41 protein-coding genes (1 of these 41 running past the window's edge) are annotated in these 57,671 nt (G+C 69.6%); 26 read left to right on the top strand and 15 right to left on the bottom strand.

Translation table 11 applies throughout. The annotated features are described in order from the left end of the window. The 3 genes from ACLQ27_RS06300 to ACLQ27_RS06290 form a co-directional block, all read left to right on the top strand. On the top strand, nucleotides 1-798 hold the 3' portion of the coding sequence (locus ACLQ27_RS06300; RefSeq protein ID WP_425865887.1) for an NAD(P)H-binding protein. The gene continues 87 nt to the left of window position 1, outside the view; the window shows 798 of its 885 coding nt (coding positions 88-885); its start codon lies beyond the left edge, outside the window; it ends in the stop codon at nucleotides 796-798. A 319-nt stretch (nucleotides 799-1,117) separates the two neighbouring features. After that, on the top strand, nucleotides 1,118-4,303 hold the full coding sequence (locus ACLQ27_RS06295; protein WP_425865886.1) for a penicillin acylase family protein: 3,186 nt from the start codon (nucleotides 1,118-1,120) through the stop codon (nucleotides 4,301-4,303). 175 nt (nucleotides 4,304-4,478) lie between these two features. Further along, nucleotides 4,479-5,672 (top strand): FUSC family protein, encoded by a 1,194-nt coding sequence (locus tag ACLQ27_RS06290; RefSeq protein ID WP_425865885.1) that lies wholly within the window; start codon nucleotides 4,479-4,481, stop codon nucleotides 5,670-5,672. Here the strand turns inward: ACLQ27_RS06290 and ACLQ27_RS06285 are convergent. Both ACLQ27_RS06285 and msrA read right to left on the bottom strand, forming a co-directional pair. Next, entirely contained in the window at nucleotides 5,648-6,355 is a 708-nt protein-coding gene (locus tag ACLQ27_RS06285) for a TetR/AcrR family transcriptional regulator (RefSeq protein ID WP_425865884.1), read from the bottom strand. The two genes, ACLQ27_RS06290 and ACLQ27_RS06285, sit on opposite strands and share 25 nt — an antisense overlap. Nucleotides 6,356-6,512: 157 nt before the next feature. After that, nucleotides 6,513-7,019 carry a peptide-methionine (S)-S-oxide reductase MsrA gene (gene msrA, locus ACLQ27_RS06280; protein ID WP_357492940.1) on the bottom strand — a complete coding sequence of 169 codons (507 nt, stop codon included), beginning with the start codon at nucleotides 7,017-7,019 and terminating at the stop codon, nucleotides 6,513-6,515. Between the two features lie 428 nt (nucleotides 7,020-7,447). Here msrA and ACLQ27_RS06275 point away from each other — a divergent pair, with 428 nt between their 5' ends. Then, on the top strand, nucleotides 7,448-8,365 hold the full coding sequence (locus ACLQ27_RS06275; RefSeq protein WP_425865945.1) for an NADP-dependent oxidoreductase: 918 nt from the start codon (nucleotides 7,448-7,450) through the stop codon (nucleotides 8,363-8,365). 155 nt (nucleotides 8,366-8,520) lie between these two features. On the opposite strand, the gene ACLQ27_RS06270 is transcribed toward ACLQ27_RS06275, so the two are convergent. From ACLQ27_RS06270 to ACLQ27_RS06245, 6 genes are all read right to left on the bottom strand, one after another. Continuing rightward, complete coding sequence (locus ACLQ27_RS06270; RefSeq protein ID WP_425865883.1) at nucleotides 8,521-14,703, bottom strand: S8 family serine peptidase; 6,183 nt, start codon at nucleotides 14,701-14,703, stop codon at nucleotides 8,521-8,523. Between the two features lie 15 nt (nucleotides 14,704-14,718). Then, nucleotides 14,719-14,883 (bottom strand): hypothetical protein, encoded by a 165-nt coding sequence (locus ACLQ27_RS06265; protein WP_425865882.1) that lies wholly within the window; start codon nucleotides 14,881-14,883, stop codon nucleotides 14,719-14,721. Nucleotides 14,884-14,963: 80 nt separating this feature from the next. Next, nucleotides 14,964-17,915 carry an ATP-binding protein gene (locus tag ACLQ27_RS06260; protein ID WP_357492934.1) on the bottom strand — a complete coding sequence of 984 codons (2,952 nt, stop codon included), beginning with the start codon at nucleotides 17,913-17,915 and terminating at the stop codon, nucleotides 14,964-14,966. 87 nt (nucleotides 17,916-18,002) lie between these two features. Next, a complete protein-coding gene (locus tag ACLQ27_RS06255) occupies nucleotides 18,003-18,794 on the bottom strand; it encodes a maleylpyruvate isomerase family mycothiol-dependent enzyme (protein ID WP_357574232.1) in 792 nt (263 codons plus the stop codon). Nucleotides 18,795-18,889: 95 nt separating this feature from the next. Then, nucleotides 18,890-19,195 (bottom strand): hypothetical protein, encoded by a 306-nt coding sequence (locus ACLQ27_RS06250; RefSeq protein WP_357492930.1) that lies wholly within the window; start codon nucleotides 19,193-19,195, stop codon nucleotides 18,890-18,892. 57 nt (nucleotides 19,196-19,252) lie between these two features. Beyond that, on the bottom strand, nucleotides 19,253-20,128 hold the full coding sequence (locus tag ACLQ27_RS06245) for an IclR family transcriptional regulator (protein ID WP_357574231.1): 876 nt from the start codon (nucleotides 20,126-20,128) through the stop codon (nucleotides 19,253-19,255). 76 nt (nucleotides 20,129-20,204) lie between these two features. On the opposite strand from ACLQ27_RS06245, the gene ACLQ27_RS06240 reads away from it, so the two are divergent. From ACLQ27_RS06240 to ACLQ27_RS06215, 6 genes are all read left to right on the top strand, one after another. Then, nucleotides 20,205-21,452 (top strand): ABC transporter substrate-binding protein, encoded by a 1,248-nt coding sequence (locus ACLQ27_RS06240; RefSeq protein WP_357492926.1) that lies wholly within the window; start codon nucleotides 20,205-20,207, stop codon nucleotides 21,450-21,452. A gap of 75 nt (nucleotides 21,453-21,527) precedes the next feature. Beyond that, nucleotides 21,528-22,481 carry a carbohydrate ABC transporter permease gene (locus tag ACLQ27_RS06235; RefSeq protein ID WP_357492924.1) on the top strand — a complete coding sequence of 318 codons (954 nt, stop codon included), beginning with the start codon at nucleotides 21,528-21,530 and terminating at the stop codon, nucleotides 22,479-22,481. After that, a complete protein-coding gene (locus tag ACLQ27_RS06230) occupies nucleotides 22,478-23,308 on the top strand; it encodes a carbohydrate ABC transporter permease (protein ID WP_357492922.1) in 831 nt (276 codons plus the stop codon). Before ACLQ27_RS06235 ends, ACLQ27_RS06230 begins: the two co-directional genes overlap by 4 nt. Before the next feature lie 8 nt (nucleotides 23,309-23,316). Next, nucleotides 23,317-24,498: a mandelate racemase/muconate lactonizing enzyme family protein gene (locus ACLQ27_RS06225; protein ID WP_357492920.1), complete on the top strand. Its 1,182-nt coding sequence runs from the start codon at nucleotides 23,317-23,319 to the stop codon at nucleotides 24,496-24,498. Further along, nucleotides 24,495-25,703 (top strand): fumarylacetoacetate hydrolase family protein, encoded by a 1,209-nt coding sequence (locus ACLQ27_RS06220; RefSeq protein WP_425865881.1) that lies wholly within the window; start codon nucleotides 24,495-24,497, stop codon nucleotides 25,701-25,703. The genes ACLQ27_RS06225 and ACLQ27_RS06220 overlap by 4 nt, the downstream gene beginning before the upstream one ends. Then, entirely contained in the window at nucleotides 25,700-27,217 is a 1,518-nt protein-coding gene (locus tag ACLQ27_RS06215; protein ID WP_357492916.1) for an aldehyde dehydrogenase family protein, read from the top strand. The genes ACLQ27_RS06220 and ACLQ27_RS06215 overlap by 4 nt, the downstream gene beginning before the upstream one ends. A gap of 255 nt (nucleotides 27,218-27,472) precedes the next feature. On the opposite strand, the gene ACLQ27_RS06210 is transcribed toward ACLQ27_RS06215, so the two are convergent. After that, nucleotides 27,473-28,996 carry an alpha-N-arabinofuranosidase gene (locus tag ACLQ27_RS06210; protein WP_425865880.1) on the bottom strand — a complete coding sequence of 508 codons (1,524 nt, stop codon included), beginning with the start codon at nucleotides 28,994-28,996 and terminating at the stop codon, nucleotides 27,473-27,475. A gap of 685 nt (nucleotides 28,997-29,681) precedes the next feature. Between ACLQ27_RS06210 and ACLQ27_RS06205 the strand changes: the two genes are divergently transcribed. The 7 genes from ACLQ27_RS06205 (at nucleotide 29,682) to ACLQ27_RS06175 (ending at nucleotide 39,262) form a co-directional block, all read left to right on the top strand. Beyond that, entirely contained in the window at nucleotides 29,682-30,704 is a 1,023-nt protein-coding gene (locus tag ACLQ27_RS06205; protein WP_357492912.1) for a LacI family DNA-binding transcriptional regulator, read from the top strand. A gap of 172 nt (nucleotides 30,705-30,876) precedes the next feature. Next, complete coding sequence (locus ACLQ27_RS06200; RefSeq protein ID WP_425865879.1) at nucleotides 30,877-33,054, top strand: alpha/beta hydrolase; 2,178 nt, start codon at nucleotides 30,877-30,879, stop codon at nucleotides 33,052-33,054. Nucleotides 33,055-33,158: 104 nt separating this feature from the next. Continuing rightward, the gene (locus ACLQ27_RS06195; RefSeq protein ID WP_357492908.1) at nucleotides 33,159-34,499 is read left to right on the top strand and encodes an ABC transporter substrate-binding protein; all 1,341 of its coding nucleotides are present in this window, start codon (nucleotides 33,159-33,161) and stop codon (nucleotides 34,497-34,499) included. A 69-nt stretch (nucleotides 34,500-34,568) separates the two neighbouring features. Continuing rightward, entirely contained in the window at nucleotides 34,569-35,510 is a 942-nt protein-coding gene (locus tag ACLQ27_RS06190; protein WP_357492906.1) for a carbohydrate ABC transporter permease, read from the top strand. Continuing rightward, nucleotides 35,511-36,395: a carbohydrate ABC transporter permease gene (locus ACLQ27_RS06185; protein WP_234581062.1), complete on the top strand. Its 885-nt coding sequence runs from the start codon at nucleotides 35,511-35,513 to the stop codon at nucleotides 36,393-36,395. 49 nt (nucleotides 36,396-36,444) lie between these two features. Further along, nucleotides 36,445-38,172, top strand: coding sequence for an IlvD/Edd family dehydratase (locus tag ACLQ27_RS06180; RefSeq protein ID WP_357492904.1), 1,728 nt, complete (start codon nucleotides 36,445-36,447; stop codon nucleotides 38,170-38,172). Nucleotides 38,173-38,248: 76 nt separating this feature from the next. After that, a complete protein-coding gene (locus ACLQ27_RS06175) occupies nucleotides 38,249-39,262 on the top strand; it encodes a LacI family DNA-binding transcriptional regulator (protein ID WP_357492902.1) in 1,014 nt (337 codons plus the stop codon). A 76-nt stretch (nucleotides 39,263-39,338) separates the two neighbouring features. On the opposite strand, the gene ACLQ27_RS06170 is transcribed toward ACLQ27_RS06175, so the two are convergent. Continuing rightward, nucleotides 39,339-40,748, bottom strand: coding sequence for a ricin-type beta-trefoil lectin domain protein (locus ACLQ27_RS06170; protein WP_425865878.1), 1,410 nt, complete (start codon nucleotides 40,746-40,748; stop codon nucleotides 39,339-39,341). 480 nt (nucleotides 40,749-41,228) lie between these two features. Further along, nucleotides 41,229-42,368, bottom strand: a complete 1,140-nt coding sequence (locus tag ACLQ27_RS06165) for a substrate-binding domain-containing protein (RefSeq protein ID WP_357492898.1) — start codon at nucleotides 42,366-42,368, stop codon at nucleotides 41,229-41,231. 392 nt (nucleotides 42,369-42,760) lie between these two features. On the opposite strand from ACLQ27_RS06165, the gene ACLQ27_RS06160 reads away from it, so the two are divergent. The 7 genes from ACLQ27_RS06160 to iolB all read left to right on the top strand — a co-directional run bounded on the left by ACLQ27_RS06160 (nucleotide 42,761) and on the right by iolB (nucleotide 50,802). Continuing rightward, the gene (locus tag ACLQ27_RS06160) at nucleotides 42,761-44,800 is read left to right on the top strand and encodes a DUF2264 domain-containing protein (protein WP_357492896.1); all 2,040 of its coding nucleotides are present in this window, start codon (nucleotides 42,761-42,763) and stop codon (nucleotides 44,798-44,800) included. Next, nucleotides 44,797-46,101, top strand: a complete 1,305-nt coding sequence (locus tag ACLQ27_RS06155) for an ABC transporter substrate-binding protein (RefSeq protein ID WP_357492894.1) — start codon at nucleotides 44,797-44,799, stop codon at nucleotides 46,099-46,101. Before ACLQ27_RS06160 ends, ACLQ27_RS06155 begins: the two co-directional genes overlap by 4 nt. Before the next feature lie 76 nt (nucleotides 46,102-46,177). Beyond that, the gene (locus ACLQ27_RS06150; protein ID WP_357492892.1) at nucleotides 46,178-47,083 is read left to right on the top strand and encodes a carbohydrate ABC transporter permease; all 906 of its coding nucleotides are present in this window, start codon (nucleotides 46,178-46,180) and stop codon (nucleotides 47,081-47,083) included. Next, nucleotides 47,083-47,979 (top strand): carbohydrate ABC transporter permease, encoded by an 897-nt coding sequence (locus tag ACLQ27_RS06145; RefSeq protein ID WP_357574223.1) that lies wholly within the window; start codon nucleotides 47,083-47,085, stop codon nucleotides 47,977-47,979. The genes ACLQ27_RS06150 and ACLQ27_RS06145 overlap by 1 nt, the downstream gene beginning before the upstream one ends. Nucleotides 47,980-47,984: 5 nt before the next feature. Then, the gene (locus ACLQ27_RS06140) at nucleotides 47,985-48,662 is read left to right on the top strand and encodes a hypothetical protein (RefSeq protein ID WP_357574222.1); all 678 of its coding nucleotides are present in this window, start codon (nucleotides 47,985-47,987) and stop codon (nucleotides 48,660-48,662) included. Nucleotides 48,663-48,746: 84 nt separating this feature from the next. Then, complete coding sequence (locus tag ACLQ27_RS06135; protein WP_357574221.1) at nucleotides 48,747-49,931, top strand: glycoside hydrolase family 88 protein; 1,185 nt, start codon at nucleotides 48,747-48,749, stop codon at nucleotides 49,929-49,931. A gap of 46 nt (nucleotides 49,932-49,977) precedes the next feature. Next, on the top strand, nucleotides 49,978-50,802 hold the full coding sequence (iolB, locus tag ACLQ27_RS06130; protein ID WP_425865944.1) for a 5-deoxy-glucuronate isomerase: 825 nt from the start codon (nucleotides 49,978-49,980) through the stop codon (nucleotides 50,800-50,802). 95 nt (nucleotides 50,803-50,897) lie between these two features. Here the strand turns inward: iolB and ACLQ27_RS06125 are convergent, their stop codons facing one another. Continuing rightward, entirely contained in the window at nucleotides 50,898-52,211 is a 1,314-nt protein-coding gene (locus ACLQ27_RS06125; RefSeq protein WP_425865877.1) for a ricin-type beta-trefoil lectin domain protein, read from the bottom strand. Nucleotides 52,212-52,746: 535 nt separating this feature from the next. On the opposite strand from ACLQ27_RS06125, the gene ACLQ27_RS06120 reads away from it, so the two are divergent. After that, nucleotides 52,747-54,186 carry a glycoside hydrolase family 43 protein gene (locus ACLQ27_RS06120; RefSeq protein WP_357492882.1) on the top strand — a complete coding sequence of 480 codons (1,440 nt, stop codon included), beginning with the start codon at nucleotides 52,747-52,749 and terminating at the stop codon, nucleotides 54,184-54,186. 113 nt (nucleotides 54,187-54,299) lie between these two features. Beyond that, on the top strand, nucleotides 54,300-55,736 hold the full coding sequence (locus ACLQ27_RS06115; protein WP_357492880.1) for an RICIN domain-containing protein: 1,437 nt from the start codon (nucleotides 54,300-54,302) through the stop codon (nucleotides 55,734-55,736). A 124-nt stretch (nucleotides 55,737-55,860) separates the two neighbouring features. On the opposite strand, the gene ACLQ27_RS06110 is transcribed toward ACLQ27_RS06115, so the two are convergent. From ACLQ27_RS06110 to ACLQ27_RS06100, 3 genes are all read right to left on the bottom strand, one after another. Next, the gene (locus ACLQ27_RS06110; RefSeq protein WP_425865876.1) at nucleotides 55,861-56,430 is read right to left on the bottom strand and encodes a DM13 domain-containing protein; all 570 of its coding nucleotides are present in this window, start codon (nucleotides 56,428-56,430) and stop codon (nucleotides 55,861-55,863) included. Between the two features lie 139 nt (nucleotides 56,431-56,569). Beyond that, nucleotides 56,570-57,175, bottom strand: a complete 606-nt coding sequence (locus tag ACLQ27_RS06105) for an STAS domain-containing protein (RefSeq protein ID WP_357492878.1) — start codon at nucleotides 57,173-57,175, stop codon at nucleotides 56,570-56,572. 56 nt (nucleotides 57,176-57,231) lie between these two features. Next, nucleotides 57,232-57,660, bottom strand: coding sequence for an STAS domain-containing protein (locus tag ACLQ27_RS06100; RefSeq protein ID WP_357492876.1), 429 nt, complete (start codon nucleotides 57,658-57,660; stop codon nucleotides 57,232-57,234). Between the last annotated feature and the right edge of the window lie 11 nt (nucleotides 57,661-57,671).

Here is a 57,671-nt window from a genome sequence, read left to right as displayed (position 1 = left end):
GCCCGCGACGTCACGCGCCTGGACCGCGCCCTCCGCGAGCAGGTCGAGGCCGTCGAGGGCTCCCACGACGACCCCGTCGTGCTCGACCGGGCGCTGCCGGGCGCCGATGCGTTGTTCTGGCTGGTCCCACCGAATCCGCACGCCCCGAGTGCCGAGGAGCACTACCTGCGCTTCGCCCGGGCCGGCACCGCCGCCATTGCCCGCCACCGGGTGGGCCACGTGGTCGGCGTGTCCAGTGCCGGGCACGGCTGGCCCAAGCCGGCGGGTCTTCTCTCCGCGGCCTTCGCCATGGATGCTGAGCTTGCGAAGTCGGGTGCGGCCTACCGGGCCCTGTCCATGCCCTTCTACCTGGAGAACCTGCTTGGACAACTCGATGCGATCCGCGGGCAGGGCGCCTTCTATCTGACCTGCGCCGGTCACCTTCCGCTTGCCACGGTCGCGACGCGCGACATCGCCGGCGCGGCTGCCGAACTCCTCACGGACCTGTCCTGGACCGGGCAGGAGGACGTCCCGGTGTTCGGGCCGGACCGCCTCACCCCGGACGGCATGGCCGAGGTGATCAGTCAGGAGCTCGGCCGGCCGGTCGCCTACCGCCGGACGACAGTGGAGGACTTCGCGGCGATGCTGCGGTCCCGGGGCGCGACCGATCAGGCGATCACGGACCTGACCGAGATGTTCGCCGCCCAGGACGAGGGCATCTACGACGCCGACTGGGCGCGCGCGAAACCCGTGGCGACCGACTTCCGGACCTGGTGCCGGCAGGTGCTCGTACCTGCCGCCAACACCCGCGAATCCTGATCAGGCCGGCTCGCTCGATCGCGACAGGCGGACGGGAGGGACCACGCGCCCGTCTGTCGCGATTCGCGCCGACAGATCGTGCCGGCCACTGACGAGGTGCCGCCGTGCCTGCCTCCGGAGTGGAAGGTGGCGAAACGTCGGCATTGGCGCGTGGTGAACGACGGGTATCCCGAACAGGGCTCCTGCGTCGATCATTGCCCGGAGATAGACATGAGTCACTCTCACCTCCTGGTGTAACGCCCGGGCGCGGAGGGCGAGACGTCGGCACCGGAAGCCGGGCGTACCGAACGGCCCGACTCCGCGTCCCCGGAGGATCGCCATGCCTCGTCCCGCTCTCCGAAACCGGCTCGCGGCGTTCACCGCCGCCGCCCTGACCGCGAGCGTGCTGACGGTGACACCGCCAGCACCGGCGCTCGCCGCCAGCACGTTCGCCGCCAACGACTACTGCCTCGGCCAGTGCGCCGACATCCTGCCCCCCGGGCAGAACGGCAACGCCACGCTTGTCGCCATCCTGGCGCACCAGGCGCTCGGCACCCGCCCGGCGCACTCCAGCGACCAGCTCGACGAGTACGCGAACCTGGTCTACAACTACGCCGGGCTGACCGACGAGCAGATCGCCCACTTCTACAACGACGCCTCGTTCGGCGTCCCGGCCGCGCAGGTGGAGAGCACCGTCTCGCCGCGCGCGGACGTCACCATCGTGCGGGACAAGGCCACCGGCGTCCCGCACGTCACCGGCACCACCCGCGGCGGCACGATGTTCGGCGCCGGCTACGCAGGTGCCCAGGACCGACTCTGGGTGATGGACCTGCTGCGGCACGTCGGTCGCGGCAACGTCACATCGTTCGCCGGCGGCGCCCCCGGCAACCGGGAACTGGAGCAGAGCGTCTGGGCCAACTCGCCCTACACCGAGGCGGACCTCCAGGCTCAGGTGAACGCGCTGCGCACCAAGGGCGCCCGGGGTCAGCAGCTCTACACCGACGTGGCCGACTACATCGCCGGCATCAACGCGTACATCGACAAGTCGATCGCCGACGACAACTACCCGGGCGAGTACGTGCTCGCTGGCGCCGGTAAGCCGACGCACTTCACCATGACCGATCTCATCGCCACCGCAGGGGTGATCGGCGGGCTCTTCGGCGGGGGAGGCGGCAGCGAGATCCAGTCCGCGCTGGTCCGAGTGGCTGCGCGGGCCAAGTACGGCGCCACCGAAGGTGACCGGGTCTGGCAGGCGTTCCGGTCGCAGAACGACCCGGAGACAGTGCTCACCCTGCACGACGGGCAGAGCTTCCCGTACGGGGCGACACCGCCGGGCGCGACCAGCGCCGTACTGCCCGACGCCGGGTCGGTGGTCGCCGAGCCGCTCGCCTACGACGCCAGCGGCGGGGCCGCCGCCCGAACCGGCACCAGCACCGCCACCCAGGAGCTGATCGGCGGCCTGTCCAACCTGCGCGCGCACGGGATGTCCAACGCGGTGGTGGTGTCCGGGCGGCACACCACCACCGGCAATCCGGTCGCTGTGTTCGGGCCGCAGACCGGCTACTTCGCGCCGCAACTGCTGATGCTCCAGGAGCTGCAGGGGCCGGGGATCAGCGCGCGCGGCGCCGCGTTCGCCGGGCTGAACCTCTACGTGCTGCTCGGTCGGGGCCAGGACTACGCGTGGAGCGCCACCTCCGCCTCCCAGGACCTCACCGACACGTACGCGCTGACGCTGTGCACCACCGACGGCAGCGCCCCGACGCTGCGTACCAACCGCTACCTCTACCACGGGCAGTGTCTCGCCATGGAGGCGCTGGAGCAGCGCAACTCGTGGTCGCCGACGCTTGCCGACTCCACCCCGGCCGGGTCGTACACGCTGCGGGCGCTGCGCACGAAGTACGGGCTGGTGTCCTACCGGGGTCTGGTGAACGGGCAGCCGACCGCGTTCACCAAGCTGCGCTCCACCTACCGGCACGAGGCCGACTCGGCGATCGGCTTCCAGGCCTTCAACGACCCGTCGGCGATGGGCAGCGCGGCGGCGTTCCAGGCGTCCGCGGCCAGCGTCGGGTACGCGTTCAACTGGTTCTACGTCAACTCGACCGAGGCGGCGTACTTCAACTCCGGCTCGAACCCGGTCCGGTCGTCCGTCACCGACCCGAACCTGCCGGCCAGGGCCGAAGCGGCGTACGAGTGGGCCGGCTGGAACCCGGACACCAACGACGCCACCTACGCTCCGGCGTCGGCCCACCCGCAGTCGGTCAACCAGGACTACTACGTCAGCTGGAACAACAAGCAGGCGCGGGACTTCGGGGCGGCCGACGGCAACTTCAGCTTCGGCTCCGTACACCGGGCTCAGCTGCTCGACGGCCCGGTGCGTGCCGCGATCGCCCAGCGCAAGCTCGGCCGCGCCGACGTCGTCAAGATCATGGCGGATGCGGCGGTGACCGACCTGCGCGGCCAGCAGGTTCTCGGCGACCTGCTGCGGGTGCTGGACAGCACACCGGTCACGGATCCGGCGCTGGCCGACGCGGTGGGCAAGCTGCGCGCCTGGCAGCAGGCCGGGACCCGCCGGGTGGAGACGTCGCCCGGCTCCAAGGTCTACCAGCACGCCGACGCCATCCGGATCTTCGACGCCTGGTGGCCGCTGCTGGCCTCGGCGGAGTTCCGCCCCGGCCTCGGGCCGGACCTCTACGCCGCGCTTGTCGACGCCATCGAGGTGAACGAGGCGCCGTCGGGCGGCCAGAACGGCTCGCGCGACGGCACCGCGAGCTGGGCGTTGCAGGGTCAGGCGCACAAGGGCTCGTCGTTCCAGTACGGCTGGTGGGGCTACGTCGACAAGGACCTGCGTACCGTCCTCGGCGAGCCGGTGGCCGGTGGGCTGGGCCGCGCGTACTGCGGCAACGGCAACCTCGGCACGTGCCGGCAGGCCCTGCTCGGCGCGCTCGGCCAGGCCGCCGCGGTGCCGGCCACCACTGTCTACCCCGGAGACAAGTCCTGTGGGGCCGGCGACCAGTGGTGCGCCGACTCGATCGCCCAGTCCGGGCTCGGCGGCATCACCCACCCCCTGATCGCCTGGCAGAACCGCCCCACCTACCAGCAGGTCGTCTCGTTCCCCGCACGTCGGGGCGACGACGTCGCGAACCTGGCGCAGGGTCGTCCGGCCACCGCGTCGAGCACCCAGTTCCTGACCAGCTTCACCCCCGACAAGGCGGTCGACGGCAACCTCGGCAGCCGATGGGCCAGCAGTTACAACGACAACCAGTGGCTGCGGGTCGACCTCGGCGCGGCCCGCACGGTCAGCCGGGCCGTGCTGCGGTGGGAGGCCGGGTATGCCACCTCGTACCGGATCGAGGTCTCCGGCGACGGCAGTTCCTGGACGCCGGTGTTCGCCACCACCACCGGCAACGGCGGCGTCGACAACGCCACCTTCGCGCCGGTCACCGCCCGCTACGTGCGGGTGTACGGGGTCAAGCGGGCCACCTCGTACGGCTTCTCGCTCTACGAATTAGAGCTGTACGGACGGTGATCTCACCCGGGAGGGGTCGGCGGGGTGTCACTCGCCGGCCCCTCCCGGGCGTGTTCAGCGCCTCGGCTGGCCGGCGCCCCATCCGGAAGTCCCGTGAACTGGACAACTGTCGCAGTGGTGACGAAGATGGCGATCCCGTCGAGGTTCGCGAGGAACAACCGGGGTAACCACGGCGATGTCCTCCGACCGAAAGGGCCGGCCGGCCTACGACGCTCTCGGTGCGCAGGCCCAGGAGATCGCGGAACGAGCCCGTCGCCAGGGCGGTGCGGTTGGCAGGTCCCGGGTACGCCAACTCGAAATCATGCTCCTTCTCGCCGTCCAGTCCGGACTCGCCGCCGCGCTGTCCTGGGTGATCGCACACGAGTTGCTGCACAGGTCGGCACCGGTCTTCGCGCCCAGCGCGGCGGTCGGAACGATCGTCGCCGCCCTCGGGCAACGCGCCAGGCGAACGGCCGAACTCATGGTCGGCGTCGCGCTGGGCCTGCTGACCAGTGATGTCCTGATCCTCGCCATCGGGTTCGGGCCCTGGCAGATCGGTCTGGTGGTCACACTGGCCATCACCGTGGCGCTGCTGCTGACCGGACGCAGTGGCGCGCTCGTCGCACATGCCGGCGGTACCGCGGTACTGATCGCCACCCTGTCGCCGACCACGCGGGACCTTGAGATGCCCCGGATCCTCGACGCTGTCGTGGGCGGCGGCGTGGGACTGGCGGTGGTCGGGTTGTTGCTGCCGATCAACCCGATGCGCGTTCTCGACCACACCGCCGCGCCGGTGACGGAGAGGCTCTGCGCACACCTGCGGCAGGTCGCACAGGCACTGCGACAACGCGACCCGAACCTTGCGAGACACGCACTCGACCGGCTCCGGGGCGTGGGACCCGACCTTGATCGGCTGCACGAAGCGCTGTCCGGCGCCGACGAGGTGGTGATCCTCGCGCCGGCACGGTGGCGGCGCCGGCGCGATGTGGAGCGCTACAAGCGCGGTATGCAGCACTTCGAGCGGGTGGCGATCGAGTCCCAGGAACTGGCCCGTTGGGCCACGACGAGCCTGGAATACGACGAACCGGTGCCCAAACAGCTCGCGATTGCCGTGGAGCGACTCGCCGACGGGCTCCGGTTGCTTCGGCAGGACGTCCGCAAGGGTAAGGCCCCGGAGCAGACCCAGCAGGCGGCCCTGGACGTCGGGCGCTTGGCCGGACAAGCCGACGCAACGGGCCTGCGGCCGTACGGTGCCGCCATGGTGACCCAGCTGCGTACGGCGGCGAGCGACCTGCTCCGGGCGAGCGGGTACGAGCCGGAGAAGGCAAACAGGCTGGTACGCGGGGCGGCCCAGGAGGGCTTCGGTCAGGCCGGCGCGAACCCGGCCTGACCCGCCTCCGGTGACGGCGCAGACGTCACCGGAGGCGGCTCACCGGCCGGCTGCGCGAGGAACGACCTGATGTGTTCCAGCGCCATGTCCAGGGCGACTTCCATCGGTGCGACGTCGTGCGCGGCGTTCGCCAGCAGGTAGCCGCCCTGCAGAGCGGCCATCAACCCCGTGGCCAACTTCTCCGGGTCGGCGTCCCGGCGGAGTAGACCGCTGTCCCGCATCCGGTGCAGACCATCACTGATCAGCTTTTCCCATGCCGCGAACGTCTCCGACAGCGACGATCGAGCCTGCTCATCCTGATCGGACAGCTCGAGGGCCATCGACCCGAGGCCGCACCCGTATCTGCCGTTGTTCAGCGAGTTGGCCTGGACCAGCGCGTTGCGCCAACGGACCAGCCCGGAGAACGATCTCAGTCGTTCGAGCCCCGCACGTTCACGCTGGAGCACGAGCGCGCCTCGATAGGTGACCAGGGCGCGCACGAGTTCCTGCTTGTCGGCGAAGTGGTGGTAGAGCTGGGACTTGCTCGTCTGGCTCGCCTCGCGGATGTCGTCAAGGGTCGTCGCGTTCACGCCGCGTACGAGCATCAGCCGGTTCGCCGCATCGAGGATCCGCTCGCGGGTCGCGATGCCCCGCTGACTGATCCTCCGCCCGTTTCTCGGCGCGGCAACCTGCTCCTCGCTCATCTGTCAAGTGTATCCAGCGCACCGGATGATCCAGCAAGAATGGGACCTCGCAGTCCATCCGGTGCCCTGTCCTATGTGCGAATGCCGAAGAGCCGACGGACTTGTTGCTGGACCATGTGGTCCTGTTCCTCAGACGCCGCTGCCGGCGCCGGAGGGGTCAGGCCGTCGCCCGCTTGGGAAGCTTCCACCCGGGGCGGGGGAAGTGGCAGGTGTACCCGTCGGGGTAGGTCTGCAGGTAGTTCTGGTGCTCGGGCTCGGCCTCCCAGAAGTCTCCTGCCGCGGTGACCTCGGTGACGACCTTGCCGGGCCACAGGCCCGAGGCGTCGACGTCGGCGATCGTGTCCTCGGCGACCCGCTTCTGCTCGTCGCTGGTGTAGAAGATCGCCGAGCGGTAGCTGAGGCCGATGTCGTTGCCCTGGCGGTTCTTCGTCGAAGGGTCGTGGATCTGGAAGAAGAACTCGAGCAGCGCGCGGAAGTCGGTCTTGTCGGTGTCGTAGACGACCTCGATGGACTCCGCGTGGGTGCCGTGGTTGCGGTAGGTGGCGTTCGGGACGTCGCCGCCGCTGTAGCCGACGCGCGTGGACACGACGCCGGGCTGGCGGCGGAACAACTCCTCCATGCCCCAGAAGCAGCCGCCGGCGAGGATCGCCTTTTCGGTGTTCATGTCATCTCCCTGCCTGTCGTCGTGCCGGTGTCTCTTGTGCAAAGCGCAGTGCGAGCCAGGTGGAGCGCACCTCGACCCGCACGTACAGACGCTCTGCGGGGCGGTGGTATTCCCGCGGCCTTCACCTTTCTTGGACTGTATAGTCCGGAAGCTGCATTGACAAAGCGCCCGGAGATTGCCTCAAACAAGCTGTTGAACTGGTAACTCTTGCAGAAGCGCGAGCGGTCGTTGCAGCCCCAGACTGGACTTGACGGACCATTTTGAGGCGGCTAGGTTCGGGTCCCGCCGCTCCCGGCGCCATCCCCGCGCCCAACCGCTACCGATCAGCCGTGGGTGTACGGCGCCGGGGCTTGACGCCGCCAACGCTGGGAAACGGACATGCGCTCCTCGTGCGGCGCAGACGAGGGCTGGATACAGGGAGGTATCTGATGAAGGCGATTGTGGTGACGGACGAGGCTGCGGGAACAGCCGGAATGACGCTGGTGGACCGGCCTGAACCGGAACCGGCCCTCAACGACGTCGTCGTCCGGGTCCACGCGTCGGGGTTCGTCCCGACCGAGATGGCGTGGCCCTCGACCTGGACCGATCGCCTCGGACGTGACCGGACGCCGTCGATTCCCGGGCACGAGCTGGCCGGAGTGGTCACCGCTCTCGGGTACGGCACGACGGGCCTGTCGGTGGGACAGCGGGTGTTCGGCCTCACGGACTGGACCCGGGACGGCACCCTGGCGGAGTACGTGGCCGTCGAGGCGCGCAACCTCGCGCCGCTGCCCGGCGACGTCGACTTCACGGTGGGCGCGAGCCTGCCGATCTCCGGCCTGACCGCCTGGCAGGGACTGTTCGAGCACGGCCGCCTTCAGACGGGGCAGAGCGTCCTCGTGCACGGCGCGGCCGGCGCGGTCGGTTCGATGGTGACGCAGCTCGCACGTGAGTTCGGCGCCTACGTCATCGGCACGGGGCGCGCTGCCGACCGGCAAAAGGCGCTCGACTTCGGCGCGCAGGAGTTCGTCGACCTCGAGAACGACGTCCTCGAAGCCGTCGGTGGACTCGATCTGGTCATCGACGTCATCGGCGGCGACATCGGGAAGCGGTCGGCGGGCCTGGTTCGGGCCGGGGGAGTCCTGGTCTCCGTCGTCGGGCCGCCCGAGGTGCGGCCCGCGGACGGCCTGGCGATCGACTTCGTCGTGACGCCTGACCGCGCCCAACTGGGGGAGATCGTCCGGCGGGTACGGGACGGGCGGCTGCGGACGAACATCGGCACCGTCGCGGACCTCGACGACGCCGTCGCCGCTCTCAATCCGACCGAGCGGATCACCGGCAAGACGATCATCCGCGTTCGCTCGTAACGGGTTCGGAGGACAGCGGGCGACGGCACCGCAGGTCCGCGGTGCCGTCGACGCGCTCCACCACGTCCGGCAACCGTGGGTGGTCATGGTCAGAGCCTCCCCGGCGATCGTTCTCCGAGGAGGCCCTGACCACTTAGCCGACCTGGTCGGTCAGCTCAGAGGCGCGGGTCCTCCTGCACCTTCAGCGCATTGAGGATCGGATCGCTCTCACCCTTCTCGCGGGTGAGCTGGATCCTCAGATCGCCACCGGCGTGCTCGACGGTGACCGTGTTGACGTCGGCCTTCAGCGCACCCACCTTCGCCTGCACGTCGTGGTCGTAGAGCACGACCTTGCCGTCGATGAGGACATCGAAGGCACGCTTGCCGGCCTTGACCTTCTCGATCTCCGCGAAGTCGAGAGCGATCCGGTACGTGCCGGCGGGAGCGTTCTTGAAGACGTAGCTGAACGTCTCGCCGGTCCGCTGGGTGCGGAACAGCGCGTCGTCCTCGGTGCCGGCGATGTCGGCCTTGGTGGCCCGCGTCCTGCCGCCGACGTAGCCCCACTGTCGCGAGCCGAGCTCCTGGTCGGGGGACCAGACGAAGCCGTCGGTGCCGACGAACCCGGTTCCGCCGACGTCGACGCCCCTGTCGTAGGCGGAGGTCGCCAGGCGTACCGGCGTGAGCTGGGCCTCGCCCTTGCCGGCGTTGGACGCCACGAGCACGTCCCCGACGAGCACGCCCGGCTGGACGCCTGCGTTGTCGGCCGTCGCGGTGACCGTGGTGGACTCGCCGACCGCGAGCGTGACCGTGCCGGTCGCGGCCGCGCCCGTGAGGGTCAGCCACGGAAGGTCGGCCGCCTCGTGGTCGCCGTCGCCGGTGCGCTTCTGCTCGCTGATCCGCACCTCGAGCGGGGCGGAGCCGGTGTTGGTCACGGCCACGTCGGCCGTCGCCTTCTGGTTCCGGTCGAGGAGCCAGTCGAGCTTGCCCGTGGTGACGGTGGCGATGCCCGTGGTCAACGCCGTGTCGACCACCTCGGCCTGATCCTTTTTGGCGATGGTCACCCGGTGGCTGGCGGTGACGTAGTTCGGGGCCGACACCTCCACGGTGTTCTCGCCGACCAGCGCCTGGGCCTTCCACCGACCCTTGGCGTCGGCGGTGATGACCCGCTCACCGTTCGGCCCCTTGAGCGTGACGATGGCGCCCTCGATCGGCTTGCCGTCGTTCCGGTCGGTGACCGTGCCCTCGATCGTGCCCGCCGCCGGGAGCGTGTACTCCAGCCCCAGGCCGGCCTTCAGGATGGGCTGGTTGAAGGAGTACTGACCCGCGGGGTTGCGCGTCAGGCTCTCCACGCCGACGGTCGCCGACGACCCCCGGGTGAGGGGGTTGTCGCCGCCGACGCCGTCGCCGTACCCGATCTGGATGCGGCCGTCCGCGATCAGGGTGACCGAGAAGCTCACGCGTGCCGTCTGGTCGTCGTAGAAGGCGACGTTGCGCCATTCGATGACCTCCGCCGCCAGACCGTCCACCTCGGTCCGGCCGAAGTAGATGCCTGCCTCGTCGTCGACGACGAGGTCGTCCCAGAGCGGATGGATCGCGTCGATCGGACCGGACGACGGCAGCGCCGTGTTGTTCCCCAGCGTGCTGGCGCGGTCGAAGGCCAGCGTGCCGTTCGTCGTCACGCACACGCCGTCCCAGGCCGTGTCGTAGAACGGGAACAGGAAGCTGGAGTCGAACCACAGCACGCCGCACACGTCGTCGCCGTGCCACCCGGACTCCTGGGTGCCCTGGCGGTAGAGCCCGTCGGTCACCTTCATTGCGTACGAGCGACCGGCGGGTGCCACCGGCACCGGGCCCGGCTCCGGCTGCTCGGGCTGGGGATCCGGCTCCACCGCGTCGGCGCGCGGATCGAGCGTCACCCGCAGCGCGGCGATGGTCGGGGCCTTCAGGCCCTTCGAGCCGCGCAGCTCCACGGTCAGCGGACCGCCCTCGTGCTGCACGACTGCCGAGCGCCAGTCGGCGGCGTTCGACCCCACGGCCGCCGCCGGGTCGTACGCGTACTCCGTGAGCGCTCCGTCCACGACGACGTCGAACACCCGCTTGCCCTTGGCTGCCTTGTCGATCTCGGCGAAGCCGAAGTCGATCGCGTAGGTGCCCTTGGGCGCGTCCGGGAAGCGGTAGAACAGCTGCTTGTCCGCGGTGGTGCGCTGCGACTGGAACAGGGCGTCGTCAGTCGTACCGGAGATCGGGGCCTTCGTGGAGGCGGCCTTCGTCTTCCCCTCGTAGCCCCACGACGTCCTGCCGGCGGCCTGGTCGGCGGACCAGGTGTAGCCGGAGCCGTCGGTGAGCTTGGAGCCGCCGGCGTTGACGCCGACCTGGTACTTCGTGGTCGTGAGCGTCACCGGAACATACGTCTTGGACTGGCGTCCGGAGTCGGAACGCACCACGATGTTCGCGCCGAGCACGCCGGGCTTCGCGCCCTTCGACGAGATCGAGACCTTGACGGTCGTCGACTGGCCGGGGGCGAGGGTGCCGCCGGTCGAGGAGAGCGACAGCCACGGCAGGTCGGTGATCAGGTCATCCTCGACGTCGACAAGCACCACGTCGTCGGCGACCTGGTCCGCCGCCCACAGCGCACCTGTCGAGTCGGTCTCCAGGCCGCCGCCCTGGCCCGCCTTCTGGCCCGGGAACCACCACGCGTTGACCAGCGAGCAGTCGTCGGGGTCGACCTGGAGCAGGCGGGTGGGCCGGTTCGAGGTGAGGTCGGTGTACCAGATGGTGTCGGACGCCTGGTTGTACGCCAGGCCCATCACCTCGGGCAGCGGCGGGGCGCAGAAGGACAGCAGCGCGCCCGGGTTGTCGTGTGACGTGCCGGCGACGGTGCCGATCATGCCGTTCGCTCGGCCGCCGACGTAGAACACGTCCCGGGTCGGGTTGTACGCGAGGCCGGTCAGCTGCAGCGTCGACCAGTCACCCTTGATCTGGCGCGTCTCCTTTCCGGTCCCGGTGTTGAAGCAGTGGATGTAGCTGGCCGGGCTGTCCTCCATCTGGCACATGTCCCCGGTCTTGGAGTCGAGCGCCATGTCGAACGCCCGGTACGCGGGGTTCCACGACGCGTCGAAGACCTTGCCGGTCCGCTTGCCCGTCACCGTGTAGGCGGTGTTGGTCCGCGCGTTGTAGTCGTGGACCCAGACGTCGCCGTCGTACCCGATCCCCGAGGGCTCCTTCTCCGCGATGGTGCCCGGGATGGCGATCCGGGTGATGACGTCTCCGCCGGAGGTCGCGCCGACCTTGGCAGCGGCCTGTGCCTCCGCGGCGCTCGCCGTCGCGGCCTTGCCGTCGACGTTCGACGGCTTCATGCCGCTCGCGCCGGCCTTCCAGGCGGCGAGGTCGATCGTGCTGGCCGCGCCCTTTCCGGTGCGCGCGGTGGCGCCGACGGCGTCGAGGTCGGGGTGGCGTGCTGCCTCGCCCAGGTCGTACGTGAGTGGGGCCGAGCCGTTGTTGGTAAGCGTCAGCGAGCCGACGCCGTTCTGGTCGGTACCCAGCAGCGCCTCGAGGCCGTCGGCCTTGAGGCCGGCGACACCAGTGGTCAGACGTGCGTCGATCGTCGCCTTCGCGTAGAGCTTGTCCAGCGAGAAGGGGTACGTCCCGGTCGTGTAGTTCGGCGCCTCGACAGTCATGGTGTAGTCGTCGACCGGGAGCTGGCGGTGCACGATGCCCGTCCCGTTGGTCGTGACGGCCTCGACGAGCCCCTTCTTGTTGCTGAAGGAGACCTTGGCTCCGGCCACCGGGAGCCCGTCGTTCTTGTCCACGACTGTCGCGTCGAGGTACCCGAAGTCAGGCAGGTCGTAGGTGACGATCATCCCGTCGCGCAGCACGGGGGAGCTGTCGGAGAACCGGATGCCGTCGACGCCGGCCCAGCCCTGGATGCCCGTGGTGGCGTGGGCGCCGGCGGTCACCGGGTCGTCGGTCCCGATGCCGTCGCCGTACCCGAAGATCACGGTGCCGGAGCGGGTGAGCGTGGCCGAGTAGCTGACCGGCTCCGTGTACTCCGACCGGTCCGGATAGGCCCAGAGCCTGGCCTTGCGGAATTCGACGACGAACGCGTCCTCGCCGTTGACCTTGGTGGCCGCCGTGAAGACTCCTCCGCCGGGGGCGAACTCGACGGGAGTCTGGCCGTACAGCGGGAAGACGCCAGCACCGCCACTGCCGGGTCCGGTGCTGGTGTCCGGGGAGATCACGCCGCGCAGGCTGATCCCGAGGCTGTCGTGGCTGCCGTTGTAGAGCGCGATCGGGAACGGCAGCTGCACCGTCGCCCACACGCCGCTGGTGAACGAGACCGGGTCGGTGCCGCGCAGGTATTCGCCGTCGGAGACGGCGCAGCTGTAACCGCCCTTGTCCACGACCAGCCCCACGGGGATCTCCCGCGACTCGTTCTGCGCCCCGACGGCCAGCGGGACTGTCGTGGGCGAGAAACAGGCGTTGGGCTTGACGTTCAGCGAGTACGTGCCCTCGGGCACGGCGCTGATCGTGAACGCGCCGTTGGCGTCGGTGCGTACCGGCTTCAGCGGCGTGTCCGTGACCGAGACGTCCGCGTTGGGGACGGGTCGCTTCTTGTCGTCGACGACCTTCCCGCTGATGTCGTGCCTCGCGGCGGCCGTGAGCGGCAGCGTGACCGACGTGTCCTGGCCGAGGGAGATCGTGACCTGGGCGGTCGCCGTCAGGTAGCCGAAGACCTTAGTGCTGAGCTGATAGTCGCCGACCGGGAGGTTCGTTGTGAACCGGCCGTCCTTGTCGGTTCCGATCGACCGGCTGAACGGCCCGCTGATCGTCACGTCGGCAGCGGGGACCGGGGCGCCGTTGGCGGTGACCACACCGGTGAGGGTGCCGCCCTTGCGGGGCGCGAGTTCGAGCAGGCGGACGAGGTCGAGGCGGCCTTCGCCGTACTTGTTGTTGATCTCGGCGGTGCCGCCGCACTCGGTGTCGTCGACGTCGACAGCCGACTCGCCGAGCAGGCGGCGGGTCTCCTCGACCTGCCCGATGAGGGTCGGGTCGTAGCTCCACAGCGCCGCGACCGCGCCGGCGACGTGGGGGGCCGCCATCGAGGTGCCGGACATCTCGACGTAGCTGTTGTTCGGGTAGGACGAACGGACCGCGTCGCCCGGAGCGGAGATCTCCGGCTTGATCCGCCCACCTTCACCCTCGCCCTTGCGGGAAAACAGCGCGAGCGTCCCGTCCTGGGCGTACGCGCCGACCGAGTAGGCACTCTCGGCGGAGCCGGGCGAGGAGACGGTGTCGCAGGCCGCGTACGGCGTGGTGTTGCCCGACGACCAGACGCTGAACATGCCCGCGGCGCTCCACGCCTCGTCGATGGCCCGGAAGAAGTCGTCGAAGCTGTGCTCGACCGTCTGACCCCACGAGTTGTTGACGACGTGGGGGCGCTTGGACGGGTCGGGGTTGTTCCCCTGGACGTCGGTCGGGGCGAGCAGCCACCAGCCGGACCGCAGCAGCGACTCGACGCCACTGTTGTCGCAGCAGCCGTTCGTCGCGATCCACTGCGCGTCCGGAGCGACACCGACGTGGTTGGTGCCGTCGTCGCCGACCATGGTGCCCATGGTGTGCGTGCCGTGTCCGTTGTCGTCACACGGCGCTGCAGTGCACGAGCCCCGGGTGGCCATCCAGTTGTAGTTGTGGTCGACGGTGCCGTCGGGCTTCGCGCCGCGGTACTGGTGCGCCAGGGCGGGGTGGTCGAACTGGACGCCCGAGTCGAGGTTCGACACGGTGATGCCCGCACCGGTGGCGCCCATGGCCCACGCCTCGGGTGCGTGGATGGCGTCCAGCCCCCACGACACGGTGCCGTCCTTGCCCGCCTTCGCGGCGGGGCGGGCAGCCTGGTCAGTGGGGACCTTCTCGTCCACCGGCTTGACCAGCGCGACCTGCGGCGTCGCGTGGATCTCGGCGACCTGCACCCGCGCGGCCACGTCGAGGGCGAGCTTCTCGGTGCCCCCCTTGACGAGCACGGCGTTGGCGATCGGGTAGGAGGTGTACTTGACGCCCGCCCGGTCGAGTTCGGTGGAGACCGAGGCCAGGGAATCCTTCGCCGCCGTGGTCAGCGCGTCGTAGACGAACTGACCACGAGCGGCCCAGTCGGCGATCTTCTTCGCCGGCCCAAGGTCGGCCCTGGTCTCGAACGTGATCCAGAAGTCGGACGCCGGAGACGTACGGAAGCGGTCCTTCAGGTCCGGGGCGATCTTGTTGGCGGCGGCGCCCGGGTCGGGCTCCGCGGCGGACGCCGGTGGTGCCTGGATCAGGCTCAGGCCGACCACCGCGGCAAGCGTTGCCGCGAGGGCTTTCAATCTCATGGGGGGTCCTTCCGCCTACAGGGGTTGGTAGGGGTCGTGGCTCTCGTGGTCGCCGGCGTCGTCGTGGGCGTCGTGGGCGTCGTGGGCGTCGTGGGCGCCGTCGTGCGGCTCGCGCGACAGATCGAGAGGTGAGGGCTGCTCGGTGGCGGCGTCGCCGCGCGCGACAGGTCGCTCAGGCACGCATTGCCCAAGGGCTATGAATCATGGAGTCATGCTCGGTGGGCCGAGAGGCCGTCGCTATCCAGCGGATACGTCAATTTTCACGACGCGTCGTCGAGGGAGTCCTCTTCCGCGAACACGCCGGCCTCCACCGCCTTGACCGCGAGGGCGGTCCGCGAGCTCACCTTCAACTTGCGCATCGCCGCCCGCAGTTGCTGATCCACTGTGGCTGGTGACTTGGCCAGGATCCGGCTGATCTCCCGGTTCGTCTTGCCGGCGACAACCAGTTGGACCACGTCGAGCTCGCGAGGTGAGAGCTGGTCGCCGTACCCGCGTCGGCCGCCGCGCCACAGTCGCGGGACCTCGGCGCCGTGTTCGCGGAGCCGCTGCGCGACACGGTCCGCGTCGCCACGGGCGCCGAGCCTGAACAACTGCTCGTACTGTGCCGCCAGCAGCTCCCGGCCCCGCTCGATCTGGCCCTGCGCGATGAGCGCCTCGGCCTGCCGCTCGCGGGCGAGCATGGCGTCGTAGGGGCGCGGCAACGCACTCCAGGCGCGTGCCGCCCGATCGAATGCCGACGCCGCGCGGGTGTGGTCTCCGGCCGCGGCGAGCAGCAGCGCACGGCATACGGTGAGCGCGGCGCGCGGCGCGGGCGCCGTACGGCCCCGCAGCCCCCTGGCGAACTGGTCGCAGAGGCGCGTCGCGGCCACCAGGTCACCCGCGGCGAGGTGCGCCTCGACCCGGGCGGGGACGAGGTCCGTCGCCCAGACCCAGATGCCCTTTCTCCGGACGGTCTCCATCGGCTCGTTCGTGATCTGCAGCGCCCGGCCGCTGTTTCCGTCCGTCAGCCACAGTCTGGCCAGCGCGGCGGCGGCCTCCATCGTGTCGTCGGCCGCGCCGAGACGGGCGGACTCCTCAAGGACCAGCCGGAACTGCTCCTCGGCGGCACGGCGCCGGCCGGCCGCGGCTGCCAGCCGGGCGGCGAGGCGGATGCTGCCGAGGTAGTGGGCCGGCCGGTCCCGGTCGGCATCGGCGAGTGCCGCGCTTCGCTGGGCGAGGTCCTCCCACCGGCCGGTGAGCCACGCCAGGTTGGCCTGTTCGAGTTCGACGTTGTGGTGCAACCGGGACGCCTGCTCGGCGTCGGCAAGGCGCATCGCCACAGCCAGGTGTTCCTCGGCGTCGGCGTACCGACCCCAGATCAGCGCGCCGGTGCCGACATTCGCGTGGATGCGGGCCACGTCGAGGCGCTCCGCCGGGGTCGCGCCGTCGATGGGCAGGTCGGCGACGACGTCCCAGGCCTCCTCCTCGCCGAGCATGAGCAACGCCGCGGCTCGGTTGCCGGCCAGGTTCAGCCGCTCCGCGGGAGAGTCGAATCCGGCGGTGAGCTCCGCGGCGCGATCGAGCCAACGCCTGTGGGTCGACGCCGGCCACGGTCCCGCATAGGCCCAGCCGAGGTAGGTCATCGCCCGAGCCGCCTCGACCGGGTCATGGTCGAGGTTGGTCACCGCCTGCTCCAGCTCGCTCAGCGCGGCCTGCGCCTCACCTCCGGTGATCAGGAGCCGACCCAGGGGATTGCGGATCTCGGCCTGCTGGCGGGCCGAGAGACCGGGGGTCTCCAGCACCGAGCGCAGAGTACGGATCACGCGGTGGTAGACCTCGTCGACCGCTTCCCGACGGCCCAGCGCGGCAACTCCGGCGATGCGCGCGACGCGCGCCCGATCCACCGGCGCCAGCACTGCCCACGTCAACAGATCGACAAGCAGGTCGACCGCCCTGGTGTGGTCACCCGAGGCCATCGCCAGCTCGGCGCTCTGCTCGGCGTACCGCGCCCAGGACTGCGTGTCACCCGCCTCGCGGAAGTGGTGGGCGAGGCGTGCCACCGGCGGCGGCTGGATGTGTTCCAACGCCCGGCCGGCCAGCAGGTGGACGTGCCTGCGGTCGGTCAACGGGATCGCCTCGTAGACAGCGGTGGCGGCCAGTACGTGCCGGAACCGCCACCCGCGGTCGTCCCCGTCCAGCACACCGGCGGAGGCGGCCTCCGCGACAGCGCCTCGGCACGCAGCTGGCGACAGCCCGGCGGTCATCGCGATCGTGGCCACCGACGACCGCTGAGCCAACGTGGCCGCCGCCCGCAGCACCTGCTGCGCCGTCGGCGACAGACGGCCCACCCGTTCCCGGGTGGAGTCCCGCACCGTCGGCGGCACCTGGAGCTCGCGCAGCTTCAGCCGGACCCACTGTCCGTCGCGGAAGACGAGGTCGGCACGGTCGCACATGAGGCGGACCGATTCCTCCAGGGCCAGCGGTACGCCACCCGTCCGCTCGTGCATGAAGGTCGTGAACTCGTGCGAGATCGGGTTGCCGTCCAGCATCGAGGACACCAGCGCCGCCGTGTCGTCGGGCCGCATGGGCGCCAGGGCGATCCTCAACTGGGTCACGCCGGCCGGCAACCGGGACGTGAGCCGCAGCAGCAGCGATCCGTCGTCCACCTCCTCCGGCCGATAGGAGATCACGAGGCTCGGCCCGTGTGCTTGCTGTCGGGAGGTGACGAACAGCAGGAACTCCAGGGTCACCTCGTCGGCCCAGTGCGCGTCCTCGAGCACGAGAACGTCGACACGCAGGGCCCGCAGCAGCTCGTCCAGGGCGCGGAACAGACGGTGCCGTGCCGCCTTCGCGTCGTCCAAAGGCTGCGGTGCGGGTGGCAGGTCCGCAGACCATTCCGGGAACAGGGGCCGCAACGCGCCCGCGAGTTCGGTGAGCCGCAATCCGGACACCGGGCGGTCGATCCCCCGGAACGCGTCGACGATCGGCCCCAACGTCAGCGACTCGCGAAGCGGCGGGCACACCGACACCAGGGCTGAGCGCTGGTCCGGCGCGGCCAGCCACTCCCGCAGGAGTCGACTCTTCCCGATTCCCGCCTCGCCCTCCACCAGCACGATCGCCGGTGGCCGGGCCAGGGCGCCCCGGAGCGCCGCCATCTCCCGATCACGACCCACGAAGTGCGGCGTGGAAACGGTTGGTGAAGTCCTGGCATCCTCGGGGGAGGGGTCGAGCATGCGTGATGATCTCTCTTTTCGCTGCTCGGACACAAGTGCGTCGTTGCGGGGGCCACATCGAGGCGGGCCGACCGCCCCCGCTACGCCCTACTCCTCCGGCTCCCAGGCACGGAGCAGGTCGAGCAGCCCCGCGTCCCCGTCGACGTGCAGGGAGTCGGCCGGGATCCGGTCGTACAGGTAGATGACCAGCTCACTGGCCGTACCGCGAATGGAGGCGCCGGCGGCGTCGTCCGGGTCGTCGCCGGTCGCCGCGGGGATCCGGGTGACGCGTGCGCCGTCGCCGTCCACGGTGAGGCGCCAGGAGCGGCCCTCGGCGGCGTGGAAGTCGAAGGCCGTGGGCTTGTGCGGCCAGGCGCTCGGCGTTGCGCAGACGGTGAACAGGAACTCCTCCACACCGTCGAGTGCCACCTCGACCGGCAGCGGCTGCGGTGCGCCCCCGGTGAGCTGGACGTCGTACGTGTGCATCGCGCTCTCCTGGACCCGGTGCCGGGCGACACCGCCGGCGGTCTGCGGCGACTGCGACCCAGGCCACCACGTCCAGCAACCGCTCTCCGGTCCCGCCTCGCGCAGTGTGCTGAGCAGAAGCTGCGTCGACCCGGCCAGCCAGGCCAGCAGGGCCGTACGCTCGCGCGGCACGTCCAGACCGGCGCGCGCGGCGGCGGCCTCGGCCGGGGGACCGTCGGCAGGCCCCGCGCCGACGATGGCGGCCCAGAAGCGATCTCCCCCACCCAGGTGCTTGACCAGGTCGAACAGCGTCCACCCGGGGCAGGAGGGCACCTGCGCGTCGAGGCTGGGCGCGGCGGCGACTGCGGCGCGGAAGGCGGCCGACCGTTCGTCGATCAGTCGTAGCAGGTCAGGGAACTCGAGGTTCTTGTCCACGCCGGTTGTCTACCACCGCGCTCCGTGAACGGACAGCGATTTCGGCGGCAGCCATCGTGGACGTCCCGCCTGCGACGGGTCCGAGCGACAGCGCGTCACCGCTCGACGGGGAGGTGGGCGGCGATACGGTCCACCGCCTGCTTCGCCTCGACCAGGCTCGTGCCGGTCTGCCTGCGGTAGGCGCGAACCGCCTCGATCGTGCGGCCGTTCTCCAGGTGCCGGAGCACGTCCGGGTCCACTGGCTCGGCGATGCCCAGGTGATCCATCACCAGGTCGAGCTTGCGCTCCATCGCCGCGAGCCGGGCGGTCGAGCTGCGTCTGTCCTGGGACCAGCCTCCGATCGCAGCCGCGACCGCCCCGATCGTGGCGATGACGAGCAGTGTTCCTTCCCAGGGATCCATCAGCACATCTAATCAGCGGTGCGCCACCCGGGAAGGTTCGGTGTGGTGACCGCCCGGTCAGGTCGTGGACCGGCCGTCACCGTCCGGGTTCGCGGAGGGCCGCGGGTAGCCGAGCTCGTACGAGATCTGACTGGCGGTCTCCAACAGCAGCGGGAGGTTGCTCTTGAGCTTCTCGAGGCTCGCGATGACCTCGATGGCCGTGATCGAGGCGGCGGCGATGACCTGACCTCGCGAATCCCTGATGGGGGCGGCCACGCACATCACGTAGGCGTCGTGCTCGCCGTTGTCCACGGCCCAGCCGCGTTCGTGGATGCGGGCGAGTTCGGCTTCGAGGGCGTCGTGGTCGGTGAAGGTGGTCGCGGTGAATCTCTCGAAGACGACGTGGGACAGGAGACGGTCGCGTTCCTCCCGAGGGAGGTAGGCCAGGATCGTCTTGCCCACCGCGCTCGCGTAGATGGACACCGCGCGCCCGATCCGCGAGGGCAGCTTGACGGCGTCGAACGCGGGACTGTCCACCTTGTCGATGTAGATGATCTCGTCGCCGGTCAACTGTGCCAGGTGGACGGTGTGGCCGGTTTCGCGTTGCAGCGCCCGGAGGTGCGCGGCGGCGGGCTGGCGCAGGTCCATTGAGCCCAGAGCGAGCTCGGACAGCTCGATGAGTCCACTGCCGAGCACGTAGGTGCCCGCTCCGGTCCGGCGGACGAAGCGCGCCGATTCCAGTGTCTGCAGGATCCGCAGGGCGGTGGACTTGTGGACGCCGAGCACGTCCGCAGCCTCGGTGAGAGACAGCGGGTGCTCGGCCGATCGACGGATGAGGTCGATCGCGCGGCGAATCGATTGCGCCAAGGCTCTGTCTCCCCTCGGACGACGGTACGGCACCGTCGCTGTCATTGCATCATGTGCAATGTAGTTGACGAGATGCGCAACCGCCACTTGACACCGTTGCACATGTCGCTACGATCGTTGCAATTTCATCAGCTCGACGCCAACTCGTAACAGTGGAGTAACGATGGGTAAGCAGCGCGCTCGTTTCGGCTTCGCCAGGGCGGCATGTGCCCTCGGTCTGGCCGCCACTTTCTTGACCGGTTGCGGCTCCGACGGCGGTTCCAGCGACGGGGTCACCAAACTGACCTTCGCCGCCTCGACCTTCGGCGACCCCGGCCGTGGGCCCCAGTTGACGAAGTGGCTCGACGAGTTCAACCAGAGCCAGACCAAGATCCAGGTCTCGGCCGCCGCGGTGCCGTACCCGACCTTCGGTCAGACCGTGCTCACGCAGATGGGCAGCGGCAAGGGCCCCGACCTGGTCCGCTTCGACATGCCCGAGTTCGAGGCCGCCTCGGACGCCGGCCTCGTCGCGCCGCTGGACAAGCTCCTCGACGCCAGCAAGTACGACCTGCTCAAGCAGCCGGACCAGTTCATGGTCCACGACGGTGTCCGGCACGGCGTCATCTTCGAGGCGTCCAACTACGCGATGTTCTACAACGCGGACCTCATCCCGACGCCGCCGACCACCTACGAGCAGTTCGCCTCCACCGCGAAGTCGCTGACCAAGGGTGATGTCTTCGGCCTGGCGTTCCGTCAGACGGAGGCCGAGGAGGCGGGCGTCTGGCAGGACATCTTCAACTACGTCTACGGCTTCGGCGGCGCGTGGTCCGACGGCAAGAACCTGACGATCAACTCGCCCGAGAACCTCAAGGGCCTGCAGGCGTTCAAGGACCTGTACGACGCGAACGTGATCCCGCGCGGTGCGGACGCGGCGACGTTCCGGCGGATGTTCGCCGAGGGCAAGGTCGGGATGGAGCTCAACAACGGCGGGTACGTGACCGCCACCCGCGGCCAGAACGCGAAGCTGAACTTCAGCGTCGCGCCGATCCCGTTCCCGGTCCGTAAGCAGGGCACGATCCTCGCGCCGATCGTGATCAACGAGGCGAGCGAGGGCAAGGACGAGGCGGCCACCTTCATCAAGTGGGCGCTGGAGCCGCAGAACCAGGTCAAGCTCCAGGAGATCCTCGGCGCGAGCAGCGTCGCCACCACGACGCAGCGCAGCGCGGAGACGCTCAAGGCCACCCCGTTCCTTCCCGTCTTCGACGGGCTGACCGAGAGCAGCCTGCCGCAGATCGTCCTGGGGTTCGAGGCCAAGACGCCGGACATCCGCAAGGTGGTCGTGCAGAACGTGGTCGCGGCACTGCAGGGCAAGACCGACCTCAAGTCGGCGCTGGATCGCGCCCAGCAGCAGGCGACCGAACTGGTCCGCTGACAGCTCGACGCGGCGACGCTGCCGGCGCGACGGTTCGTGCGCCGGCGGCGTCCTTCCTCAGGAGGATCGAACCCGATGACTGTGGTCGAGCAGACCGGAACACCGAAGACAACACCCCCAGCCCGGGCCTGGCGTCGGCCCAGCCCGCTGGGCAGCAAGTGGACGCCGTACCTGTTCCTGGCGCCCGCCGCCCTGTTCATCCTCGTCTTCCAGGCGGTACCCCTCGTTCAGGAGGTGTACCTCAGCTTCACCAGGACGAGGCTGCTCAACCCCACGCAGAGTGAATGGGTCGGGCTCGACAACTTCAACCGCGTCTTCGGCGACTCGGACTTCCACCGTACGCTGCTGATCACCGTCGTCTACGTGATCACCTGCGTGGTCGTCGCCATCGGCGCCGGGCTCGTCGTCGCGCTCCTGCTCAACGGGAAATTCCGGGGACGTGGTGTGGCGCGTGCGCTCGTGACCGTCCCCTGGGCCGCCCCCGGCATCGCGGTCGCGCTCATCGCCACCTGGATGCTCAACGCGCAGTACGGCATCGTGAACCGCTTCCTCGACGCGGTCGGGCTCGGGGTGCCCGGTGGCGCCATCCTGGACAGCCCGCGCTACGCGCTGCCGGCGGTGCTCGCGACGACGATCTGGCAGCTGTTCCCGTTCACCTCGGTGGTGCTGCTCTCCGCGTTGCAGTCCGTTCCGCAGGATCTCAACGAGGCCGCGACCGTGGACGGCGCGGGACGATGGGCCACCTTCCGCGCCGTCACCTGGCAGGTGATCAAGCCGACAGTGGGTCTGCTGGCGCTGCTGATGACGATCTGGTCGTTGCGGAGGTTCGAGCTGATCTGGCTGATGACCAAGGGTGGGCCGGTCGGCGCCACCGAGACGCTGGTCATCGACCTCTACTCGCAGGCGTTCGACTCGAAGGAACTCGGATCGGCGGCGGCCATCGGAATGGTCGGCGTCGTCATCTCGCTCATCGTCGTCATCGGCAGCCGCCTGGTCGCCCGTGCCGTGGAGAAGGGGGACGTCCGATGAGGCGCTTCCGTTTCGGTGTCACCGCACGGATCGTCGCCGTGCTCGTCGTGCTGGGTGTCGCGGTGTTCCCGCTGTACTGGATGTTCGTCACGGCGCTGTCCAGCAACAGCGACCTCTTCGCCGATCAGCCCCGGCTCACGCCCGACCTCGGCCAGTTCGGGGTCTTCGTGGACGCGTTGGCCGAGGGCAAGGCGGCCGGGTGGCTGTTGAACAGCCTGATCATCGCCGTGGGCACCATGGTCGTCTCCGTCGGCCTGGGCATCCCGCTCGGCTACGCGCTGTCCCGGTTCTCGTTCGGGGGCAAGGCGGTGCTGACAGTCGTGCTGCTGTTCACGCAGATGCTTCCCGAGGCGCTCATGGTGGTGCCGCTGTTCGCGCTGTTCCGCCGCTTCGAACTGCTCGACTCGCTGACCGGCCTCGTCCTCGTGAACTCCGCCTTCGTCCTGCCGATCGTCGCGCTGATCCTCAAGGGCGCCATCGACGGCATCCCGAAGGAGCTGGAGGAAGCCGCACGTGCCGACGGCGCACGGCCCTTCACCACCCTGACCCGCATCAACGTGCCGCTCATCGCGCCGTCGATCGCGGCCACCGCGGTCATCGCCTTCTTCCACGCCTGGAACGAGTACGTGTTCGCGGTGACGTTCATCTTCAACCCCGACCTGCAACCCGCCTCCGTCGGCATCGCGAACTTCATCGGCGAACTGGGTACACCGATCCAGACGGTGATGGCCGTTGCCTTCCTGTTCACGTTGCCCGCCGTCGCCTTCTACCTGTTGGTGCAGAAGTACGTGGTCTCCGGCATGACCGCCGGCGCGGTGAAGGGTTGAGCCGAACTATGAAGATCACCTCTGTCGACACGCTTGTCGTCGACTTCTACCGCACGAATCTCGTCATCGTGCGCGTCCACACCGACGAGGGGATCGTCGGGCTCGGTGAGGCAACCCTGGAGGGCAAGGAACGGGCCGTCCAGGGCGCCATCGCCGAGCTGGCCGAGGCGGTGGTGGGCCTGGACCCCACAGGCATCTCGAAGATCCTCTACGAGACCGCGCGGGACTGGTACTGGCGGGGCGGGCCGGTCATCATGACCGCGTTGAGTTCGCTGGAGATGGCCCTCTGGGACATCTCGGCGCGCGAGCTCGGCGTCCCGGTCTCCCGACTGCTCGGCGGCGCGACCCGCGACCGGGTCCGGGCGTACGCGAATGGCTGGTTCTCCGGGGCCGTCACGCCGGAGGACTACGCGGCAGCGGCGCGCAGGACTGTCGAGTCCGGTTTCCGGGGCCTCAAGTGGGACCCGTTCGAGAACTACGACCTCACCATCAGCACCGCTCAGCTGGACCGGGTGCTCGCCCAGATCGACGCCGTCCGTGGGGCCGTGGGCCGCGATGTCGAGCTGTTCGTCGAGGGGCACGGCCGTTTCGACGTCCGCCACGCGATAAAGGTCGCCAACGAGATCGCCCAGTTCGACCCGGTGTGGTTCGAGGAACCCTGCCCGCCGGACAACCTCGACGCGCTCGTCGACATCCGCCGCGCGTCGCCGGTGCCGATCGCGGCTGGGGAGCGGTGGTACGGCCGGCAGGGCTTCGCTCCGGCGTTGGCCCGCCAGGCTGTCGACTTCGTCCAGCCCGATGTGACGCACGCCGGCGGGATCGCGGAGCTGGCCTTCATCTCGACCCTCGCCGCGACCAGCTACGTGGGCTTCGCGCCGCACAACCCGAGCGGGCCACTGAGCACCGCCGCGACCCTGCAACTCGGGGCGACGCTGCCCAACTTCCGGTACCTGGAGATCATGGCGACGGACGTGCCCTGGCGTCCGGAGATCACCAACGAGCGACTGGTGCTGACCCCGGACGGCGACATCCTCATCCCGACCGGTGTCGGTCTGGGCATCGAGGTCGATCTCGCCGCGATCGAACAGCACCCGTTCACACCGCACCCGCTGCGGATGTTCCAGGACGCCGTCTACGACATCCGTCCCCGGGACGAGCGGTCCTTCTTCAACCTGGAGAGCGGATCATGACGGTCCCACGGCCCCGGGGTGGGGCCGCCGGCGTGGACTGGGCCGGGACCGCCGCCGAGGCGTTGCCGGACGATGCGGACGCGGTTCTGATCGGCCGGATCTGGGATCCGTCCGTCGACGGTCCCACGCCCGTGGCTGTGCGCAACGGCGAGGTCATCGACCTCAGCCACCGGTTCCCGACCGTACGGGACATCTGCGAGCTGCCCGACCCCGCCGCGACCGTGGCCGGGCTCGACGGGGCGCGGGTGGGCGACTTCGGGGCGATCCTGGCCAACACGGGGGCTGCGACCCGGGACCGTGCTCGGCCCTGGCTGCTCGCCCCGGTGGACCTCCAGGCGCTCAAGGCCGCCGGCGTGACCTTCCCCATCTCGATGATCGAACGCGTCATCGAGGAACGGGCGCGGGGTGACCTGGCGCTCGCGGCCGACATCCGGCAACGGATGTTCGCCGACATCGGTGTCGACCTGCACAACCTGGAGGCGGGCTCGGCCGAGGCGGACCGGCTCAAGAGCCTGCTGGTCGCCGAGGGCATGTGGAGCCAGTACCTGGAGGTGGGGATCGGCCCGGACGCCGAGATCTTCACCAAGGGCCAGATCCTCAGCGCCGTCGGCACCGGCGTTCCGGTAGGCGTGCTCGCCGCGTCGACCTGGAACAACCCGGAACCCGAGATCACGCTCGTCGTCCAGTCCAGCGGCCGGATCGTCGGCGCCACCCTCGGCAACGACGTGAACCTGCGCGACATCGAGGGCCGCTCGGCGCTCCTGCTTCCCCTGGCCAAGGACAACAACGCCTCCTGCGCGCTCGGTCCGCTGATCCGGCTCTTCGACGACCGGTTCGGAATGGATCGGGTACGCGAACTCGAGGTGCGTCTGGAGGTCCACGGTCAGGACGGCTTCCTGCTGGAGGCGGTCTCGGAGATGACCCGGATGTCGCGCGACCCGGAGGAGCTGGTGCGGCAGTTGATCGGCCCGCACCACCACTATCCCGACGGGGCCGCCCTGATGCTCGGCACCATGTTCGCGCCCATCCAGGACCGGGACCGCCCCGGCGAGGGCTTCACCCACAAGGTCGACGACGTGGTACGGATCAGCTGCCCGGCACTCGGGACCCTGGTCAACCGGGTGCGGCACGCGGAGGAGTGCGAGCCCTGGCACTTCGGCGTCCGCGACCTCATGGGCAATCTGGTAAGGAGAGGACTGCTGTGAACGTGGTCAGCACTGTCGATCCGCGCGACGGTAGGCGTCGCGCGACGGATCTCACCGAGACCGACGAGTCTCGGCTGGAGGTGATCACCGGTCAGGCGTCCCTGGCGACGCGGTGGTTGGCCGACCTCGGGAGGCTCGGCCGGGCCGAGCTGCTGGACGCGATCGCCGCGTCGCTGGAGGCCCACCGGGTGGATCTGGTCGCTGCCGCCGAGGCGGAGACCGGGCTGAGCCACGCGCGCCTCGACGGGGAACTCACCCGGGCCGCCGTCCAGTTCCGGATGTTCGGCGAGGTGCTGCGCGACGGGGCGTACGTCGAGGCGGCCATCGACCACGCCGCCGACACACCGCTCGGACCCGGCCCGGACGTGCGGCGGATGCTCGTACCCCTCGGGCCGGTCGCCGTCTTCGGTGCCAGCAACTTCCCGTTCGCCTTCTCGGTCGCCGGCGGTGACACGGCCGCCGCGCTGGCCGCCGGCTGTCCCACGGTCCTGAAGGCCCACCCGTCGCACCCGTTGACGTCGCACGCCTCCGCCGCCGCGATCGCCTCGGCCGTCCGCGACCTGGGCGGGCCCGACGGTGTCATCGCGACCGTGTACGGGGAGCCGGCGGGCCGCTCGCTGGTGCGTCACCCCGCGATCCGCGCGGCCGCCCTGACCGGCTCGGTGAACGCGGCCCGCGCCATCCAGGCGGCCATCGACGAACGACCCGATCCCATTCCCCTGTACGCCGAACTGAGCAGCGTCAACCCGATCGTCGTCCTGCCCGCCGCGGCCGCCGAACGGGGTGACCGGATCGCCGAGGGTCTCTTCGGCTCCTTCACCGCCTCCGGCGGCCAACTGTGCACCAAGCCCGGCCTGGCGTTCATCCCGGCGGACCAGGGCGGTGACCAGTTGGTCGACGCCCTGCGGTCGAAGGTGGCCAACTCGGGCGGCACGGTTCTGCTCAACGAGCGCATCCGGGACGCGTACGAGAGCCGGGCCACGGAGTTCGAGCGGGCCGGTGCCCGGATCTCGGCACGGGCCCAGGACGACGCCGGCGCGGGCTTCACCGCCGCACCGAGGCTCCTGGAGGTCGATCTGCCGGGCCTGACCGCCGAGATCGCCGACGAGTGCTTCGGTCCGCTCATGGTCGTGGTCCGGTATCACGACGCCGCCGAACTCGACGCCGCGCTGGGCGCCGTGCCCCCGTCGCTGACCGGCTCCGTCCATCGTGGCTCCGGTGACGACGCCGATGTCGTACGCCGGCTGGTCGACGTGCTCGCCGCCCGCGCGGGTCGCATCGTCTTCGACGGCTATCCCACGGGTGTGCGGGTGTCGTGGGCGCAGCACCACGGTGGACCCTGGCCGTCGACGAACGCCGTGCACACGTCGGTGGGCGCCACCTCGATCCGACGGTTCCTGCGCCCGTTGGCGTGGCAGGACGCCCCGGCCTGGGTTCTTCCCGAGGAGTTGCGCGACGAGTACACCGCCATTCCGCGGCGAGTCGACGGGAGGTTGGCGCCAGCGGCCGAATAATCGCGCCTGCCGGTCTCTCCCGGGTGCTTTTGTGGGCCACCCGTGGGTGGCGCGCGAATTCCGCGCGGAAACGGAACCGACACCGAATTCGCACGCCGGTCGCCGGGGCGTCGCTGACGCGTGCTCGAATTGTTTTCGACGGCGCTTTCGGATCCCATTCCCGGGCCCATCCTGACCGTCAATGCAATTCCTGGTTTTGGGGAAGTCCCGGCCGCGCACCCCTGGTGAAAGCCAGGGTTGCGCGGCCGGGGCGGCTCACGACGTCACGTCGGTGGCACGGAGTCGCAGCATGGTCCAGGACGCGGGCGGGAGAGTCAGCTCGACGCTGGCGCCGCTGCCCCGGACCGTGTCGTTGGCGCGCGGCTCGGCGTGGTCCGGACCGTCGGCGGTGTTCTTGGCGTCGAGGTCGGCGCCGCCGACGGTGACGCACTCGACGATCCCGCCGACCTGGGCGCCGGCGACCTCGACCGTCACCTCGGCCGCGGTGTCGACGACCCGGTTGACGAGGAAGACGGTCATCTCCCCGGTGTCGTCGTCCCAGGTGGAGGCCGCGTCGACCGCGTTGACCGCGCCGTAGCGGTCGGTGCTCGTCGTGCTGCTGTCCAGGAGCACGTCGAGGACGGCGCCCTGGGCGTGCCGGGCCGTGCGGGCGAAGGGGTGGAAGATGGTCTGCCGCCAGGCCGGGCCGCCCGGTTCGGTCATGATCGGTGCGATGACGTTGACCAGTTGGGCCTGGCACGCGGCGGTCACCCGGTCGCTGTGCCGCAGCAGGCTGATCAGCAGGCCCCCGACGACGACGGCGTCGGCCACGCTGTAGTGGTCCTCCAGCAGGGGCGGCGCGACCGGCCAGTCCTCCCCGCTGGGCGGTGTGGACGGCGCGGCCGACTGGTACCAGACGTTCCACTCGTCGAACGCGATCATGATCTTCTTGGTCGACCGGCGGATCGCACCTACCGAGTCGGCGATCGCGGTGACCGCGTCGATGTACCTGTCCATGTCCTCGCCCGAGGCGAGGAAGCTGGGCAGGTCGCCGTCGACCGGCTGGTAGTAGGCGTGCAGCGAGATCAGGTCGACGTCGTCGTACGCCTCGGTCAGCACGTCACGCTCCCAGCTGCCAAAGGTCGGCATGCCGAGGTAGGAGGAGCCGCAGGCGACGAGTTCGAGATCGGGGTCGAAGCGGCGCATCGCCTTCGCGGTCTGCGCCGCGAGTCGCCCGTACTCGGTCGCGCTGCGCTGGCCCACCTGCCACGGGCCGTCCATCTCGTTGCCCAGGCACCACAGCCTGATCCCGTACGGGTCGACGGCGCCGTTGTCGCGGCGTTGATCGGCGAGGTGGCTCCCCGCGCGGTGGTTGGCGTACTCCAGCAGGTCGACGGCTTCAGCGGTGCCGCGGGTGCCGAGGTTGACCGCCATGATCGGGTCGACGCCCGCCTTGCCGACCCAGCGCATGAACTCGTCCAGCCCGAACGCGTTGGTCTCCAGGCTGTGCCAGGCGAGGTCGAGCCGTGCCGGTCGTTTGTCGACCGGGCCGATGCCGTCCTCCCAGCGGTAGGAGGAGACGAAGTTGCCGCCCGGGTATCGGACCGTGGTGACGCCCAGCTCTCGGACGAGCGCGAGGACGTCGCCTCGGAAGCCGTCCGCGTCGGCGCTCGGGTGGCCCGGCTCATAGATTCCGGTGTAGACGCAGCGGCCCAGGTGCTCGACGAACGAGCCGAAGAGTCGTCGTGGCACCGGTGCGACGCGTCGACGGGGGTCCAGGAGCAGGCGCGCGGTGTTCACGACTGCCCTCCCTGCTTGTCGCGTGGGTGCTGGACCGGCGGTGCGGCGCGGTGGGGGAGTGGGGTCGTGCGGCCGGCCGAGCGCTGCGGCACATGGTCGAGGGGGGTGTTCAGGGCGGGCTCCCTTCGTGCGAGGCCCCGACGTCGAGACCTGCATCGCGGCGGCGGGACCCGGGGGGTGGTGGGTAGGTGCGAGCTCTGGACATCGCCATGATCGTCGATTACGTTCTCGATCTATGTAAACGTTACCGATCACGTTTGCGCAAGGGAACACGGCGCCCGTGGTCAATGTCCGCGCCGGGCGGCTCCGCAACACGCCCCCCGCGGGTGCGGCTGTCGTGCCCGCACGCCCCGTCCCGGCGCGCTGCCGCCCGGGGACCGTCGACCCTCATGTCGGTGGGCGTTCACCGACGTCCGGGAATGGTTCCTGACGGAGAGTGCCGTCTCGTTGTTCGGGGGAGCGGGCGCGGAAATCGCGGTCCACTTCGACCGCCGGTGATGGCAGCCGATCGCGTTCTCCCGATCGGTTACCACAGTGGGAAGTGCACCCTGCGAGCATCCCGTTAGGACGTCCCGGTCGCGCATCGCGAAAGGGCGAAGGGGTCTTGTGTTCGTAATCGGTGTCCGTTACGTTGGCAACATCCTGGAAACGTAACCGATAACGATTGCAGTCCAGAGAGAGCCGCATGATTGAAGCCAATGCGCCGGTAACAATGAGTGATGTCGCCCGGGTCGCAGGCGTTTCCACAGCCACCGTCTCGCGCGTGGTCAACGGGCATTACGGCGTCAGCGCCCGGACGATCGCTCGGGTCCGTACCGCCATCGAGCAGCTCGGCTACGAGTCGAGCCTGGTGGCGTCGAGCCTCCGACGCAGCCGCACTAACGTTCTGGGCCTCGTGGCGCACAGCTTCCAGTCGTTCACGGCGGAGGTGCTCAAGGGGGTCATGAAGGCCCTGAGTCGCTCCGGCTTCGACCTCATCATCTACGCCAACAGCGACCTCTACGGGTCGTACTCGGAGGGTTGGGAGCAGCGGCACCTGACCCGCCTGTCGGGCACCCTCACCGACGGGTGCATCGTCGTCACGCCCTGGGGTGAGGTGCGCAGCCGGACGCCGGTCGTGGCCATCGACCCGGTACGGGGCTCGACGGCGCCCTCGGTCACCGCCGACAACCTCGTGGGCGCGACCACCGCGGTCGAGCACCTGCTCGGTCTGGGCCACCGGCGCATCGGGTTCATCGCGGGTCGCGACAGTCTGGCCTCGGCGTGGTCGCGGGAGGAGGGCTACCGGGCGGCGCTGGCCGAGGCCGGCGTCCCGGTCGACCCGACGTTGATCGGCAGGGGGGATTTCAACCCCGAGTCCGCAACTCCGTTGGCGCGAGCGCTGCTGCGCCGAGCGGATCCGCCGTCGGCGATCTTCGCGGCGAGCGACGGGATGGCTCTCAAGGTCCTGGAGGTCGCCAGGGAGCTGGGGCTCTCCGTCCCGGGGGACCTGTCCGTCGTCGGGTTCGACAACATCCCCGAGTCGGCGTCGACCGAGCCGGGTCTGACCACAGTGGACCAGTCGATGTATCAGCTCGGCTACGAGGCCGCGCGGATGCTCAAGTCACTGGTGACGGGCGAGTGGGACGAACCGAACCAGCTAGTGCTACCGACCAGCCTCGTGGTCCGCAGCTCGACCGCAGCACCGAAGAGCGCGGCACGACAATGACATCCGCCAACGGGTGCCCGAGCCTGATCGCTCCCGACCGGGCGAGCAGGTCAGGTGTGCCCGTGGGAGCAGCCTGAAGGAGGTGCACGAAGCACACACGGTCAGATCCACCGTTGAGTTGCGCCGGTCAGTCGGGTCGCATCCGCTGCCGGCACCTTGAAGGGAGTGGAGTGTGACTACCGAACAGTATCACGGGCGCTTACGCCGCCCGGGCGTACGCCGACGGCTGTCGGCGGCGTTCACCGCAGGCGTCATCGCCGCCGCGGCAGTGCTCCTCGCGCCGCAACCGGCAGCGGCGGACAAGCCGTGGCTGGCCGTCTCCCCGGACCGCTACGCCTCGTTCTCCGTGCCGGCCGCGTACGTCCAGGAGAAGCTGGGCACTGTCTCGCAGGTCGTCGTCGAGGGAAACTTTGGACCGTCCGCCGCCTGGGCGGAATTCGGTCTGACCCGGCGCGGTGACGTGTGGTCCGGTGTGCTGGGTGCGCTGAAGCCCGGGCTGTACCACTACCAGCTCACCGCCGACGACACCAAAACCATCAAGGACCCGACGAACGGCACGAGCGTGGCGTCCGACCCGCTCCTGAGCACCTTCCTGGTCGAGGGCGATTCGGCACGCTGGCTGGCCGACGTCCCAGCCGGCACCGGCGGTGCGGTCGGGACGTTGACCTACCGGGTGCGCGGCGAGCAGCGCTCGGCCCTGGTCTGGACTCCGCCGGGGTACGCGGCCAGGACACCGAAGGGCTACCCCACGCTGTTCCTGGAGTCGGGCGACGGTGTGGCCGCCACCGACTGGCTCGACCTCGGGCGCACGAAGCAGATTCTCGACAATCTCTCGGCGGCCGGCGTCCTGCAGCCGATGGTGGTGGTGATCGCCGACAGCGCGGACGATCGGGAGTTGAAGGATCTGCGCAAGGCGGTCGCCGACCACTACCGGGTCCTTCGCGATCCCGCGCACCAGGCCATCGCGGGAGTGTCCGAGGAGGGCACGCAGGCGCTGGCGGCAGCGCTCGCCACGCCACGCCAGTTCGGCTACGTCGGATCGTTCTCGGGCACGGCGGCTCCGGCGATCGACCGCAGGGACGCCAAGGCGATCAACCGCGACGTCAGGTTGCTGCGCCTCTACACCGGAAACGTCACCGATCCCGCGTACAACACCACCTACCGGCTGATGAAGGCATTGGATCGAGCCGACGTCAGGTTCGAGTTCGACGGGGTCGACCCGGACGGCGGCGCGAACTGGACCACCTGGCAGGAGAACCTGGTGGACTTCCTGCCGCGGCTGTTCCGGCACGTGGCGGATCACGGCCCGAGTGCCGGTCACCAGCCGTTGAAGCGCGAGTTCAACCCGCCGCCGGCCGGCACCACCCCGACGCCCTTCGTCAGCGAGGGCGGGTTCGTCACCTTCGAGACGACCACGGACTTCACTGACGCTCAGCACGTCACGGTGTGGGCCAACATCGCGCCGGGCGGCAGCTGGCTGCGCGTGCCGATGACGCGGGACGGCGACCGGTGGCGGGCGACAGTGGGGCCGCTGAAGCCCTGGTTCTACTACTACCGGCTGATCGTCGACCGGGTCCCGTTCAAGGACGTCTCGAACCCGACGACTGTGACCTCCGAACCGATGTGGAGCACCTTCCTCCTCCCGGGGCCGGGCGCCCGACTGCTGTCGGACGTCCCCGCCGGCCAGGGCGGGAAGGTCGAGAGCATGACCTACACCAGCACGGTGGCGGGGCAGGACCGCACCGCGCTGGTGTGGACCCCACCGGGGTACGACCCGGGCCGGGCACAGCCGTATCCCGTCCTCTATCTCCAGCACGGCAGCGGCCAGAGCTACACGGACTGGGTCGAGATGGGACGCGCCAAGCAGATCCTCGACCATCAGTTCCTCGACGGCGACCTCACGCCCATGGTCGTGGTGATGGGCAACGGCAACTCGTCGAACTTCACCAAGGAGCTGTTGGAGAACATCGTGCCGACGGCCAGGGCCCGCTACCACGTCTCCAGTGATCCGTCCCAGCAGGCCCTCGCCGGCCTGTCGATGGGCGGCGGGCAGGCGCTGGGCGTGCTGCGGGCCTACCCGGGGGAGTTCGCCTACGTGGCGGCCCTCTCGGCCGGGTTCGGCAGCGGCACCGGCGTCGACGTGGCCGCGATCAACAACGGGACGAAGATGCTGCGCCTGTACGTGGGCGACCAGACCGACTTCGTGTACCCGAGCTTCATGGCCTCGCTGACCACGCTGAACACCCTCGGTATCCGCTACGAGTTCGACGGCGTCACCCCCGGCCCGCACGGCTGGGACGTGTGGCAGAAGAACCTCATCGACCTGGCGCCGCGTCTGTTCAAGCGCTAGGAGCCCCCCGGCGACGCCACCGGGAGCAGGGTTCTCCTGCCCCGGTGGCGCCCGCCCAGCGCACGGATGCCTGTGCACCGCCACCACCGAAGGGAACCATCTCAATGAAGAGAAGTCGCATACTCGCCACGGTGGCCATGCTCGCGGTCGGGAGCGGCCTGGTCGCCTGCTCCTCGGACGAGGGCGGCAGCGACGCGAGCAACTGCACGAACACCATCACCAAGCAGAACGTGCCGGTCGTGACGATGTGGGGGTGGTACCCCAACACGCAGCTCGTCGTCGACAACTTCAACAAGCTGCACGACGACGTGCAGGTCTGCTGGACCAACGTCGGGCAGGGCGGCGACGAGTACGACAAGTTCCAGACGGCCATCTCGGCGGGCACCGGCGCTCCCGACGTGATCATGGTCGAGGCGGACCGAATCCCGACCTTCCAGATCCAGGGCGCGCTCGTCGACATCAAGCAGTACGGCTACGACGCGGTCAAGGCCAACTACGGCGAGGGCGCCTGGAAGGACGTGTCGGTCGGCGACGCGGTCTACGGCGTTCCGGTCGACGGTGGCCCGATGGGCATGATCTACCGGAAGGACATCTTCGACAAGTACAAGATCAGTCCGCCGAAGACCTGGGCCGAGTACGAGCAGGCCGCGCAGAAGGTCAAGGACGCCGGTGGTCCGCTGTTCGGGGACCTCGGCGCGAACGTCCCGGCGGTCCTGATGGCGCTGCAGATTCAGAAGGGCGCCGCGCCCTTCACCTTCGATCCGGCGCAGCCGAAGTCGATCGGGGTGAAGCTCAACGACCAGGCGTCCAAGGACGTGCTCGACTACTGGGGCGGGCTCGCCCGCAAGGGCCTGGTCGGTACGCAGGACCAGTTCACCCCGGAGTACATCTCCGGCGTGATCAACGGCAAGTACGCGACGTACATCTCGGCGGCCTGGGCGCCCGGCTACCTCACCGGCGCGGGTGTCGGTAAGGGTCAGGACACCGGCAAGTTCGCGGTGGCGCCGCTGCCGCAGTGGGATCCGGCCAACCCGGTGCAGGTGAACTGGGGTGGGTCGGCCTTCTCGGTGACCAAGCAGGCGAAGAAGCCGGAGCTGGCGGCGAAGGTCGCCTACGGGCTCTACGCCGACAAGGAGTCACTCACCGACGGCTGGACCAACCAGATCATCTTCCCGCTGAACCTCACGGCGCTCAAGGATCCCGCGTTCGTCGACCTGAAGGTGGCGTTCTTCGACGGCCAGCAGGCGAACAAGGAGGTCTACCTTCCCGCCGCCGAGGCCTACAAGGGTGTCGCCTACGCGCCCTTCGGTCAGTACTACCTCGACGCCATGACGAAGCAGGTCAGCGAGATCATCAAGGGCTCCGTCACCGGGTCGCAGGCTGCCGACAAGCTCCAGGAGGACGTGGCGAAGTACGCCAAGGAACAGGGCTTCACCGTTCAGTGACACCGATGGGTGGGCCGGCACCGGCCGGCCCACCCACGGTCCCCAGCGTCCACGTCCCGGAGACCAAAGATGACACTCCTGACCGAGAAGCGCGCACGGCGTCCCCAGAATGAGACGCGCAAGATCCGTGGCAAGGTGCACCTCCGCGAGCACCTGATGGGGTGGCTCTTCGTCGGGCCATTCGCTGTCGTCTTCCTGGCGTTCCTCATCGCGCCGCTGGCGTACGCGCTGTACCTCAGCCTCTTTCAGAAGAAGCTGATCGGCGGCACCAGCTTCGTCCTCTTCGACAACTACGTGAAGGCGTTCACCGACCCGAGCTTCCTGTCCGGGGCGTGGTTCGTCATCCGCTTCTCGCTCGTCTCCATTCCGCTGCAGATCGTCCTCGCGCTCGTGATGGCCCTCATCCTGGACTCGGTGACCACGCTGTTCGCGCGCTTCTCCCGCCTCATGATCTTTCTGCCGTACGCGATCCCCACCGTCATCGGGGCGGTGATGTGGGGGTTCCTCTACAGCAAGGGCTTCGGCCCGCTCACCGACATCTTCGGTCTGTTCGGCGCCACCGCGCCCGACTTCCTGGGCAGCAACCTGATCTTCTATGGCCTGCTCAACGTCGTCACCTGGCAGTGGGCGGGCTACTACATGATCATCCTGTACGCGGCGTTGCAGGGAGTCGACCCGACGCTCTACGAGGCCGCCCGGATGGACGGCGCCGGACGATGGCAGATCGCGACCCGCATCAAGATCCCGCTGATCGCGCCCGCGTTGATCCTGATCCTGGTCTTCTCGCTCATCGGCACCCTGCAGTTCTTCAACGAACCGCAGATCCTGCGCTACCTCGCCGCGGGCACGATCGGCTCCGACTTCACGCCCAACATGTACGCGTACCAACAGGCGTTCTCGCTCGCCAACTTCAACTACGGGTCCGCGATCTCGTTCGCCCTCGGCGGCATCGTGTTCATCTGCGTGTACGCCTTCCTGTTCTTCACCCGCAAGCGGAGGAGCTTCCTGTAGATGACCGACCACACAAGCGTCCGCGCAGGCTCTCGCCGCCCGCAGCGCTATCTCCCTCTGCAGATCCTCCTCGGCTTCCTGGTGATCTATTTCCTCGTGCCGTTCTGGTGGGTCATCGTCAACAGCTCCAAGGACGCGCCGGGCCTGTTCGGTGGCGGCAACACCCTCTGGTTCACCGACCAGATCGACTACCTCGGCAACCTCAAGCAGCTCTTCACCTACGACGGTGGCATCTACCTGCGGTGGATCCTCAACTCCACCCTGTACGCCATCGCCGGCGGAATCGGCGCCACGGTCCTGTCGGTAATGGCCGGCTACGGCTTCGCCAAGTACCGGTTCGCCGCGCGGCGCTTCAGCTTCGCCGTCGTGCTCGGCGCGCTGATGGTGCCCGCCACCGCCCTGGTCATCCCGACCTTCATCATGTTCTCCCGGCTCGGCATGACGAACACGGTCTGGGCGGTGATCCTCCCGTCGCTGCTCAACCCGTTCGGCGTCTACCTGATGCACGTGTACGCGCGCGACGCGGTGCCGGACGAACTCCTGGACGCGGCGCGGGTCGACGGGGCGGGAGAGGTGCGGACGTTCATCCAGATCGCTCTTCCGCTGATGCGCCCCGCGGTGGTCACCGTGCTGCTCCTGTCGGCTGTGGCGTCCTGGAACAACTACTTCCTGCCCCTGGCCATGCTCTCGGACAACCGGCTCTTCCCGGTCACCGTCGGCCTAGGCCTCTGGCAGGGGATCGCGTCGGCGAACAACTCGGGAGGCACCTCGCTGTGGAGCCTCATCATCCTGGGCTCGCTCGTGTCCGTGATCCCACTGGTCATCGCGTTCTTCAGCCTGCAACGACACTGGCGCGGCGGACTGTCCGTCGGAGGCCTCCGGTAGGCCGCCCTTCCCACCAGGAGCCCGGGCGGATGAACAGAAAGGTGTGCTGATGTCGACGACGGATCGAGCGCTGCGTAGCGGGCAGTGGTTCGGCGCGGAAGGCCGTAACGGGTTCATCCATCGGTCCTGGATGCGCAACCAGGGTTTCGCGGACGACGTCTTCGACGGTCGCCCGGTGATCGGCATCGCCACCACCTGGTCGGAGCTGACGCCCTGCAACGCCCACCTGCGCGACCTGGCCGAATCGGTGAAGCGGGGCGTGTGGGAGAGCGGCGGTCTGCCGCTGGAATTCCCCGCGATGAGCCTGGGTGAGCCGCTCATGCGACCCACCACCATGCTCTACCGCAACCTGCTGGCGATGGAGTTGGAGGAGTCGGTCCGCGCCAACCCGCTCGACGGGGTGGTCCTCCTCTCCGGCTGCGACAAGACCACTCCGGGCCTGCTGATGGGGGCGGCGAGCGTCGACCTGCCGACGCTGATGATGACCGGCGGGCCGATGCTCAACGGCAAGTTCCGCGGTCAGGACATCGGCTCGGGCACCGTCGTCTGGCGCTTCACGGAGGAGATGCGGGCCGGCCGGATGACCGCCGCGGACTGCGCCGAGGCGGAGGTCGGCATGTCCCGCAGCCGGGGCCACTGCATGACAATGGGCACCGCCTCCACGATGGCGTGCGTGACCGAGGCGCTGGGCGTGCAACTGCCGGGGGCCGCCGCCGTGCCGGCAGTCGACTCCCGGCGGTACGCGCTCGCCCAGGCCGCAGGCCGCCGGATCGTCGCCATGGTCGGCGAGGACCAGCGGCTGTCCTCGGTGCTCACCCGGGAGGCGTTCGAGAACGCGATCCGGGTCAACGCCGCGATCGGTGGCTCCACCAACGCCGTCGTGCACCTGCTCGCGATCGCCGGCCGCCTCGGCGTGCCCCTGTCGTTGGAGGACTTCGACACCCTCACCGCAGACGTGCCGCTGCTGGTCAACCTGATGCCGTCCGGGGCGTACCTGATGGAGGACTTCGCCTACGCGGGGGGCCTTCCGGTGGTGATGAAGGAGCTCGCGCCGCTGCTGCACACGAACCACATCACCGTCAGTGGCAGGAGCGTGGCGGAGAACGTCGACGGCGCGCAGTGCTGGAACCGGGACGTCATCGCCACCATGGAGGAGCCGTTCCAGGCCGCCGGTTCGGGGACCGTCGTGCTGCGCGGGTCGCTCGCGCCGTCCGGGGCGGTGCTGAAGGTCTCCGCGGCCTCGGCCCACCTCCTCACGCACACCGGCCCGGCGCTCGTCTTCGACCGGATCGAGGAGTACGTCGTCGCCGCCGACGACCCGGACCTCGACGTCACAGCCGACACGGTGATCGTCGTGCGCAATGCCGGCCCACGTGGCTACCCGGGCTTCCCGGAGGTGGGGAACGTGCCCATGCCCCGCCGGTTGCTCGCCGACGGCATCACGGACATGGTGCGGATCTCGGACGCCCGCATGAGCGGCACCGGCTACGGCACGTGCGTCCTGCACGTGGCGCCGGAGGCCTCCGTGGGCGGGCCTCTCGCGCTGGTACGCACCGGCGACCTGGTCCACGTCGACGTCACCACGCGTCGCCTGGACCTCCTGGTCGACGATGCCGAACTCGCCGAACGCCGTGCCGCCTGGGAACCGCCACCGCCGGTGGCCGATCGAGGGTGGACGCGGCTGTACAGCGAGCATGTTCTGCAGGCCGACAGCGGCGCGGACCTCGACTTCCTCGTCGGTGGCAGTGGCAGCGCAGTGCCCCGTCACTCACACTGACGGCCCCGGAACGTACGAGGAAACGACTCATGGAAGAACGGACGGCCCGCCAGTGCGAGTTCACACGGAGAAAGCGGTGACCGCCGCCCATCGGCCACCGGTGATGGCGGACGTCGCCCGGCTGGCGGGCGTGTCGCACCAGACGGTGTCCCGGGTCATCAACGGGGCACCCGCCATCAGGCGCGAGACGCGGGAGCGGGTTCTCGAGGCCATCCGACGGCTCGACTACCGCCCCAACACCGCAGCCCGCGCGCTGGTTCGCGGACGCTCCGGGATGATCGGCATCATCGGTACGGCCAGGACGCTGTTCGGTCCGACGAGTATTCACCGCAGCGTCGAGGATGCCGCCCGCGCCGCCGGCTACTTCGCCACCTCGGTGAGCCTCTCGGAGGTGACGGTACGCGCGCTCAGCGACGCCACCGAACACCTCATGCGCGTCGGCGTGGAGGGCGTCGTGATGATCGCCGGCAACGACGAGGCTCTCGAGGTGGTGCGGATGACCCGATCCGGTGTCCCCTTCGTGGTCGTGGAGGGCGATCTGTCCAGGGCCAGCGTCACCGTCGGCGTCGACCAGGTGCTCGGCGCCCGGATGGCGACCGACCACCTGCTCGGCCTCGGGCACCAGGAGATCGTGCATGTGTCAGGTCCGCTCAACTGGGCGGAGGCTCGCGCCCGCCGCGACGGCTGGCGTGCGGCGATGAGTGCGGCGGGCCTACGCCCGCCCGAGCCGGTCCAGGGTGACTGGATGGCCCACAGCGGCTATGTCGCCGGACTGCGGATCTGCGAGATGCCCGGGACCACCGCGGTCTTCGCCGCCAACGACCAGATGGCCATCGGGGTGCTGCGCGCGCTGCACGAACGGGGACGGCGAGTGCCCGAGGACATCTCCGTCGTCGGATTCGACGACGTCCCCGAGGCGGCGTACCTGATTCCGCCGCTGACCACGATCCAGCAGGATTTCGGCGCGGTAGGTCAACGGGCCATCACTGCCGTCACCCAGGCCATCGACGACACGGCGCCGCAGCCACTGCCGTTGGTCGTCCCCAAGCTCGTGGTGCGTGCGAGCACAGCGCCGCTGAGCGGCACGTGAGCGACTGTGACCCGCCGCCCGCCCGAGCGGGCTCGGCGTGACGCCGAGCCCGCCCGGTTCGGTCCAACCGTGATCATTAGTTCAGGGCGGTGAGCCGGAACTGCTGGTTGGTCTGGCCGTGGCAGTCGTAGAGCTGGACCTGGGCGCCGTTGGCGGTGCTCCAGACGTCCAGGCATCGTCCGGACTGGACGCTGCTGATGGTGCCGTTGGAGTTGACGTTCCACTGCTGGTTGGTCTGGCCGTGGCAGCTGTAGATCTGCACGGCCGCGCCGTTACCGGTGCCCGCCGCGTCCAGGCACATGGTGCCGTACACCTGTAGTTGTTTGTTGGCGGTGTAGGTCCACGCCTGGTTGGTCTGCCTGTTGCAGTCCCAGAGGTGCACCCGCGTGCCATTGGTGCGCGAGGCGTTGGGCACGTCGACGCACCGGCCGGACTGCGTGCCGACGATCTGGCTGGCCGAGCCGGGCGGTGTGGTGGGTGTGACGGTGGGCGCCGGTGTCGGGGTGCTCGTCGGGGTGGTGGTCGGCGTCGGGCTGGTCGGCGTCGACGGCAGCAGCGGGCAGGTGCTGCGGTAGGTGACCACGCCGCTGTTGTCCAGCAGCGGGCAGAGGAACTGGCTGTACCGGGCGTCGTTGTCGAGGAACATCTTGACGAACGGCAGCATGGTCCGGACCAGCACGGGGTTCGACCGTCCGACCATGAACCCGTGGTCCGCGCCGGCGACCTCCAGGTACGTGCTCTCGGTCGTGGTCGGGAGGCTGTTGTACAGGCCGGTGGCGTAGGACGGGGTGACCACCGTGTCCGCCTGGCCGGCGAAGATCATGGTGGGCACCCGGTCGTTGGCCAGGTTCGACGACGGCGAGTACGGCGCGATGCCGACGACCGCCTTCAGCGACGGACGCCTGGTGGCTGCGCTCAGCGCCCCGCCGCCGCCCATGGAGTGGCCTGCGACCGCCAACCGGTTGGGGTCGACCCGGTCGCGTACCGGGCTCTGCTGCGTCAGGTAGTCCAGCGCGGCGAGCAACTGGGTGCCGCGGGCCGTGTCGAAGTCGTTGCGGCTGTTGGTCTCGATGCCGATCACGACGAAGCCGTGGGAGGCCAGCCACGGGCCCATCCAGGCCAGTTCGGCGGAGAACAACGCGGTGTAACCCGGGGAGATCGCGATGGCCCCGAAGGTGCCCTGGCTGGTGTCGGTCGGGTAGTAGATCCGGCCACCGTTGAAGCCGTACCCGGTCGGGACGCTTACCGACGTGTTCGCGAAGGGGCCGTTCACTGCGGTGACGCTGGCCGCGGTGGGGTCCGGGCCGCGCTGGTACGGGTTGTCGGCGGCCGATGCCGACCCCGTCGCCACGGTGATGGTGAGCAGCCCGACCGCTGCGGCGATCCCGGCCGCGGCGAGCTTGAGGAGCCGTCCGCGCGAACGCGGGGACGTTCGGTCGGCATGGGTGTCACCCGGGGGCGGGGGGTGGTCTGCGGGTCCTCGCACTGTCGGTACCTCCTGGTGGTGGATGAGTGCCCCGACGCTGTCCGATCGTCGGCGTTGCAGCGTCAGCCGACCCGCCCGGTACGGCAGCAGGCCGTAGTCGCCGCGGGAGCTGAGACTGGCCAGCAGCGACGCAATCAGAGCGGCAACTATCGCGGCTGTTCCGGAAACAGTGGGCGTCCGGATTCGGTACGCCCGGGGGGACGGTTCCGGGAAATCATGCTGATCCGCTGGGGGTGGGCTCGACGGTCACGCTCGGGCCTCCAGAGCTGAGTGGATCATGTTAACGTTCACAGCGATCGATGGCTCTCAGGCTCGCAGAATGTTCCAGGATTTTCAACCGGTAGTTTCGGGCCTGTTACGGGTCAATCGAGCGGCGCGCGGCCCCCGCCGGGTCCCAACACGACGCGCCGCTCGGGACCTGACCCGAGCGGCGCGTCTTCGACCGGCTGAACGTTCCCGAGGCGGGAACGCGAAGAGCCCCTACGCGGGTGGTGGCGCGGTCGACCCCCGGACCCGCAGCGACGGGCTGATGACGATCCGGTGGGTGGGGCGGTCGGGGTCGGCGAGCCGGTCGGCGACGAGGCGTACGGCAGCCCGGCCGATCGAGCGTCGCGGCGGTCGGACCGCGGTCAGCGGCGGGCTGAAGAGCCCGGCGATCTCGTCGTCGTACGCCACGATGGAGAGGTCGCCGGGAACGGACAGGTGCCGCTCCTCGCAGCGCTGCACCAGCGCGATCGCCTCGGCGTCGGCGTGCACCAGCAGTGCCGTCGTCCCGGTCGCCTGGCACTGGTCGAGCACGTCGTCGAGCACCGTGTCCCGCTCCGGTGACCGCGTGTCGGGCACCACGGCCACCACCGTCGCGTCCGAATCGAGGCCGCACTCGGTGGTGGCGTCGAGCCAGCCACGCCGCACGTGCTGGCTGGTGGGGCTGTTGGCGTCGAGCACCAGGCCGACCTTGCGGTGACCGAGCGAGGTGAGGTGGCGTACGGCCATGGCCGCGCCGAGCGCATGGTCGGTGACCACCGACTCCAGGACGGCGTGATGACTGCCCACCGTGGCGGTGCGTTCCAGCAGGACGACCGGGACGCCGACCTGGTCGAGCCACTCGATGGTGCGCTCGGCGGTCGGCGAGTCCATGCTCGGCGCGATGATCAGCGCGTCCACGTCCATCCGCTCCACCAGGCGGGCCAGTTGCGGCTGGTCGTCCTCGGTGTCGTACGAGGAGCCGCGGAGCACCACACGCATGTCCAGCTCGCGGGCGGCGCCCTCGACGCCGCGCGCCACGTCCGGCCAGTAGTAGTCCAATGAGGGCACCAGCATGCCGAGCACGCGTCCGACGAGCGGGTTCCGAGCTGCGGCGGGCGGTTCGTCGGGTGCCGGGACGTCGTCCGGCAGGATCAGGGCGACCCCGCCGTGGACCCGGCGAACCAACCCTTCGGCGGCGAGTTCCGCGATGTCGCGCCGGATGGTGACCGGCGCGGCGCCCAGCACGTGCGACAGGTCGGAGATGCGCATCGAGCCGTCGCGTTGCAGCGCTGCCAACAGTTGCTGGCGGCGGGCGACCTGAAGCGGTGCGCGGGAAGCCTCCGCCGTGGCGATGACAGGACTGTCCTTGGTCATGGGGGACCTCCGAGGAACGCGACGGTCGTGACCCGCCGTCGACCCGAGCGGCTGTGATCGATTGTGATCGTATCAGAGCGGTTATGGCGTCCAGAGTGGTGATGGATCAGTGTGCGGGCAGGGTTGCCCGGGCCGCAGGCGGTGGAACGATCTCCAATGGGAGCTTTCTGTCCACATTGAGGGCAAATGTTGGTAGCTCCGGCCCAGGCCGACCCCGGTGACGGTGTGTGCCTTTTTGATCGTATGTGTTCGTCTGGTTTGAGAACAGCATTGACTTGATCTGATGTGAGCGTTTTACTTCGGAAACCCTACGGATGCCGGGGCGTCACATTCCTGGCAACGCCCTCGCTCGCCACATTCCACGGAGACGGATCGATGCGACAGGATCTGGGATGACGTCCGGGACGGCCGGCCGGTCAACGCCGGGGACGGCCTCGGAGGCCGCGACCTGGAGCCGGGACGACTGGCTGGGCCTGGCCGACCGGATGCTCGCCGCGGTCCGGCCGTTCGCGTCGCCCGGCCACGCCCTCGTCAACCTTCCCGGGCCGGAGGGCGGTTACGGGCGGGCCGTTGACGGCCTCGAGGGTTTCGCCCGCACCTTCCTCCTGGCCGGCTTCCGCATCGCGGGGGCCAGGGGAGTGGGCATGGACGAGCTCGTCGACAGGTACGCGGCCGGCATCGCCGCCGGCACCGATCCGGGCTCCCCGGACCGCTGGGTGCGCCTGGACGAGCACCCCCAGGCGAAGGTGGAAGCCGCCTCCATCGCGCTGGTCCTGGACCTGACCCGCCCGTGGATCTGGGACCGGCTGCCGTCCGCGGTGCACGAGCGGGTGGTCGACTACCTGCGCCCGGCGGTCGGCGACGACACGTATCCACAGATCAACTGGGTCTGGTTCCGGCTGGTCGTACAGACGTTCCTGCGTTCGGTGGGTGGGCCGCACTCGCTCGACGAGATGGCCGCGGACCTGAGCACGCACGACGGCTTCGCCCGCCGGGACGGCTGGATGTCCGACGGGCCACACCGCGCGTACGACCACTATGTGGGCTGGGCCCTGCACCTGTATCCGACGCTGTGGGCCCGGATGGCCGGCGCTGCGGACCTGGCCGAGCAGCGTCGCGATCGGGACCTGGCCAGCCTCGACCGCTTCCTGAGCGACGCGGTCGCGCTCGTGGGCGCCGACGGGTCGCCGCTGATCCAGGGGCGAAGCCTGATCTACCGCTTCGCCGCGGCGGCGCCGTTCTGGGTCGGTGCGATCGCCGGCGTGCCCTCGGTCAGCCTCGGCCAGTTGCGTGGCGCGGCCACCCGCATCGTGCGCCACTTCGTCGCCAACGGGGCCCCGGACGAACGAGGACTGCTCACCACCGGCTGGCACCGGTCGTGGCCGAGACTGGCGCAGTCCTACTCCGGACCGGGCTCGCCGTACTGGGCCAGCAAGGGCCTGCTCGGCATCGCGCTACCCGCCGAACATCCGGTGTGGACAGCTCCCGAGGAGCCGCTGCCCGTCGAGGAGCGGGACGCGGTGCGGGCGGTGCGCGCGCCAGGCTGGTTGGTCTCCGGCACCCGTGCCGACGGCATCGTCCGTGTCGTCAACCACGGCACCGACCACGCCGTAGAGGGCGCCACTGTCGGAGACTCCCCGCTCTACGCGCGACTGGGCTACTCCACCGCCACCAGCCCCGTCCTCGACGACAGCGGCTGGGCCAGCCCACTCGACCAGTCCGTCACTCTCGTCGACGGCGCGGGCCGGGCCACCCACCGCGCCGGAATGCGCCTGCTGACCGTGCACGTCGACACCGACGGCGTGGGCGTGGCCGGGTCACGTGGCCTCGCCCGCTGGGTCGACCCGGACCCGGGCCAACGCGATCATGGCGGCGGCCGGGCGGGCCGGTCCCGACCGGCCGGGCACCTCACCGTGTACTCGGTGGTCCGTGGCCCCTGGGAGCTGCGTCTGACCCGCGTCGACGACCTCGCCGACGGCATCGAGGCCGATGCGCTGCGGCTACGGATCGGCGGCTGGGCCATTGCCGGGGACGCGACGGCAACCCTTCGCGGCGACGCGGCGGCCGTGACCGGCGCCGGCCTGACCAGTCGGCTCGAGAGCGTGCACGGCGGCGGAACCGCCGGCGCCACCACCCTTGCGCACGGCGGGCCCCTGGCCGGCGGGCTGGTCGTGCCCTGGCTGGAGCACCCCGTCCGGCCGGGCGCATGGGCCGCGGCCCTCCTCGAGTTGTCCACGGTGCCGGCGTCCCGGGTCGGGCAGGCCTGCCAGGCCGTGATCACCGAGGACGCGCGGGGCCTCCACCTGGCGGTGGACTGGCCCGACGGGATCAGCACGTCGACCCATCTGGACACGGAGCACCCCAGGCCCAGCCACGCGGCCTGGTTGCAGTGCGGGCCCGACCGGGCCCCTGACCTAAGGAGAAAGGGATGAAGCGTGCGATACCCGCCGTCATCAGCGCTGCGACGGCCCTGACGCTTGTTCTCGCCGGTTGCGGCGGCGGAGACGAGCCGGTCGACCCCAATGCCCCGGTGACCATCACCCTGGCCGGCTGGACCCTGTCGTCCACGCCCGAGTTCAAGACGCTCGCCGACGGCTTCAAGGCAACCCACCCGAACGTGACGGTGCAGCTCAAGGAGTACGCCGCAGGCAACGACTACGACACCCAGATGATCACGGACCTGGCCGCCGGCACCGCCCCGGACGTCTACGTCATGAAGACCCTCAAGAACTTCTACACGTACCAGAGCGGTGGTCAGCTGCTCGACGTCTCCGACGTCACCTCCGGTCTCGGCTCGAGCCCGGCGCTCACGCCGTACCAGGTGGACGGCAAGGCGTACGCGGTGCCGTACCGGCAGGACTCGTGGGTGCTGTTCTACAACAAGGACCTGTTCGCGAAGGCGAAGGTGGCCCCGCCGGACGGCAGCTGGACCTGGGACGACTACACCGACGCGGCGAAGCGGCTGCACACCGGGCTGAAGGGGGCCGGCTCGAACGCGACGGGCGCGTACCAGCACACCTTCCAGTCGACAGTGCAGGGATTCGCGCTCGCCCAGACCCCCAACGCGGATCTGCTCTCCGGGGACTTCGGCTACCTGAAGCCGTACTACGAGCGGTCACTGGACCTGCAGGCGGCCGGCGCGCAGCCGACCTTCGGCACGGCGAAGACCAACAAACTCACCTACCAGGCGCAGTTCGGCAAGCAGCAGTCGGCGATGCTGCTGATGGGCACCTGGTACGTGGCCACGCTGCTCAACCAGCGCAAGAGCGGAGACGCCGACACGTTCGGGTGGGGCATGGCACCGGCGCCGCAGTTCGACAAGTCCACCACCGGCACCTCCGCCACTCCTGTCACCTTCGGCGACCCGACTGGCCTGGGGATCAACCCGAAGATCAGCAAGTCGAAGGTCGCCGCGGCCAAGGCCTTCCTCCGCTACGCGGGCGGCCCGGACGCCGCAAAGGCGCTGGCCGGGATCGGCATCACCCCGGCCCAGGTCACCGACGCGGTCACCGCGACGCTGTTCGGGCTGGACGGCGTACCGCAGGACGACCTGTCGAAGTTCGCCTACGCGAAGCACACCGTCAAGCCGGAGAACCCGGTGTCGAAGCACACCGCCGGCCTGCAGAACCTCCTCAACGAGACGCACTCGGCGATCCTCTCCGACGGCAAGGGCGTCGACGCGGAACTGAGCAAGGCGCAGACCCGTGCCAAGAACGAGGTCCTCAACCAGTGAGCTGATGGCGGGTCCGGCGCGCGCCTTCGCCGCGCGCCGGATCCGCCGCCGAGCCGAACGCTCCCGGAGACTGCCCATGACAACATTGCCGCGCACGCGGCCCAGGCGCCGGCGGCTGGTGTCGCGCAACACGGTCGCCGGTTGGTCGTTCATCCTGCCCAACTTCGTCGGCTTCGCCGGGTTCACCCTGCTACCCGTCGTCGTGCTGTTCTACGTGGCCTTCACCAACTGGAACGTCTTCGGGGTGGCCGAGTGGACCGGCACCGCCAATTTCCGGCGCATGTGGGACGACTCGAGCTTCTGGACCGCTCTGCGCAACACCGTCTACTACACGGTCTTCCACATCCCGCTGACCCTCGCGGCGGCACTCGGGCTGGCGCTGCTGCTCAACCGCAAACTGCGTGGCGTGCGGTTCTTCCGCACGGTCGCCTTCTTTCCGTACATCACCTCGATCGTGGCGATCGCGATCGTCTGGAACCAGCTGTTCAGCCCGGAGTACGGCCCGATCAACGCTCTCCTCGGTGCCGTCGGGGTGGACGATGCCCCGGGCTGGACCACGTCGTCGACCTGGTCGATGCCGGCGGTCATCATCGTCGGCACCTGGCGGTACATGGGTTACTACATGCTGCTGTTCCTGGCCGGCCTGCAGACCATCCCGGCCCAGCTATACGAAGCGGCCGAGACCGACGGCGCCTCAGCGTGGCAGCGGTTCGTGCACGTGACAGTCCCCGGCCTGCGACACACCACGTTCTTCGTCACGGTGCTGCTCACCATCGAGAGTTTCAAGGTCTTCGACCTCATCCTCGTGATGACCGGCGGCGGACCGGGCCAGTCGACGCTGGTGCTCTCGCAGTACATCTACCAGAAGGGCTTCGAGGAGAACCAGTTCGGCTACGCATCGGCGGTCTCCATCGTCCTGTTCGCCATCTGCTTCGGCATCACGGTGATCCAGTTCATGGTCAACAAGCGGAGGAACAGCTGATGACCGCGACCGACCTCTCCCTGCCCACCCCGGCCGTCGCCGCGCCCGGAGACCGCAGCGCACCCGGCCGGCAGGCCCGGTCCCGGGGCTGGCGGCTCGTCGGGTACGCCGCCCTCGTGCTCGCGGCGGCCGGGCTGCTGCTGCCGTTCTACTGGATGGTGGTGGCGTCGTTGAAGACCAACAGCGACGTCTTCACCATCCCGATCACCTGGCTCCCCGATCCGGTGGTGTGGCGGAACTACCTCGACATCTGGCAGCGCTCGGACATGACGACCTGGCTGGGAAACACGTTGCTGCTGTCGGTGCTCGTCAGCTTCCTCCAGGTGGTGACCGGCAGCTTCGCCGCGTACGGCTTCGCCCGCGTCCGCTTTCCCGGCCGCAACGCGCTCTTCCTGGCGTACGTCGGGACGATCGCGGTGCCGTGGCAGTCGTACATGATTCCGCAGTTCATCCTCATGTCGAAGTTGCAGTTGTCGAACACGCTGTGGTCGATCGTCGCGCTGCAGGCGTTCGGCGCGTTCGGCGTGTTCCTGATGAAGCAGTTCTACGAGACGATCCCCGAGGAGCTCAGCGAAGCGGCGCGGGTGGACGGGCTCAGCGAGTTCGGCATCTACCGACGGATCATGCTGCCGCTGTCCCGACCGGCTCTGGCCAGCCTCGCCCTGCTGACGTTCGTGACCACCTGGAACGACTACCTGGGTCCGCTGGTCTACCTGCGCAGCGCGGAGCTGCGCACCATCCAGTTGGGGCTCAACACCTTCATCTCGCAGTACAACGCCGAGTACGCGCTGATCATGACGGGCTCCGTGCTGTCCGTGCTGCCCGTCGCGGTCATCTTCCTGCTCGGCCAGCGCTACTTCATCGAGGGCATCGCCACGACCGGACTGAAGGGTTGAGGCCCATGCGTTCGCGCCACCACACCATCGCCGCCGTCTTCGACGGGTTCTACGTCGCGCTCGTCAGCAACCTGCTGCTGGTGCTCGGTTGCCTGCCACTGGTGACGCTCGCGTTCACCACCGAGGCGGCGCGCTCCTGGCCGCTGTACGCGCTGACCGCCCCGCTCTGCGCGCCCGGGCTCTGTGCGGTCTTCGCGGTCATGTCCGCCTATTCGGCCGGCGACACCGGCGGCGTACTGCGCACCTACCGCCGCGCCTGGCGAGCCACCGCCCGGCCGGCGATGCTCTGGACGGCGACAGCCATGGCCGCCCTGGTCGTGCTCGCCGTCGACGCCCGCGCCGCGTGGGGCCACCGGGTCGGGGCACTCGCACTGCCGGTGCTGGCGACCCTGATCGTCCTCACCGTCGCCACCACGTTGCTGGGGTTGGTGACCGTCGCCGAGCGACCCACCGCGCGGTTGCGTGAGGTGGCCCGCGCCTGCGTGTATCTGGCGGTGCGCCGGTGGTACCTCACCGCCGTGTCTCTCCTCGCCCTCGTGCTGCTCGCACAGATCCTGGCGGCCCGCCCCGCGATCGCGCTCGGCCTCGCCGCCGCGCCACTGCTCTACGTCGTGTGGGCCAACAGCCGCTTCACAATGCGCGCCGCCCTCGACCCACCGACGACCGCACCGCAGAGCACCTGAGCACCACGTACCGGCTACCGAGCCGGGACGCCGACAGCACACCTGCCCGGCACCGGCCCGTACCCACGAGGGGGAACAGCATCCATGACGGCGACCGACGTCCGTCCCAGCTCCGACGCAGACGCCATGGCGGCCGCGGTGGCCGCCGCGATACGCACCATCGACGCGAACATCGCCACCTTCGGCGACCGGTACCCCGCGGACACCACCGCCGCCAACCGCTACCCGCTGCGGCCGGCGGGCGGTGGCCAGCCCGAGGGCGCCAACATCGGCTGGACCACCAGCTTCTGGCCCGGGATGCTCTGGCTGGCACATGATCTGACCGGTGCGGAGAGCCACCGGCGGGCCGCGCTGTCCCACGTGGACAGCTTCGTGACCCGGATGACCCGCGGCATCGACCTGGACACCCACGACCTCGGGTTCCTCTATACCCTCGCCTGCGTCACCCCGGCCCGCCGTACCGGCGATCCGCGGGCCCGGGGCGCGGCTCTCGCCGCCGCCGACCACCTGATGACGCGCATCCTCGAACCCGCCGGGATCATCCAGGCCTGGGGCGACCTGAGTGACCCCCGGCAACGTGGCCGCACCATCATCGACAGCCTCATGAACACGCCGCTGCTCTTCTGGGCCAGCCACACGACAGGCGACGACCGCTACGCCGCGGCGGCCCGCCGGCACGCTGCCCAGCTACGCCGGCACCTCCTGCGCCCGGACGGCACCACGTTCCACACCTTCTACTGGGACCCCGACAGTGGGGTGCCGCTACGGGGCGAAACCGAGCAGGGCCACGCCGACCACTCCTGCTGGGCCCGCGGGCAGGCATGGGGCATCTACGGGTTCAGTCTCAACCATCGACACACGGGCGACCCCGCGCTGCTCGCCGCCGCGAGGATCTGCGCGGACCGCTTCCTCGCCCGCCTGCCGAACGATCACGTCGCGTACTGGGACCTGGAATTCGGCGACGGCAGCGGTCAGGAGCGGGACAGTTCGGCCGCGGCCATCGCCGCCTGCGGCCTGGTCGAACTCGCCGACAGCCTCACCGACACGGCCAGCGCCGACCGGTACCGGACGGCAGCGGCCGAGATCCTGCGCTCGCTCATCAGCCACTACTCCACCGGCGGCCATCCGGTCTCGAACGCGCTGATCCTGCATGGCGTCTACGACAAGCCCAAGGGCATCGGAGTCGACGAGGGAACCCTGTGGGGCGACTACTTCTACCTGGAAGCCCTCACCCGCGCCACGATCCCTGGCTGGACCAGCCCTTGGTGACCACCGCGATCGTCCCGCACCGTCCGCATCCTGAAGAAAGGTGATCATGGACTACCGCTACCACTGCGCCATTCCCGCCGCCGACGGCCGGAACACGCTGCCCTTCAATCCCTGCCGGCTGCTGGACTTCACCCTGCTGCGGTTGTCGGCCGGCGAGTCCTGGACCGGCGAGTCCGGCGACCGGGAGATCCTGGCCGTCATCCTCGGAGGCACGGCCAGCTTCACCGTCGCCGGCCGCCACTTCCCGCAGGTCGGTCGACGCCCGGACGTCTTCTCCGGCAAGCCGCACTCGGTCTACATCCCGGCCGGCTCCGCGGTGACCGTCGAGGCGGTCACCGCCGTGGAGATAGCCCTCCCCAGCGCACCCAGCGAGCTGGCCACCGACCCCTATGTCATCTCGCCGGACCAGGTCGTCAGCGGGCGCTGGGGAGCTGCCAACTTCGGCCGTACCTACCACCAGATCCTCACCGAGGTCTCGCAACCGGACCTGCCCGCCCGCCGGCTCATCGTCGGCGAGACCTACACGCCCTCGGGCAACTGGAGCACGTACCCGCCGCACCGGCACAAGGTCGACGACCTGCCCGCCGAGGCCGCGCACGAGGAGATGTACTACTACCGCGTCAACCCGGCGGACGGGTTCGGCATCAGCCGGGTCTACACCGACGAGGGGTACGAGGAGAACGTCACCATCCGCGAGCACGTGATGCAGATGATGCCCGAGGGGTACCACACAGTGGTCAGCGCGCCCGGCTACACCACGTACTTCCTGTGGTTCCTGGCCGGCACTCAGCGTACCCAGGGCGCCCGCGAGGACGCCGCGCTCGCCTGGGTGGGTCAGACCGTACCGACCCTGCGCAGTGTGGGCCTGTAGCGATGGCCACCCCGCTCGGCCATCCGCACCGCCTGACGGCGACGCGCCGCCCGGGACCTGACCCGAGCGGCGCGTCGTCGACAGGCTCAGCGGTACTAGGTGCGCGTTGTCCACTGCTGGTTGGCACCGCCGTGGCAGGCCCAGAGGTGCAGTTGCGTCCCGTTGGCGGTGCCGGAGCTGACGGCGTCGAGGCAGAGCCCCGACTGGACTCCGGTGATGGTGCCGTTGGCGTTCAGGTTCCACTGCTGGTTGGGCTGGCCGTTGCAGTCCCAAGTGATGACCGCGGTGCCGTTGCTGCTTCCCGCCCCGCTGGCGTCGAGGCACTTGTTGCCGTAGACGGTCAGGGTGCGGCTCGCCGTATGGGTCCAGCGCTGGTTGGTGCGACCGTGACAGTCCCACAGCTGCGCGCGGGTCCCGTTGGTGGTGCTCGAGTTGGGGATGTCGATGCAGCGGCCGGACTGGCTGCCCACGATCAGCACGTTCTGCTGGCCGGACGGCGGGGGAGTGCTGGGCGGGGGAGTGCTGGGCGGAGGGCTGGTGGGCGGCACCGTCGAGCCGAACTGGGTGAAGAACCGCCACACCTCCTGCTTGACCCAGCTGCGCGCGCCGCTCTCACAGCCGGCGCAGCCGTCCACCGGACCCTGCTGGTGGCCGCCGTCGAACGCGGCCCAGACCACCGGATAGCCGGCCTGACACGAGTAGGCGGTGGTGATGTGGGTCAGACTGCCCGCCCTCGGTTCCGGCGGGTTCTGCGCGGCGCAGCCGTTGTTGCGGACGAACCTGTCGCGCAGCGCCCGTCCGTTGGGGATGTTGTCGTTGATGCCGTGAATCCCCAGGTACGCCACCGGCTGGGTGCCGCCGCTGCAACCGCTGATCGCCCCGGGCGCCGCGATCGCCGCGACCGCGCGGAACACGGTGGGCCGGGAGCACGCCAACGAGTAGCTCATCGCGCCGCCGTAGCTGAACCCCACCGAGAAGAGTTGCGTCGTGTCGACACAGAGCGCGTTCTCGATGACGCGGACCATGTCGTCGGTAAAGGTCACGTCCTCGCCGTTGGAGTTGCCCCAGCCGTTGTTGAGGCCCTGCGGGGCAACGAAGATCGTGGTGTTGTTCGACTGGGAGAGCATGCCGTAGTAGGCCCACGGAGCCCCGTCGGTGCCGCCCGACGCGACCTGATCGGCGGTGCCACCCAGCCAGTGGAACCCGAAGGCCAGTCGGTGGGCGTAGGTGTTGTTGTAGCTGTCGGGCAGCCGAAGGATGAAGCTGCGGTTCTTTCCGCTGCTCTGGATCGTGTGGGTGCCGCTGTTCAGTCCGGGCGCCTTGCCGCAGCCGGCGGTGGTGGCGGCGGTCGCCGGCCCGCCAGCCATGACGACGTACGCCCCGACGGCGACGAGAACCAGGACAGCCATCGCGGCCCCTATCCAGGGGCTGGAGAGTCTGCGAAGTGGCACGGTTGCGCCTCCTTGTGGTGGACGAAGATCCATTGGTGGTGGTGGCGTGGGCCGTCACCGGCCGGCGAGGGAGCCGCGAGGCGGTCCTTCGCAGGCCGTCCAGGGTGGTGCCGATGCCGCGACAGCCGGTTCTGGTCGCCGGGGCGACGGCTGGCGATGAGCCACGCAACACATAGACTAGCATCATGGTGTGACGTATGACGTTCGTGATTGTGGCAGCGCGTACCCGCGGGGTGGATTCACCCTCCGGGGTGCTCCGTCCGGCCAGATCGAACGAGCATCTTCGATGCCTTGACACCCCAGATGCGATCGCTAACACTTGTCCGCAACACGTACTTAATGATCTGGACACATGGCGTCTGCCTCGTCGGCGACACCGGCACGGCACGTCACGAACCGCTCCCCACCGCGCCGCCCTGGGACGCGTCCCCTCGGAGCTGTTAACGCTCACATGTAGGTCGATCGCCCGCCCCTCCGCGAAGGAGAAGGACCCATGTCGAGAGTCCTCGCCCGGCTCTACGCGGTGTCGCTCGCCGCGTGCCTGCTCTTCACCACCTGGTCGGTGACGACGCCGAAGGAAGCCCTCGCGCTCGACCCGGCCGTCGGTTACCTGATGGCGCACTTCACCGGCGAGTCCTCGACCGGTCAACAGATCTACCTGGCCCACAGCACCGACGGCCTACGCTGGACGGACCTCAACAACGGCGGGCTGGTGCTGCGATCCACAGTCGGCACCCGCGGCGTCCGCGACCCCGCCCTGGTTCGCTCGCCCGCCGGTGACCGCTACTGGATCATCGCCACGGACCTGTGCATCGGCTGCGGCCAGGACTGGTCGACCGCGGTCAACAACGGCAGCCGCAACCTCGTCGTGTGGGAGTCCACCGATCTGGTCACCTGGTCCGCGCCGTGGCTGCTGAACGTCGCCGGCCCCATCCCGGACGGACGTAACGCCTGGGCTCCGGAGGCGATCTGGAACCCGGCCACCGGCGACTACGTCCTCTACTGGGCGACGAACGTCCCGCTCAACGGAGTGACCAAGCACCGCATCTACTACGCGCGCACGGCGGACTTCCGCAGCATCACCACGCCGCAGGTCTACCTCAGCCGACCCGGCAGCCAGGAGATCATCGACACCCAGATCGTCGAGGTGCCGGCCGGCGTCGGCGCCTACCGCTACGTCCGGGCCTCCCGCGACGGCCAGATCACCCTCGAAGGCAGCAACTCCATCCTCGGCACCTGGACCACGCTCGGGAACCTCTCGGGCATCGGCCTGACGGGCTCCCAGGTCGAAGGCCCGATGTGGATGCGGTTCAACTCCCGCAACGAGTGGGTCCTCTACCTCGACCAGTACGCCAGCGGGCGCGGCTACCTGCCCGTCCTGACCACCAATCCGTCGAGCCCGGCCAGCTTCCGGCTGCCGGCGTCCGGCTCGTACGACCTGGGCGGCACCAAGAAGCGGCACGGTTCGATCCTCAACCTGACCGCCGCCGAGCAGAACCGCGTGCTCGCCCGCTGGCCCGCCACGGCGGTCAACCGGATCCAGTCGTACAACTTCCAGGACCGCTTCGTGCGGCACTACGACTACGACGTCCGCATCGACCCCAACGTCAGCCCGGCCCCGGACGGCCAGTGGCGCCTGGTGCCCGGCCTGGCCGGCTCCGGCACCGTCTCCATCCAGTCGGTCAACTATCCGGGCTACTACCTGCGCCACTACGGGTTCGACTTCCGGCTGGAAGCCAACGACGGCACCGCCACCTTCGCCGCCGACAGCACCTTCCGGCAGGTCGCCGGTGTCGCCGACTCGTCGTGGACGTCCTTTCAGGCATACAGCCACCCGGACCGCTACATCCGGCACTACAACTACCTGCTCCGGCTCGACCCGCTCTCCGACGCGCAGAGCCGTGCCGACGCCACCTTCCGCATCACCAACTGAACACCGATGTCTCCCCACCACCGATTGGACCTGTCATGAAACGGAAAAGGCCGTCACACGGGCCTGTCAGCACCCGGTCCCTGCACCGCCTCCTGGTCGCGCTGGTGAGCGCGATGACCGCGCTGGTTGGCGTCGTCGTCGTCACGTCGTCGCCGGCCACCGCCGCCACCAGCCAGTTCCGCGGAATGAACTGGGCCGTGCTGGGTGACAACTTCAGCACCGGTCCGCTCGTCGTGCAGGGCCTCAGCTCGTCCGACAGCAATGCGACGGTGCGGGCCAAGGCCAACGCCCTCTACGACACCATGGCCTCCACCATGGGGGTCAACACCGTGCGGCTGCCCATCAACACCCACACGGTGGGGACGGCGTGGTGGGAGGCGTACCGCGGCGCCATCGACGCCGCGACCGCCCGCGGATTCAAAGTCATCCTCGCCTACTGGGAGGACGGCGCGGCCTCCGGCGGCAGGATCACGAACCTCGCCGCGTGGAACGCGATGTGGTCCACGGTGACCAACACGTACGGCTCGAACCCCAACGTCTACTTCGAACCGATGAACGAGCCGCACGGCTACAGCTCGGCCGAGTGGCGCACCGTCGCCGCGAACTGGCTGAGCTACCACTACTCCGCGGTGCCCGGCCGGGTGCTCATCGGTGGCACCGGCTTCAGCCAGGACCTGCGCGACATCTGCAACGACAGCCGCTTCAACTCGACCCTGCTGTCCTTTCACTACTACGCGTTCTTCTACGGTGCGATGACGTACGACGCCTTCCGCAGCCACATCCAGACCCGCCTGGGCAATTGCGCCTCCCGCGCGGTCGCCACCGAGTTCGGCGCTCCCATGAACGACGGCCGCAACTACGCCGACGCGGGCAGCACCGACAACTTCGTGCGCTACATCCGCGCGATGGCCCAGGTCATGCGCGACAACCAGATGGGCGGCACCTACTGGCCCGCCCTCGGCGGCAAGCCGGGCACCATCGGATACGACTGGTACTCGATGTTCGCCCTCGGTGGCAGCGGCACCAACCTCACCCTGACCATCCGCAACACCTCCGGCGCCGACCGGATCCGGTACGCGTGGGGCGACACCATCGGCGGCGGCGACCCGACGACGCCTCCGCCCACGACGGGAACGTTCTACCGGCTCACCGTGCGGCACAGCGGCAAGGCCATGGACGTCCAGCAGCCGAACACCGACAACGGCGCGCGGGTCGGCCAGTACACGTACGGCGGCAATGCCTGGCAGCAGTGGCAGTTCCAGGACGCCGGCAGTGGCTACTGGCGCATCATCAGCCGACACAGCGGAAAGTGCCTCGATGTGGTGAGCGCGTCGACCGCCGACGGCGCCGAACTCGTCCAGTACACCTGTGGCACCGGCACCAACCAGCAGTTCCAGATGGTCGCCAACGGCAGCTACTTCCAACTCCGTGCCCGCCACAGCGGCAAGTGCGTGGACGTACCGGCCGCGTCGACAGCCGACGGGGTGGTCCTCAAGCAGTATTCGTGCAACACCGGCGCCAACCAGCAGTGGTCGCGCACGGCCGTCTGACAATCGTTGCGCCGGACGACCGACTCACGGTGGCCCGCACCCCCGGTACCGAGCTGGTGGCCGGGGGTGCGCGCCGTGCCGACGCCGCCCCCGTGGGCGTCGCGACGCGTGAGCCCTCCGCGCGTCAGACGGCCCTGAGGTCGGCCGCGCCGAAGGAGACGGCGAACCGTTTGCACCAGATGGAGACGCTCCGGAAGTCGCGTGGGTCGACCGATGCCGGGATCTCGTACACCTGGTTGCCCTGATTGCCCTTGAGCCTGGCCAGTTCGACCCATTCGCCGTCATCGAACACCCGCCACCCGGCCCTGCCGAGGGTGACCGGCTGGTCGGTCAGCCACACGCGCAGGTCCGGCCCGCTCGACGTGCTCAGGTCCCGCAGGACGAGCTGGTGGCGCCCGTCGGCGAGCCGGTGGATCTCGACGCTGCCGGTCGTGCGGTGCTCGTGGGTGACGAACTCGCCGGCGGTCAGGATTTCGTTGCCCGCCGGTGTCGCCGTCGGTGCCACGGGAGCCGCGGACGCGGGAGTGGGCGTCGGCGTGGTCGATGTCGTCGGCGCGGAGGGAACCGCCTCGTCGACGTACGTGTCGGTGAACAGCTTCCACGGCTGGAACCAGTAGAGGGCCAGAGCCGTCACGAGGACAGCGGAGGCGAGAGCGGTCCAGGCCACGCGCGACCGGAAGATCCTTTTTCCCACACCGGCAGCGTACGACCGCCGCAGCCGTCGAACTGGTCGCGAACCCTTTCGGATCTCTTACGACGCTCCGGGTCGCCCGCTGCCGCTCTGGCCGACGTGTTGGCCGAGTTTGGCGCTCAGCGTGTCCGCGTACGACCCGTCAGCCCTGGGTTCCGCTGGCCGTCGGCGTGGACAGCGCGGGCCGGGGCGTTCGGGCGAGAGCGTCGTCGCGGCTGTCGAAGATCGGGAAGACCCCGTCAAGGCGCATCGTGTGCAGGACGGTGCGGATGAACCGCGACGGCGCGGCGAGGCAGAGGGTGACACCCCGCTCGCGGGCGTCGAGGTGTGCCCGCACCAGCAGACCGAGGCCGGTGGAGTCGATGACGTGCACCCGGCTGAGGTCAACGACCACGGGACCGTCCGCGTCGACCGCGTCGCGGAGTGCGGCGCGCAGCGCTTCGCCCGTATGAAGGTCGATGTCACCGGTGGTCGTGACGACTGTCGCGTCGTCGAGGTGGTCGATGCCGAGAACCCCGCCGGAACCGTGGCCCTCGCCCCACGAGTGCCCGGGACGGGCGGGCGGAAGCAGGCTGCAGTGAGGGCAGCGGTGCGGGCCGGTGGCGAACGGGGAGCCGCTCCAGCCGTGCTCCGACACGAGCGTCCACACCACCTCCGCGTCGGGGAGCACGCACGCGGCGGCCGTGATGCTGTCACCGCAGGTGTCGCAGATCAGTGTCATCAGGTGGTCGTCCGGGACGACTGTCATGCTGCTGGTCCTTCCTGTGCCCGGGATGTCTGGCCGGCGGTGGTGGGAACGAAATCTCAGGACCGCGACGAGCCCGAGTGGTCGACGCGGGCTCTGCCGACAGCGACAAGCGTCGGCTCCGCGGGCCCCGACTCGTCCTGTGGCGTCGGTCCGCCGCGCGGTGCCGGCGACGTTCCGGTGACGATCGGCAGGACCTGGTCCAGACGGGCAAGGTGCAGAATGCGTTGGATCCGGTGGTTCGGGTTGCGTACGACGAGGACCCCGTCCATGCGGGTCAGCCGTCGGTGGACGTCGAGCAGCAGGCCGATGGCGGCGGCATCGATGTACCGGCACCCGGCCAGGTCGACCACGACCCGCCGAGGGCGCAGCGCGAGCAGCTCGTCCAACGCGGCTCCGGTCTCCGCCAGGCAGGCCAGGTCGAGCTGGTTGATGGACACCTCCACCAGCGGCAGCGCGTACGACCTCGGTTGCAGTGGGCCGGTCACGGTCGTACCCC

The organism is Micromonospora sp. DT63 (genome assembly GCF_049841615.1).
Classification (GTDB): domain Bacteria; phylum Actinomycetota; class Actinomycetes; order Mycobacteriales; family Micromonosporaceae; genus Micromonospora.
Note: the sequence above shows the minus strand (reverse complement) of the source record. Positions and strands in the feature narration are given on the sequence as shown.

What these genes read in the sequence shown, in the direction of transcription:
- ACLQ27_RS06295 (WP_425865886.1), top strand. Translation starts at nt 1,118, where the DNA reads ATGCCTCGTCCCGCTCTCCGAAACCGGCTCGCGGCGTTCACCGCCGCC.
- ACLQ27_RS06290 (WP_425865885.1), top strand. Translation starts at nt 4,479, where the DNA reads ATGTCCTCCGACCGAAAGGGCCGGCCGGCCTACGACGCTCTCGGTGCG.
- ACLQ27_RS06285 (WP_425865884.1), bottom strand. Translation starts at nt 6,355, where the DNA reads ATGAGCGAGGAGCAGGTTGCCGCGCCGAGAAACGGGCGGAGGATCAGT.
- msrA (WP_357492940.1), bottom strand. Translation starts at nt 7,019, where the DNA reads ATGAACACCGAAAAGGCGATCCTCGCCGGCGGCTGCTTCTGGGGCATG.
- ACLQ27_RS06275 (WP_425865945.1), top strand. Translation starts at nt 7,448, where the DNA reads ATGAAGGCGATTGTGGTGACGGACGAGGCTGCGGGAACAGCCGGAATG.
- ACLQ27_RS06270 (WP_425865883.1), bottom strand. Translation starts at nt 14,703, where the DNA reads ATGAGATTGAAAGCCCTCGCGGCAACGCTTGCCGCGGTGGTCGGCCTG.
- ACLQ27_RS06260 (WP_357492934.1), bottom strand. Translation starts at nt 17,915, where the DNA reads ATGCTCGACCCCTCCCCCGAGGATGCCAGGACTTCACCAACCGTTTCC.
- ACLQ27_RS06250 (WP_357492930.1), bottom strand. Translation starts at nt 19,195, where the DNA reads ATGGATCCCTGGGAAGGAACACTGCTCGTCATCGCCACGATCGGGGCG.
- ACLQ27_RS06240 (WP_357492926.1), top strand. Translation starts at nt 20,205, where the DNA reads ATGGGTAAGCAGCGCGCTCGTTTCGGCTTCGCCAGGGCGGCATGTGCC.
- ACLQ27_RS06235 (WP_357492924.1), top strand. Translation starts at nt 21,528, where the DNA reads ATGACTGTGGTCGAGCAGACCGGAACACCGAAGACAACACCCCCAGCC.
- ACLQ27_RS06230 (WP_357492922.1), top strand. Translation starts at nt 22,478, where the DNA reads ATGAGGCGCTTCCGTTTCGGTGTCACCGCACGGATCGTCGCCGTGCTC.
- ACLQ27_RS06225 (WP_357492920.1), top strand. Translation starts at nt 23,317, where the DNA reads ATGAAGATCACCTCTGTCGACACGCTTGTCGTCGACTTCTACCGCACG.
- ACLQ27_RS06220 (WP_425865881.1), top strand. Translation starts at nt 24,495, where the DNA reads ATGACGGTCCCACGGCCCCGGGGTGGGGCCGCCGGCGTGGACTGGGCC.
- ACLQ27_RS06205 (WP_357492912.1), top strand. Translation starts at nt 29,682, where the DNA reads ATGATTGAAGCCAATGCGCCGGTAACAATGAGTGATGTCGCCCGGGTC.
- ACLQ27_RS06195 (WP_357492908.1), top strand. Translation starts at nt 33,159, where the DNA reads ATGAAGAGAAGTCGCATACTCGCCACGGTGGCCATGCTCGCGGTCGGG.
- ACLQ27_RS06190 (WP_357492906.1), top strand. Translation starts at nt 34,569, where the DNA reads ATGACACTCCTGACCGAGAAGCGCGCACGGCGTCCCCAGAATGAGACG.
- ACLQ27_RS06185 (WP_234581062.1), top strand. Translation starts at nt 35,511, where the DNA reads ATGACCGACCACACAAGCGTCCGCGCAGGCTCTCGCCGCCCGCAGCGC.
- ACLQ27_RS06180 (WP_357492904.1), top strand. Translation starts at nt 36,445, where the DNA reads ATGTCGACGACGGATCGAGCGCTGCGTAGCGGGCAGTGGTTCGGCGCG.
- ACLQ27_RS06165 (WP_357492898.1), bottom strand. Translation starts at nt 42,368, where the DNA reads ATGACCAAGGACAGTCCTGTCATCGCCACGGCGGAGGCTTCCCGCGCA.
- ACLQ27_RS06160 (WP_357492896.1), top strand. Translation starts at nt 42,761, where the DNA reads ATGACGTCCGGGACGGCCGGCCGGTCAACGCCGGGGACGGCCTCGGAG.
- ACLQ27_RS06155 (WP_357492894.1), top strand. Translation starts at nt 44,797, where the DNA reads ATGAAGCGTGCGATACCCGCCGTCATCAGCGCTGCGACGGCCCTGACG.
- ACLQ27_RS06150 (WP_357492892.1), top strand. Translation starts at nt 46,178, where the DNA reads ATGACAACATTGCCGCGCACGCGGCCCAGGCGCCGGCGGCTGGTGTCG.
- ACLQ27_RS06145 (WP_357574223.1), top strand. Translation starts at nt 47,083, where the DNA reads ATGACCGCGACCGACCTCTCCCTGCCCACCCCGGCCGTCGCCGCGCCC.
- ACLQ27_RS06140 (WP_357574222.1), top strand. Translation starts at nt 47,985, where the DNA reads ATGCGTTCGCGCCACCACACCATCGCCGCCGTCTTCGACGGGTTCTAC.
- ACLQ27_RS06135 (WP_357574221.1), top strand. Translation starts at nt 48,747, where the DNA reads ATGACGGCGACCGACGTCCGTCCCAGCTCCGACGCAGACGCCATGGCG.
- iolB (WP_425865944.1), top strand. Translation starts at nt 49,978, where the DNA reads ATGGACTACCGCTACCACTGCGCCATTCCCGCCGCCGACGGCCGGAAC.
- ACLQ27_RS06125 (WP_425865877.1), bottom strand. Translation starts at nt 52,211, where the DNA reads ATGGCTGTCCTGGTTCTCGTCGCCGTCGGGGCGTACGTCGTCATGGCT.
- ACLQ27_RS06120 (WP_357492882.1), top strand. Translation starts at nt 52,747, where the DNA reads ATGTCGAGAGTCCTCGCCCGGCTCTACGCGGTGTCGCTCGCCGCGTGC.
- ACLQ27_RS06115 (WP_357492880.1), top strand. Translation starts at nt 54,300, where the DNA reads ATGACCGCGCTGGTTGGCGTCGTCGTCGTCACGTCGTCGCCGGCCACC.
- ACLQ27_RS06105 (WP_357492878.1), bottom strand. Translation starts at nt 57,175, where the DNA reads ATGACAGTCGTCCCGGACGACCACCTGATGACACTGATCTGCGACACC.